Here is a 56,587-nt window from a genome sequence, read left to right as displayed (position 1 = left end):
GATAGACGCCCCAGGCGATCCCGCCCAGCACCAGCACGCCCAGCAGCATGGCGATGACGATCGAGGCGTGGGCCAGACGGCGGTTGAGTTCGACCTCGGCGGTCAGGCGGCGGCTTTCGTCGCGCTTGGACTTCAGCTCGGTCTCCAGCGCCGAGGCCATCTGGGCCCCGTTGCGCGACAGGGCCGCCTGGGTCTTCTCGTGGTCCTGCCGGCGCCATTGGTCGAGCAGGCGGAAGGCGTCCTCGCCGCGATGTTCGGCCAGGGCGATATAGGCGCTGATCAGCCGCTCGGCCTGGGGATCGCGCTCCAGGGTCTCGATGGGGATGGCGCGGATCACGTCGAGGTCGGCCTTGGCCCTGGCCGCGTCGCCGCGCTCGGCTTCGGCCTGGGCGCGCAGCCGCAGACTCAGGCCGGTCAGGCGGTTGGTCGGGTGGTCGATCTCGAACGCGCCCGAGTCCAGGCAGTCCAGGATCCGCCCCGGCGCGCGCCGCTCGTTGGCGATGCGGGCGCAGAGATAACGATCCCAGGTCTTCAGGTCCGGGTCGCCGGCCGCCTGGGTCATATGGTGGTGCACGCCGGCGAAGTGCTCGGCGGCGTCCAGCTCGCCCACCTCGGCGGCGGTGTAGGCGATGTCGTAGATGCGCTCGACCTTGCGCATGTAGAAGGCGTTGCCCTCGTCCAGGCGCGCGGCCGTGCTCATATGGTCGAGCGAGCCCTCCTTATCGCCGATGTAGGACAGGGTGTAGGAGTGCACCTGATGGGCCTCGGCCAGCAGCGGCCGGGCGATCGAACCCTTGCGTTCCATCTGGCCCATCGCCTCGGCCGCCAGTCGCGAGGCGTCGGCCCACTGGCCCGAACGGCCCAGGGTGCGGATTCGCTCGATGGCCGCCATCATCCGGATGTTCGGACCCGAGCGCTCGAGATAGCGGACCCAGTCGGCCTCGTTGAAAGTGCGGAAGCCGCCCGACTCGTGGCGATAGGCCGTGGTCAGCAGGTCGACCAGGTTCAACAGCTCGGCGTCGTCCTCGGCCACGGCCAGGCGACGCACGCGGCGGCTCCAGTCGTCGAACTGGGGCTGCACCTGGTTGCTCTTGTAGGCGTAGAGCACCGACCACAGGCCATACAGGCGCTTGTCGCCATGCTGCTTCAGCGCCCGGCGTCCGACCCGCTCGATGTCGTCGTTCTCGCGCGTGGGCGGCTTGATCTCGTCGCGGCTGATTTCGCGATACAGGGCGTCCAGCTTGGCCGACTGCGGCGACCGGGCTAGGGCCGCGCCGCCGGGTCCGGCCAACAGGGTTGCGATCGCCGCGAGGAACAGAACGTAACGCCGCAAGCCGTGGTTTTCCTGGTGAACCGCGGCAAGATACAAAAACGACCTGTATCCAAAGTTAAAGATCCACGGAATGCGATATTCTATCGAGAAATAGCGGAAAATGGGGCAAAAAATCCCCCCGTTCACGTCGCGCGCTCGGTTTTATGGCGACGCTCAGATGGTGGCGCCGCCGTCCACCACCAGAGCTTGTCCGGTCATGAAACTGCCCGCCTTCGACGCCAGGTAGATGGCCGCCCCGGCCAGTTCGTCGGGCTCGCCGATCCGGCGCAGCGGCACGCCCTTGGTCGAGCGCTCCAGGGTCTCGGGATTGTCCCACAGCGCCTTGGCGAAGTCGGTCTTGATCAGGCCCGGCGCGATGCAGTTGACCCGCACGTTGTCGGGGCCGAACTCGTGGGCCAGGTTGCGGGCCAGCTGGAAGTCGGCGGCCTTGGAAATGTTGTAGGCGCCGATGACCGCGTTGCCGCGCAGGCCGCCGATCGAACTGACGATGATGATCGACCCGTCCTTCCGCTCGCGCATCTCCGGGGCGACCATCGAGATCAGCCAGTGATTGCTGATGATGTTGTTGTCGAGGATCTTGCGGAACTGGTCGTCGGCGATGCCGGACAGCGGGCCGTAATAGGGGTTGGACGCGGCGTTGCACACGCAGATGTCGACCTTGCCGAACACCGCCCGGGTTTCGTCGACCAGGTGCTGGAGATCTTCCTTGGAGGCGATGTTGGCCGGGACCGCGAGCGCCGTTCCGGCCCCGCATTTGAAGTTGATCGCCGCGGCGACCTCGTCGCAGGGCCCGGCCTTGCGCGAGGAGATCACCACCTTGGCCCCGTGCTCGGCCATGCGCTCGGCGATGGCCCTGCCGATGCCGCGCGAGCTGCCGGTGATGATCGCCACCTTGCCGGTGAGGTCGAAGAGGGACGTCATGGCGGCGAGAGGGATCATGGCGGCGGTTCCCGGAAGTTTTCAAAACGATCGTTTGAATTTCGGGCAGATTGGGACGCGGGCCCGTCCAGGTCAAGCGTCGGCTCAGAACCGATAGGTGAACCCGAACAGCGGCCCCTTGAGGTCGAGGTCGACGTCGACCCGGCGCTTGTCGTTCTCCAGGTGCAGGTAGCGGTAGCCGCCCATCAGCCGCCAGCGGTTGGAGAGGTCGTATTCGACCAGGGCCTGGCCCTGCCAGCTGGAGGTGTCGCTTCCCCAACCGCTGTCGATCTGGCCGGTCAGACCCCACCGGCCGTACTGGCCTCGGGCCCTCGCGCCGATCACCCCGTCGATCCAGTTGGTGTCGCCGCCGGCGTCGATCAGCGTGGTGTTGGGCGCGCTGAGCGTGAAGTCGGTCTCGAGCCAGAACCCCCTGATCCCGCCTGTCAGGTCCACATCCCAATTTTCGCCGTCCACCACCCGATAGTAGGCGCTCACCGTGCCGACCATCGCCTTGGTGCTGAGGTCCGGCTCCAGGGGGATCTGCGGCGGCAGTTCGACGTCATGGCCAAAGCCGATGTCGACATAGGCGAAATCCACCAGCGCACCGAACCGGTTGCCGCTGAGCTCGGCGACCCCGAAACCGAAAAACTGCAGGTTATCCAGTATGTTGCCGTCGCCGACGACAGGCGTCGGCCGGTCGGACTCCAGCCCCAGAGGCCCCTCGACGCTGGGCAGCCAGACATAGGTGCCCATGCGGAACGTCAAATCGTCGGCCCTCGCCTGTACGGCTGTCGCCGCCAGCGCCACCGCGCAACCCAGAACCACCGCAACCTTCATCAGACAGCTCCCTGGCGACCCAGCCGGAGCCTGAACTGTCCAGGCGAGGGGTAAATCAGGTGAACACCCTAGGCGGCCCTCGGCTTGCCGCTATCGGCGCCGGGCATTGACGGACAGGCATCGACAAAAGTTCGCCGGCGATGTCGGATCGCCGCCCGCGTGGTCGTCCTTCGGGCACAACAACGCCCCCCTTAGGAGAAACGCCGTGACCGCCCCCGCCCCCTCCCCCATCGCCGACCGCGAACTGGTGCTGACCCGCATCATCGACGTGCCCGCCGACAAGCTGTTCAAGTGCTGGACGACGCCCGAGCGGATGCACGAGTGGTTCTGCCCCAAGCCCTGGACCGTCTCGCACGCCGAGATGGACATCCGCCCCGGCGGCTCCAGCCTGGTCGTCATGCAAGGCCCCAACGGCGAGGAGGTGCCCAATCCCGGCGTCTATCTCGAGGTCGTTCCGAACAAGCGCCTGGTCTTCACCGACGCCTTCAGCTCGGCCTGGGTCCCGTCGGGCAAGCCGTTCATGGTCGCGATCGTCGAGTTCGAGGACCTGGGCGACGGCACGACCCGCTACACCGCCACCGCCCGCCACTGGACGGTCGAGGACCGCGAGGCCCACGAGCGGATGGGCTTCCACGAAGGCTGGGGCATCGTCGCCGATCAATTGGCCGAAGTGGCCAAGACGTTCTGAACTAAATTTTTATTCCGCTCATCCCGGCGAATGCCGGGATGAGCGGCTCTATTTGAGGTTCTCGCGCAATCCTGCCTCACGCGCACTTGCTCCACCCGTGCATGTCCAGGTGGAAGTGGTCGTGGTGCTCGGCGTTGAAGTCGGGGCTGAGCGTGGTGATGAACACCCGGCAGGCCCCGTCGCGCACCCGGCGCAGGAACTGGCCCTTGGGGCCCGGATCGCTCCAGTCGCGGGCGACATAGACCGTCTGGCCGTCGGCCAGCTTGAAGCCGGCCAGGTCGATGGCGTCGGCGCTGGCGTGCTCGCTGACCGGTCCGGCCGTCTTGCCGTACATCCGCCGGCAGGAATAGGTGCCGTAGTGCTCCAGCCCGACCACCCCCTGGCCCAGCACCTCGTAGGCGGCCGGCTGCACCACCTGGCGCTCCCAGATCGACAGGGCCAGAGCCTCCTTGCAGACCATCGGCGCGTCGATCGGCGACAGGCCGGCCATGCCGCCGTCGATCTTCAGGGCGTCGCGCACCGTGCAGAACCCGCCGTCGGTCTTCTCCGGAACCTCTTCGTAAGACAGCCCCGCCTTGCGCAGGATCGCCCGACAGGTGGCCGGATCATCGCCGGCCCGCGCCGCCTTGATCCGCGTGGCCATGCCGACCGGATCGACGATGCTGAGCGGCTTCCAGGGCAGGTGCTGGCGGGCTATGCCGCGCTCGGCCACCAACGCCATGACCAGCACCAGCGCCCACAGCAGGAACAGCGCCGTCAGCCCCGCCAGGCGGTTTTGGCGGCGCGTGCGATGCTCGACGCTCTGATGTCGCGGGACGCGATAGGCCATGGGCAGGGGGATTTGGGGAAGGCGCTTGAAAAGGGTTGATGCTCAAGCCTTGCCTTAGCGGAGCGGCGGGTCAACCTCTAACCCGGATCAACGGCACAGCCTGTAGCCGCCGCCCTCCAGATGCAGGTGATCGCGGTGGGCGGCGTTGTAGTCCGGGCTCAGGACGGTCCCGAACACCCGGCAGGCGCCGTTGCGCGCCGCCTGAACGAAATGGCCCTCGTCGCTGCCTGACCGGAAGTCGGCCGCCACCGTGGCCCGGCGTCCGTCGGCGAAGCGGAAGCCGGCCACGTCCAGGGCGGCGGCGTGGGCATGGGCGCTGGGCCGCTCGCCGGGCCGGCCGTAGATCGTGCGGCAGGCGTAGGTTCCGTAGTGCTCCACCCGGACCAGCCGGCTGCCCATGATCTCGCGCGACGCCGGGACCAGGACCTGGTGCTCCCACAGCGCGTAACCCAGCGCCAGCGGGCAGGTCATGACCGGCGCGGCGGGCGCCAGGCGGCCGGCGGCCCGCACCGTGTCGCGCGTCGAGCAGTAGCCGGTCTCCCGCGTCTCGCCTTCCGCGAACCGCACCCCGCCTTCGCGCAGGGCGGCGCGGCAGGCGGCCGGATCCGCGCCGATCCGCGCCAGCTTGCCGGCCGTGGCCAGGCCGATCGGCTGGTTCAGCGAGAACGGCTTCCAAGGCAGGTCCTGCGGCGGCGCCAGGCGATCGACCAGGGCGAACACCAGGAGCCCCGCCAGCAGCAGGTCCAGCAGGAAGCCGGCCGCGCTCGCCAGCGACCGGGCTTCGGGAGAGGTTTCGCGCAGGACCAGCTTCACGCTTCATCCAACGGCGCGGCCGTCGTGAAGTTCAGCCCCAAGGCTTGGCTTGGCCGGTCCGAAGGAGCATTTACCGCGTCCCTGGAGACGCTCATGACCCCCTCGAACAGCTGGCGCGGCCTGGTCAACGCCGAACTGGCCCCACGCTTCGCCCTGCTGTGCCTGGGCATCTGGCTGAACGCCGCCGACACCCTGGTGACGGTGACGATCATGCCCAGCATCGCCAAGGAGATCGGCGGTTGGCAATATTTCGGCTGGTCGATCGCCGCCTTCCTTCTGGGCTCGATCCTGGCGGGGGCCTGCGCGGGCAAGTTGTCGATCCGGTTCGGTCTGCGCCGCGCCACCGCCCTGGCGGGCGTGGTCTACGCCGTCGGCTGCGCCATGGGCGCGTGCGCGCCGGAGTTCCTGACCTTCGTGGCCGGCCGTCTGGTCCAGGGCCTGGGCGCGGGGGCGATCGTCTCGCTGTGCTACGTCGCCATCAACGCCATGTTCCCCGAAAGCCTGTGGCCGCGGGTCTATGGCGCGATCGCCGGGGTGTGGGGTGCGGCGACCCTGCTGGGTCCGCTGTGCGGCGGACTGTTCGCCCAGGCCGGCTTCTGGCGCGGGGCGTTCTGGTTCTTCGTGGTCCAGGCGGTGATCTTCGTGGGCGCGGTGCTGGTCATGGTGCCGTCCGCCCCCAAGGCTCCCCAAGGCGGACGCATCCCCGGGCGGCAGCTGGCCCTGCTGACCCTGGGCGTGACCCTGATCGCCGCCGCCGGCGTCGTGCCGGGCGGACTGACGGCGGCGTTGTGCGCGGTGTTCGGAACCCTGGCCATGGCGGCCATGATGGTGGTCAACGACCGCTCGCCCGACCGCCTGTTGCCGCGCTCGGCGTCCGACCTGGCCACCGCGACCGGCCTTGGTCTGGCGGTGATCTTCTTCTGCGAGGCGGCGACCGTCGGCTTCTCGGTCTACGGTCCGACCTTCATCCAGGTGCTGCACGGCGCCGAGCCGCTGCTGAGCGGCTATGTGATCGGCGGCATCGCCGCTGGCTGGACGGCCTTGTCGTTCGTCGTCGCGGGGCTGAAGCCCAGGCACGAGGGCCGGGCGATCCGCCTGGGGGCCGTGGTCATCGCGGCCGGAGTCGCCTGGGGCGCGGTCGAGATCGTGCACGGCGGCCTGGTCGGGATCACCCTGTCGATGATCACCCTGGGCGGCGGCTTCGGCATCTGCTGGGCGTTCCTGGCCAAGCGGGTGATCGGCGGCGCGCCGCTGGAGGAGCAGCCCCTGGCCTCGGCCGCCGTGCCCACCACCCAGCTGATCGGCGGCGCCACCGGCGCGGCCGCCGCCGGCGCCCTGGCCAACGCCCTGGGTTTCGCCCAGGGTGTCACCCCGGCGAGCGGCCTGACGCACGGCCCGTGGCTGTTCGCGGCGTTCGTGCCGCTGGCGCTGGTGGGACTGGCGGCGGCCTGGCGGTTGGGACGGGACTAGGCTTCCAAGGCGACGATGTGCTCAACCGCCGTCGCCAGCGGATCGAGTTCCACCACCGGCGACCGCGTCGCACGCCATGGGGTCAGCCAGAAAAGCCGCTTGATCCATGCCCCGCGTGTAGAGCCGAATGCGTCCTATCGCGTCGAGCATTCGCGACAGGTAGAGGCGGTCGACGGGATCACGCAAAGACCGCCTCGCCCAGTACTTTCTCCTGGATCAGGTCGTGCAGTCCGTCCGGCGTGACGAGATCAACCGGCTTTCCAAACAGCGCCGCCAGATCCCGCTCCAGCCGGAAGAAGCCAAATCCCGGAAGCGTGGCGGGCAGGAACTCCACCAGCACGTCCACGTCGCTGTCCGGTCCCGCCTCGCCTCGCGCCGTCGAGCCGAACACGCCGACGCGCTGGACGCCGTACCGGTCCAGCAGCGGCTTGGCCGCGCGCAGCTTGGCGAGGGCTTCGTCAAGGGTCATGAAGGCAGTGTAACACGAAAGCGAGGCCGGGATGGACAGGCGGACGGTGATCGGCGGACTGGCGGCGGGCGCGGGGCTGCTGGCGTCCGGCGCGGCGTCGGCGCGCGCCTCGGACGACATCGGCGCGCGGGCGGCCAACGCCTATCTCGGGCGGCCCGACTTCATGATGTACAACAAGGCCGGCGAGGTCACGGGCGTGCACTACGCCGAGGTGGCCGCCGCCTATGGCGTGGCCCGGCTGGCCGCCGCCACCGGCGACACGGCGCTGTTCGCCCGCCTGGCCGAGCGCCACCAGCGCCTGCTGGCCGCCCACATCGTCAACACCGCCAACCATGTCGACGTCAATGTCTACGGCGTCTGGCCGCTGGAGCTCTATCGGCGGACCCGTGACCAGGCGGACCTCGAGCGCGGCCTGGCCCTGGCCGACGGCCAGTGGCGCGATCCGCGCCCCGACGGCCTCAGCGCCCAGTCGCGGTTCTGGATCGACGACATCTGGATGATCGGCGCCCTGCAGCTGCAGGCCTGGCGCGCCACCGGCGAGACCCGCTACCTGGACCGCGCGGCCCATACGGCCCAGGCCTATGTGGAGCGCCTGCAGCAGCCCAACGGCCTGATCCACCACGGCCCGGACGCGCCGTTCTTCTGGGGACGCGGCAACGGCTGGGTGGCCGCGGGACTGGCCGAGGTGCTGTCCGAACTGCCGCCGACCCACGCGCGGTTCGCGGCCGTGCACGCCGGCTATCGGAAGATGATGGCCGCGCTTCTGCGCTATCAGGCCGACGACGGCATGTGGCGGCAGTTGATCGACTATCCCGACGCCTGGAAGGAGACCTCGTCCACGGCGATGTTCGGCTTCGCCATGACCGTCGGCGTCGGCCGAGGCCTGCTGCGCGAGAAGGCCTATCGCACCGCCGGCGACCGGGCCTGGAAAGCCCTGGCCGCCTATGTCGGCGCGGACGGTCAGGTGTCGGACGTCTGCATCGGCACCGGCCAGTCGCAAGACGCCGCCTACTATCTAAACCGTCCCCGGACGACCGGAGACCTGCACGGCCAGGCGCCGGTCATGTGGTTCGCGGCGGCGCGGGCGGGGGCGTGGGGAGGGAAGCGGACTTGAGCGCCCTCTCTCCGGGGGCGCGGAAAGCCCGCAGCGGCGAGGCCGCGCCTTAAATCCTTGATGGCGAGCCGCGCGCCCTGCTCGATCAGCCCGCCTAGTCCCCCTACCCCGGTACGGTGACAGTGCATCTGATTCCCCGAACTCAAGCTTCCGCCAGCGCCGCCTCCTCCACCAGCCGCACCACGTCGCCCATGATCTCGGTGATCTTGAAGTCCTTCGGCGTGTAGATCCGCGCCACGCCCATCTGTTTGAGGATCAGGGCGTCGCCCTCGGGGATGATGCCGCCGGCCACGACCGGGATGTGGCCCAGGCCTTCGGCGCGCATCACGCGGATGACCTCCTGCACCAGGTCCAGGTGCGAGCCCGACAGGATGGACAGGCCCACCACGTGGGCGCGGCCTTCCTTGGCGCGGCGGACGATCTCTTCCGGGGTCGAGCGGATGCCGTCATAGATCACCTCCATGCCGCAAGCCCGGGCCCGGGTGGCGATCTGCTCGGCGCCGTTGGAGTGGCCGTCCAGGCCCGGCTTGCCGACCAGGTAGGTCAGGGTGCGGCCCAGCACCCGCGAGACCCGCTCGACCTCGCGCTTGACCGCCTCGACGTCCTCGGCCTCGCCGGTCGAGACCACGACGGCCACGCCGGTCGGGCCGCGATATTCGCCGAACACCTCGCGCAGGGCCCCGGCCCACTCGCCGGTGGTGATCCCGGCCTTGGCGGCGACGATCGAGGGCTCCATGATGTTGCGGCCGTCGGCGGCCGCGGCCTTCAGGTCGGCCATGGCGGCTTCGGCGGCCACTGGGTCGCGGGCCGCGCGCCAGGCCTTCAACCGCTCGACGACGCCGGCCTCCAGGCGCGGATCGACGGTCTCGATGCTGCTCTCGCCGGCCGACAGGGGCGAGTCCTCGCTGTCGGTCCAGCGGTTGACCCCGACCACGGTCATGTCGCCCGTCTCGACCGAGCGCACGCGCCGGGCGTTCGAACCGACCAGCTCGGTCTTCATGTAGTCGATGGCGTTGGGCGCCCCGCCCATGGCGTCGATCAGGGCCAGCTGCTCCAGCGCCCCCTTCGACAGCTCGGCGACCTTGGCCTCGACCACGTGGCTGCCGTCGAACAGGTCCTCGTATTCCAGCAGGTCGGTCTCGTAGGCCAGCACCTGCTGCAGCCGCAGCGACCACTGCTGGTCGAACGGACGCGGCAGGCCCAGCGCCTCGTTCCAGGCCGGCAGCTGCAGGGCCCGGCAGCGGGCGTCCTTGCTGAGCGTCACCGCCAGGGCCTCGATCAGGATGCGGTAGACGTTGTTCTCGGGCTGCTGCTCGGTCAGGCCCAGGCTGTTGACCTGCACCCCGTAGCGGAAGCGCCGGGCCTTCTGGTCCCGCACGCCGTAGCGCTCCAGCAGGATCTGGTCCCACAGGCGCGTGAACGACCGCATCTTGCAAAGCTCGGTGACGAACCGCACCCCGGCGTTGACGAAGAAGCTGATCCGCGAGGCGACGATCTCGAAGTCTTCCTCGGGCACCTGGCCGCCGGCCTTGACGGTGTCGAGCACGCTGATCGCCGTGGCCAGGGCGAAGGCCAGCTCCTGCTCCGGCGTCGCGCCCGCCTCCTGCAGGTGGTAGCTGCAGACGTTCATCGGGTTCCACTTGGGAACCTCCCGGTAGCACCAGGCGATCATGTCGCCGATCAGCCGCAGGCTCGGGCCCGGCGGGAAGATGTAGGTGCCCCGGCTCAGATACTCCTTGATCAGGTCATTCTGGGTGGTGCCCTGCAGGAGCGCGCGATCGGCCCCCTGCTCGTCGGCCAACGCCACGTACATCGCCAGCAGCCAAGCGGCCGGGGCGTTGATGGTCATGGAGGTGTTGGACTGTTCCAGCGGGATCTGGTCGAACAGCTGGCGCATGTCGCCGATATGGCTGATCGGCACCCCCACCTTGCCGACCTCGCCGCGCGCCAGGATGTGGTCGGCGTCGTAGCCGGTCTGGGTGGGCAGGTCGAAGGCGACGGAGAGGCCGGTCTGGCCCTTGGCCAGGTTGGCCCGGTACAGCGCGTTGGATTTCTCGGCCGTGGAATGCCCCGCATAGGTCCGGAAAATCCACGGCGCATCCGGCGCGTGCTGATACGGCTTGCCTGACATCCTGCGCTCCCGATCGTCTTATCGTTCTTGCCCATCTTTCATTATGGGTATGGCAACGATCATGAACCGGGTTTTGCTGCGATGCAATATCGCAAAAGCGAAGAGACCTAGAAGGGTCGCTTGCCCGTCACCACCTCGAACCACAGCCGAAAATCGCCCGCCAGGCTGTAGAACGGGTGCTTGAACGTGGCCGGCCGGTTCTTCTCGAACACGAAGTGCCCGACCCAGGCGAAGCCGTAGCCGACCAGGGGCGCGGCCACGAAGAACCGCCAGTCGACCAGGAAACCGCAGGCCAGGACGGCGATGACCAGGGTCGTGCCGATCACGTGCAGCCGCCGGCTGACGCGGTTGACGTGTTCGGTCAGATAGAAGGGATAGAACGCCGCGAAGGTGCGGTAGCGCTCGGTTCCGGCTTGTCCGTCGTCATGGCTGGTCATGCCCCATGTTCCGTCTGTCGGCGGCCGGAAGCAAGCCCGCCAGGGCGCACAATCCAGGGTCAGCTATAGGCCGTTCGGCCTATCCCGGCGCGCGAAGAACCTGTGATCTATGAACGCCATCCGCCGCGGGGGATGGAACCATGATCCACATCGTCACGTCCGAGAACCGACACCTTTACGGGCCGCAGTTGTGGGCCATGCACGAACAGCGGCGCGAGCAGTGCGTCGAGAAGAACGGCTGGGTCGACCTGGTCGTGCTCGATGGCGGCGAGGTCGACGACTACGACGACTTCCGCGCCATCTACCTGCTGGGTTTCGATGACGACATGCTGCTCGAGGTCGGCTTGCGCCTGCATCCCACCGACGAGCGCTGCATGCTGGCCGACAAGTTCCCCCACCTGATCGCGCCCGGCGAGACGCCCAAGAAAGGCGTCGACGTCTGGGAGGCGACCCGCCTGTTCACCACCGAGATCTATCGCGCCAAGAAGGGTCCGGGCCGCGGCGCCCGGGTGTTCGAGGTCTGGGCCGCGGCGATGGAGCTGGCCCTGGTCAACAAGGTCTCGCGCTTCGTCGGCATGATCGACATGTCGCTCTATCCCGGGATCCTGAATTCGCCGATCGACACACGCCTGGTCGGCCTGCCCCGGCCCTATGCCTATGGCGTGGTCGCCGGCTCCGAGATCGCGCTGTCGCCCGACCTGCTGGAACGGGTGCGCGAGGCGATCGGCATGGACGGGCCGGTCGGCTATCATGTCGACGAGTTCGATCTGCGGGCCTTCGGCAATCTGGCCGCCGTGCAGCGCCAGGTGGTTCGCGCCCAGATCCCGCAGTTCGCCCCGGGGACCGCCCGCGACGAGACCCTGGCCGCCGAGACCCTGTATCGGCTTAACGACGTGTTCGGACAGGCTCGCCGAATCTGGGCGGACCGCGGATCACAACCCTTCCGTCAGGCGTTCAACACCTAGAGCTGTCGTACAGCGAAACAATTTTGCCCGGAAATCGCCTCGATCTGGGCGTGTACGTCCCTACGTTAGGGAAAGCTTGGGGCTTGTCAGCTAAACCACAGCGACCTAACGCCGCGCCCTGCCTCTGCCGCGTTCCATGAACGCCCCGGACGTGGCATGGTGAATTGACAACCTTTGGAGGCGAAACTTGAGCGAAGAAACCGAGGGCCGACGCCCGAATCCCGTCGATCTGCACGTCGGTGGCCGTGTCCGGATGCGTCGCAAGCTTTTGGGCGTCAGCCAGGAACAGCTGGCCGACTCGCTGGGCCTGACCTTCCAGCAGGTGCAGAAGTACGAGCGTGGCGCCAACCGCGTCAGCGCTTCGAAGCTGTATGAAATCGCCAAGACCCTCCAGGTCCCGGTGTCGTTCTTCTTCGACGGCCTGGCCGACCCGATGGACGGTTCCGACGGCGACGAAGTCGGTCAACAGGCCGAACGCATCGTGCAGGAATTCCTGACCACCCCCGAGGGTCTGGAACTGGCCGAAGTGTTCCCGAAGATCGGCCGCGGCCGCGTGCGCCGTCAGGTTCTCGACCTGGTTCGCGCCATGGCCGAAGAAGCCGCTCGGGCCGAAAACGCCGCCGCCTGATCCGGCCCCGGGTCTCGCGAAAATCACAGCTAGTCCGTTCGGGCCCCGGCGAGACATCGCCGGGGCCCGATCGTTTTTGCGGCCGCGAATCCCGGCCACGCGACGCCCTCAGCGGGACGGGCGCGACGGCGGAGCGGGCGGGGCCTTGCGGGCCGCCCGGGCCAGGCTGACCTTCGCCGCCACCTCGTCCCCATAGGCTTGCGCCTCGCCCACGGTCTTGATGGCGGCAAGGCGCGCCTGGATCGCCGCGGTCTCGGCCGGATCGCCGCGCGTCAGCGCCGCATCGGTCTTGGCCAGGATCTGCAGGAAGCCCTGGGCGTTGCCGCTCTCGGGAAAGGGGGTGTCGGGCGGGGGCGCCGCGACCGCCGCCCGCGCGACCGCCGCCGTCGCGGGATTGTTCAGGACGGTCGGGCAGTCGGTGCGCGGGGTCGACAGCGACAGCAGCGACAGGACGTTGTTGGCGCCGGTGTCGCGCTGGGTCATCGGGGTCAGGCCGAACAACCCCTGCAGCGTGGCCGAGACCGAGGCGTGATCGTAGAGCGTGTGGTCGACCACGCCCGCCGGGATCAGAGGCGAAACGATCACCGCCGGCACGCGCACGCCGTACACGTCGAACAGGAAGCCGCCGGAATTGATCGACAGGTCCTGCGGGCTGCCGTCGTTCGGCGGCGTGGCCGCGACGGGCGCGACGGAGTCGTAGAAGCCGCCGTGCTCGTCATAGGTGATGATCAGCAGGCTGCGGTCCCAGAGCGGCGAATTGCGGATCGCCTCGTAGGTCGTCTTGATCAGGGCCTCGCCGCCCGTCACCGAATCCATCGGGTGCTGCGACGAACCGCCGACATACGAGCCGCCCAACACATCGCCGTAGTTGGGCTCGATGAAGGTGTAGGCGTAAGGATACGGACCCTGGAGGTCCGAGGCTAGCGAAGAGACGTCGTTGGTGTCGAGCTTCCAGACGATGCCCTTCAGCGCCGACACCTGGGGCACGCCGCCCAGCACCGGGCCGCTCTCGTCGGCATAGAGGCGCCACTGCTGGCCGTTCGCCGTCAGCTTGCCGTAGATCGAACTGCCGCTGGGATACACGAAGCCGCCCCCCAGCGGCGCCTCCCACAGGCCGATCTGGGCGGAGCTGGGGGAATCCGCCCAGCCCGCCGACGAGGCGCCGTGGACGAAGAACCGGTTGGGCCAGGTCGGGCCGGGAATGGAGGAATGCCACTGGTCGCAGAGGGCGAAGGTGGTGGCCAGCTGGTAGATCACCGGCAACTGGGTCGGCGTATCGAAGCACAGCATAACGTCGCCATACTCGCCCGAGGTCGGCAGGCCGGGATTGTTCGACGTGATCTCGGTGGTCGTGGTGGCGTAGTTGGCGACGAAGCCGCTGTTGTTGATCGGCGTGTTGTAGGCCTGCCACGGCGTGTGGGTCGCGCCCTGGCCGCACAGTTGCTCGACGACGTCGGCGAACTCGTGCCCGGGATCGGTCGGCATGGACGGCGGGGCCGGAGAACCGACGAAATAGGGCGTTCCGTTATAGCTGTTGCTGTCCGAGGCGGTGGCCGCCGTGATCCCGGGAATGCCCGAGAGGGCGAAGATGTTGTCGAACGAATGGTTCTCCAGCATCAGGACGAAGACGTTGTCGACCAGGGCGTAGGGACCGGTCTTGCTCATCGCCGTCGTGGTCCCGCCCGAGGGCAGGTTGATCGAGAACGTGCCGGTGTCGACCGTCAGCCCCAGGTTCTGGCCGGCGTCGGCCGACTGCAGCTGGCACTCCTTCCAAAGGGAGTCGATCAACGAGCCCCCGCTCTGGTAGACGCCCGGCGTCGAACCGTCCTGCACGACCAGCTTCAGGGCCCAGTAGTCCAGCACCAGGGCCACATCCAGGCCCAGGCGGAAGGTGACGGTCAGCGGCCCCACCTGCTGGCCCGGCGTCGCCGTCCAGGTTCCGCACTGGGTCCCGTCGGTGCTGTTGTTGTGCCACAGCGTGATGATGGCGTTGCCGTCGGTGTTGTTGGTCACATAGGCCTCGGCCGTCACCTGATCGACCGGGTTCATGTCCGTCGAGGTGCCGCCGGAGTCCAGATTGATGACGAAGGTCTCGGAATTGACCGTGAAGGTCAGGTTCTGGCCGGCGTCCGGCCCCTGCAGCTGGCATTCCTTCCAGTCGCTGTATTCCAGGGTGCCGCTGCTCTCGTAGAGACCGGGCGTCGAGCCGCTGGTCACGTTGATCTCGCAGGCCCAGTAGTCCCAGACCGTCCACGATCCGATGCCGGTCTTGAAATGCACGGTGAGTGGGCCGACCGTCTGGTTGGGCCCTGCTGTCCATGAGCCGGACTCGGTGGGGTAGTCGGAATTGGTGTGCCACAGCGTGATCGCCGCGTTTCCGTCAGTGGTGTTGGTGATGTAGACCTGCGCGGTCTGCGGCGTAGACATGTCTCGTCCTCCCGGCCCCTCGGAATTCGGCGTCGCCCTCGCGCGCGGCGAGCGATCAACTGAAGACCACCTATGATCGCGGGAGAAGTTGCTCATCCCAAAGGATTGAGTCAACGCATGGGGGAAGAATTATAGATGCACTTATGAAGCGAAATCAGTCTTGACATGACGCGGCGTCGCGCGGGGTCGGCGGCCGACAGCGGTGGATCGACCTCGCGGCTTTGGATCGCCTAGCTGGCCGAAACCCGACGCTGGCCGGCCTGCCAGATGCGCTTGGCCGTCTGCAGCGAGGCCGGCGCCAGACCCCGCAGGTCGTGGCTGCGAAGGATCTTCAGGCCGAATTCGCGGTCCTTCTGCCAGACCACCTTGGCTTCGTGGGCATAGCCGGTGACCAGGTCGACCAGTTGGACGCTGTCCGGCGGCGTCGCGCTGGACAGCATCTGGATGCGCAGGCCCGTGTCCGACTGGTCGCGCACGACGCAGTCCCACGCGAAGGCGCCGCAAAGCACCTTCCCGGGATGCTGCATAGACGTGCGGGGACCGGCGCGCCGGTCGAGAGCCCCGTCAGAACCAAACTTCGACATACCCCTACCAACGCGCGGCGGCGTTAATCGGCGGTGCAGCGGAAAGGTTTATTTGCCGCTGACCACGCCGCGGGCCCCGGTTATCCCCGCAAAAAGCGCCTCTTGAGCGCCAATGGGGAACCGCGAGCGGCCGCGGTTATTTAGCGGATAACCCGGTTGCGGTTATGATGCGCCCAGGCCGGCGAAGACCGGCCCACGAGGAAATGAAAAGGACCGCCCGATGACCCACGGCGTGGCGCTGTTGGCCGACGTGAACGGCCGCGATCTGATCGTCGCCCTGGCCCGGCCCGGCGACACGCCCGGCGAGCACCGGGTGCTGCCCGGCTCCACGCCGCTGGAGCTGGAAGCTGGCCTCAAGTCGGTCCTGGCCGAGCTGGGTCCGGATGCGCTGGTGGGCGCGGCGATCGCCGTCGCCGGTCCCGAGATCGACGGGACGATCGTCGTGACCAACGGCGGCCTGAGCGTCTCCCTGACTTGGCTGCGCCACGTCCTGCGCACGCCCCGGGTCTATCTGGTCAACGACTTCACCGCCTGCGCCATGGGCGCGCCCAAGGTCGCCGAGGCCGAGCTGAGCGTGGTCCATCCCGGCAAGCCCGCCCGCAACGGCGCCATCGCCGTGCTGGGTCCCGACATCGGCCTGGGCGTGGCCGGCCTGGCCCCGCTGCGGGGCGAGGGCTGGCTGGCCGTGCCCAGCGAGGGCGGTCACATGGACTTCTGTCCGGTCGAGGCCCGCGAGGCGCCGATCTTCTCGGCCGTCCGCGCCCGCCACGGCGACGTGTCCGCCGAACGCCTGCTGTCCAAGGAAGGCCTCGGCGACATCCACTGCGCGCTGGTCGGCGACGGGGATCCTCTCGCCGTGCCGGAAAATGACAACGTTATCATAGAGCTGGCGCGAGCCGGAGACACCAAGGCCCGCGAGGCGATCTCGATCTTCAGCGCCCTGCTGGGCGGTTTCGCCGGGGACATGGCCCTGCTGTTCGCCGCCCGGGGCGGGGTGTTCCTCAACAGCCCGCTGCTGGAGGCGATCGACGGCCTGCTGGACCTGGAAGCCTTCGCGCGCCGCTACCGGACCAAGGGGCGGATGAGCTATTATCTGGCCGAGGTGCCGGTGTTCAGAATGCCCGGCCGCCCCACCCTGCTAGGCCTGTCCAGCCTGTTCACCCCCAGCGACATGCACTACGCCGCCTCGGACGTGAAGTTCCTCGACTGCTGAGCGGCTCGTGTCTGGGGACACGCGCAAGCGCATGTCCCCAGACGGGTCTACTTTTCGGCTTCCGCCTTCAGGCTGGCCAGACCGGTCTCGAAGTCCTTGCCGGCCATCCGGTCCATGTTGAAGATCACGTCCATCACCTTGAACAGGAAGGGCGACGGTCCCTCCATGGCCCAGGTGACGCGGGTGGCCTCGCCCTCGGGGACCAGGGTGAAGATCGCCTTGTTGTGGACCTCGAAAGGCTTGGTGAAGTCCAGGCTGGTGACCAGCTTCGACGGCGCGGCGGCCTCGATGATCTCCATGCGGCCGGCCCCGGCCTTGCCGTTGCCGCTCCAGGCATAGGTCGAGCCCAGCCCGCTGGCCGGGCCGCCGTAGGTGCGGGTCATGGCCGGATCCAGCTTCTCGTAGGGCGACCAGGCTCCCCACTTATGGAAGTCGTCGATCAGGGCGTAGATCTTTTCCGGCGGCGCCTTGATCACGGTCGAGCGGGCGACGCGGAAGTGGTTGGGCTTGGTCGCCGCGTAGCCCAGCAGGGCGACGATCGCGACGGCGACGACGATGGCGATGATCTTGAGCACGGCTGTCCCCTCCTCTTGCGACGAACGGAACCGGCCAAATCCGCGAGATGGCCGGCCCCGTCCTTGTTGGCTTCACTCGGGTCGGCTTCAGGCCTTGGGCGTCGTGGCGATCGACCACGAGAAGCCGTAGGGATCCTTCAACTGGCCGTAGCGGTCGCCCCAGAACATCAGCTGCACCGGCAAGGTCACCTCGCACCCGGCCGCCACCGCGCGCTCGAACCACTTGTCCACGTCGTCGACCTGCAGGTGCAGGGTGAAGGCGGCGGGCTTTTCCTCGGGGTAGCCATGCTCGGGATAGAAGTCGCTGAGCATCAGCGAATTGCCGTTGATCAGCAGGTGGATGTGCATGGTCCGGCCCTTCTCGTCCGGCGGCATGCGGTAGAGGTCCTGGGCCCCGAAGGCCTTGGCGTAGAAGTCGGCCGCCTGGCCGGCGTTGCTCGGCGACAGGTAGGGCACGATGCCCCCGGAAACGGGCGGCAACTCGGGCATTTTCGGTTGGGCGTCGGTCATGGACGTTTCTCTCCAGTCGAGGGGTTGGTCAGGGCTTCAGGTCGAGGGCGGCCTTGAAGCTGCCGTCCATCAGGAACGGCACGGACTCGTGGGCGTGGACGATCTTCCAGGCGCCGCCGCGCTTGCGCAGGCCCAGGGTGCAGCGGAACCACAGGTCGGCGATCTCGCCGTCGGTCTTGGTCCCGGTCATGTGGGCCAGGCCGTGGGCGAAGGCCACGTCGCCGGCGGCGGCGATCTCGAGATCGGGCAAGTCATAGCCGATGGGGCTGGACCAGGTGTCGAACCAGGCCTGCAAGCCGGCGGGATCGGGCCCCGTGGAGCCCAGCGGCGGGGCCAGCGAATAGAGCGCGAAGTCGGCGGTCAGGTCGGCGGTCGCGCCCTGGGCGTCCTTGTCGTGCAGCGCCTTGGTCCAGGCGTCGATCACGCGACGGATCGCGACCTCGTCGGCGGCGGCGTCAGGCATGGCGGTCTCCCGTTGGGTTCGACCAAAGGACGGACGCCGCCCCGCCGACCCGACACGCGCCGGAAACTTTTTTCGAGATCCCCTAGCCGCCCGTCCCTTCCTTCATCAGCCTGTCCAGGTGCAGGCGGATGTGGGCGGCCTCGGCGGCGGTGTTGGCCAGGGCGATGGCCTGGTCGAAGGCGACGCGCGCCTCGTCCCGCCGATCCAGTTGCAGCAGCAGTCCGCCCTTCACGCCGAAGAAGTGGAAATAGCCCGACAGCTTGGGCGCCAGCGGCTCGATCATCGTCAGCGCCGCCTCGGGCCCGGCCACCTTCGACACCGCCACGGCCCGGTTCAGCGTGACCACCGGCGACGGCGCCAGTTGCTCCAGGTCGCCGTACAGCAAGTCGATCCGAGTCCAGTTGGTCAGATCCGCCCGTTCGGCGCGGTCGTGCTCGGCGGCGATGGCGGCCTGCACCAGATAGGGTCCGGGCCGGCGATGGCGCACCGCCTTGTCGATCAGGGCCAGCCCCTCGGCGATCATCCGCGGGTTCCACAGCGAGCGGTCCTGGTCCTCCAGCAGCACCACCGCCCCGTCGGCGTCGAACCGCGCCGGCGCGCGGGCGTGCTGCAGCAGCAGCAGGGCGGTCAGGCCCATGATCTCCGGCTCGCTGGGGAATAGGCGCAGCAGCAGGCGCGCCAGCCGGATGGCCTCGTCGCACAGCGAGCCGCGGGTCAGCAGTTCCTTGCCGCCGGCCGAATAGCCCTCGTTGAAGATCAGATAGACCATGGCCGCCACGGCGGTCAGGCGCTTATCCCGTTCCTCGGGGTCGGGCGCGCCGAACGGCACGTCGGCCGCTCCGATCCGGGCCTTGGCGCGGGTGATCCGCTGCTCCATCGCCGACTCGCCGACCAGGAAGGCGCGAGCGATCTGTCTGACCGACAGGCCCGAGACGATGCGCAGGGCCACGGCGACCTGCTGGGTCGCCGGCAGGTCCGGATGGCAGCAGATGAACAGCAGCCGCAGCACGTCGTCGCGATAGTGCTCGCCGTCCAGCCGGTCGACCAGGGCGGCCTCGGCGTCCTCCAGGTCGGAGATCAGCTCTTCCGGCGGCAGCGGCGACGACTTGCTCTGCTTGCGCACACCGTCCAGGGCGGCGTTGCGGCCGACCAGGATCAGCCAGGCGGTCGGGTCGCGCGGCGGACCATTCTTGGGCCAGGCCTTCAAGGCTCGCAGGCAGGCGTCCTGGAAGGCCTCCTCGGCGGTGTCCAGGTCGCGGAAATAGCGCAGCAGCGCCGCCACCGCCTGGGGCCGGGCCGCGGTCAGGGCGGCGTCGATCCAGGCCGCGTCGATATTGGCGATGGTCATGCCCGAACCTTCCTCGCGCGTCCTTGGGTCAAGCCGCCGGGACGATAGACGGCCAGCGGACGGATTTCATAGGCGCCCCGGTCGGGATTGGCCGCGGCCAGGTCGCGCGCCACGTCGATCGCCCCGTCCAGGTTCCCGCAATCGACGACATAGAACCCCAGGAGCTGCTCCTTGGTCTCGGCGAACGGCCCGTCGATCACCACCGACTCGCGGCCCCCCTCCGGGCGCCCCTTGCGTAGGGTGACGGCGGCCGTCGTCGGCAGCAGGCGGGCCACCGCGCCCAGTCGATCGGCGCCGGCCAGCACGGCCTCGACCATCGCGAGCCGGGCCATGACCACGGCGTCCTCCGCCGGCGTCCAGGCGCCGACCGCGTCCTCGGAATTGTAGCAGAGAATGGCATAGAGCATCGGACCGCGCACCTTGTCGTAGCCAGGACGATCAGGCACGGCGCGATCCGACACGGCGACGCGAAATATTGGGTCGCGGGGTTTTGATTTTGGGAACCGCCGACATCCAGGGCCGCCAGGACCCGGGGGTGGTGGCTGGGGGCGGGATCGAACCGCCGACCTGTGGGTTATGAATCCACCGCTCTAACCATCTGAGCTACCCAGCCGCACGAAGCGGAGGCGGGCTTATAAGCGCAAAGCGGGGGCGGCTTCAAGCCCGTCCGAGCATCAGATCGAGCACCGCGTCGAGACGCCGCTTCAGGCTTTCCGGACCATAGTCGGCCAACACCTTGGCGCGGGCCGCCACGCCCAGGGCGCGGGCCTTTCGAGGGGTGGCGATCACGCCGGCCAGGGCCTTCGCCAGGGCGGCCGGGTCGCCCGGCGGGACCAGGACGCCGTCGACGCCGCCTTCGATCATCTCCACCGGCCCGGGAATCGCGGCCGACACGGCCGGCAGGCCGACGGCCATGGCCTCGAGCAGCACCAGCGGAAAGCCCTCCTGGTGGGACGGGAAGGCGAAGACGTCACCGGTCGCCAGGAAGGCCGAGACGTCGCCGCGCCAACCGACCAGGCGCACGCGATCGCCCAGGCCGTGCTGGGCGATCAGTCCCTCCAGCTTGCCGCGCTCGTCGCCCTCGCCGGCGATCTCGCACTCGAAGCCCTGGCCCTGATCGCGCAGCAGCGCCAGGGCGGCGATCAGCACGTCGAAGCCCTTCTTGGGATGCAGGCGGCCGGCGGCGACGACGCGCGGCGCGCAGATTCCGTCGCGAAACGGCGTCGCCAGCGTTGTCGGCGGCTTCACGGCGTTGGGCACGAAGTGCACGCGCTGGGCCGGCACGCCGCGCTCGATCGCCAGGTCGGCCAGGTGCCGGCCGACGCAGACATAGTGGGTGCGCGTGGTCTCGACGTCGAAGGCCGGCTTGTGCACGCAGATCGCCAGCACGGCCTTGGCCGGCGCGACCCTGGCCAGCAGGCGGGCGGGCCGCTGGCCGTGGCTGAGGATCAGGTTCGGGGCCGTGGCCTTGACGATCTTGCGGGCGGCGCCGACCGTCACCGGGTCCCAGTCGGTATAGGCCGGCATGGCCGTCAGCGGCGGCACGCGGCCGCTCTGTTGGGCGGCGACCTTGCCGCCGGCCCGGACCAGGCCCGTGGCCGCGCCGCCGTCCCGGGCCGCGTAGGCCTCCAGGATCGGCTGGTAGTCGAGGAACACCTGCTCCAGCCCGCCCAGGCCCTTGCCCAACATGGCGTGCAGGATGGCGGTCAAGGCGGGCTCCGTTTCTGGCTCGGCGAGGCCGGACCTTCGTCGGCGGCGTGGTTCAAGTCAACGCTCCCTCCTGCCTGTCATCCCGGACGAGCCCGGCGAAGCCGGGTGAAGATCCGGGACCGCCGGAAGCGCGGCGCTCAGGCGTCGGTCCCGGATCTTCGCGCTGCGCGCTCGTCCGGGATGACAGCTAGGAGCGGATGACAAGCGCGGATTGAAATGACAACGTCGTCAACAGCCCCGTCGCCCCCATCCCAACCGGACAGTTCCCATGCGTCTTCGCCATCTCGCCCTCGCCGCGCTGGTCCTGTCGGCGTGCGGCCCCGCCAACACGGCCCAGGCCGTGCCGAACCCACCGGTCGAGACCGGTCCGCCCAACGCGCCCGACCAGAAGCCGGCCTTCCCAGGGCAGACCCGCGCGCCCGAGGAGAAGCTGGGCGTCGCCTATCAGGTCGAGACCCTGGCCACGGGCTTGGACCATCCCTGGAGCCTGGCCTTCCTGCCCGACGGCTCCAAGCTGGTCACCGAGCGGGCCGGCCGCCTGCGGATCCTGGGCGCCGACGGCAAGCTGTCGCCCGCCGTCGCCGGCCTGCCGGCGGTCTATGCCGAGGGCCAGGGCGGCTTGCTGGACGTGGCGCTGGACCCCGACTACGCCAAGACCGGCCTGATCTACTGGACCTATGCCGAGCCGCGCGAAGGCGGCAACGGCACGACGGCGGCGCGCGGCAAGCTCGTGCCCGGCGCCGCGCCGAAGCTGGAGAACGTCCAGGTGATCTGGCGGCAGATGCCGACCATGGACTCGGCCCTGCACTTCGGCGGCCGCCTGGCCTTTGCCCGCGACGGGGCGCTGTTCGTGACCACCGGCGAGCGGTCGATCATCCCCGGCCGGATGCAGGCCCAGAAGCTGGACGCGGCCCTGGGCAAGGTCATCCGCATCCGGCCCGATGGTTCGATCCCGGCCGACAACCCCTATGTCGGCAATCCGCAGGCCAAGCCGGAGATCTGGTCCAGGGGCCACCGCAACCTGCAGGGCGCGACGATCAACCCGTGGACCGGCGAGCTGTGGACCGTCGAGCACGGCGCCAAGGGCGGCGACGAGCTCAACACCCCCAAGGCCGGCAAGGACTACGGCTGGCCGACCATCACCTATGGCGAGGACTATTCGGGCAAGCCGATCGGCGACGGCGTCACCCAGCACGAGGGCATGGAGCAGCCGCTCTACTACTGGGACCCGGTGATCGCCCCCTCGGGCCTGGCCTTCTACAACGCCGACCTGTTCCCGGCCTGGAAGGGCAGCCTGTTCGTCGGCGGGCTCAAGGGCTACCTGGTGCGGCTGACGCTGAAGGACCACCAGGTGGTCGGCGAGGAGCGCCTGCTGTCGGAGCTGAACTTCCGCATCCGCGACGTGAAGGTCGGCCCGGACGGGGCGCTGTACCTGGTGACGGATGAGGACGACGGGCGGGTGCTGCGGGTCGTTCCGAAGGGCTAAGCGGCGAACACTTGCTCCCTATGGGTCGCTTCGCGACCGTCTTCCCCCAGAGGGGGAAAAGGAGCCGTGCGCGCGTCCTCCGCCCCCTCTGGGGGCGGACAGACGGCGAAGCCGTCAGGTGGGGGCAAGTGCGTGAGCCACCGCCCTACTTCGGTTTCCCCTTCCGAGCCTCCCACAAACTCGCGGCCAGCGAGGGCTTGCCCTTCAGCAGGGTCGCGGCGGCCATGCCGGCCAGGAACGAGGCCGTCGGATGCTCCTGCATCATGGCCAGGACCCGCTTGTCCAGCGGCGGCTGCCGGGTGCGGGCCAGGTGCTGCTTGTGCAGCAGCGACCAGACGGCGACGACCACGGCCGCCACCACCGCGACGATGGTGTAGGCCCAGGCCGAGCCGACCCACTGGGACAGGAAGGCGAACACCGCCATCGCCCCCGCCACCGCCGCGATCGCCGCGGCCATGATCAGGCCGGCCCCGGCCATCAACCGCGAAATCAGTCTGTCGATGAAGTCGTCCAGCATCGCGCCCTCCTGAAAAGCCAAGATTGCAACGCGCGAAGCGGCGGTTGGTGGCAAAGCTACGCCGTCAGGCGAAGCGCGACCTCTTCGCCGATCGCCAGGGAACTGGTCAGGCCGGGGCTCTCGATGCCGAACAGCGCCATCAGGCCTTCCAACCCGTGCGTGTCGGCGCCGCTCAGCTGGAAGTCCGGCTGCGGCTCGTCCGGACCGTGGATCTTGGGCCGCACCCCGGCATAGTCGGGAACCAACAGCGCCTCGGGCACGTCCGGCCAGAACTTGCGGACATAGGCGGCGAAGGCGGCCGCCTTGGCCGGATCGACCGAATAGTCGGGGGCCGGGACGTATTCCAGGTCGGGCCCGAACACCGCCTGGCCGCCCAGGTCGTTGCGATAGTGGGTGCCCAGGGCTCCGTGGATCGGCGGCGGATAGATCAGCCGCTGGAACGGCGCCTTGGCCGCCAGCCGGAAATAGACGCCCTTGCCGTACCAGCCCTTGGGAATCTGGTCGGCCGGGAAGCCTTCGATCGTCCCGGCCACGGCCTGCGCCGAAAGGCCGGGGGCGGTGACCAGCAGGCGGCAGGTCAGGCTGGCCGGCTCGGCCCCGCCGATCCGCACGATGAAGCCGCCGTCGGCTCGGGGCGTGGCGCCCTCGAACGGGGTGCTCACCACCACCGCCCCGCCGGCCGCCTCGATCTCGCCCTGCAGGGCCAGCATGTAGTCGTGGCTGGCGAACACGCCGCTCTCGGGCGACAGCAGGGCGGTGTGGGCGTTGAGGCCCGGCTCCAGCGCCCGGGCCTGGACGCCGGTCAGGTGCTCCATGCCCTCGACGTCGTTGGCCAGGGCCTGCTGGAAGATCGCCTCCAGCTGCGGGATCTCGCTTTCGCTGGTGGCCACCACCAGCTTGCCGCACTTCTTGTAGTCGAGGTGATGCTTGTCGAGGAACGCGTAGAGCAGCCGCCGTCCCTGGACGCAGAACCGCGCCTTCAGCGAGCCGGTCGGATAGTAGAGCCCGCCGTGGATCACCTCGGAATTGCGCGACGACACGCCCTGGCCGATATGGCCTTCGCCCTCCAGCACCGCGACGACCAGCCCCCGCCGGGACAGGGCGTAGCCGCAGGCCAGACCGACGGCGCCGGCGCCCACCACGACGGCGTCGAAATCGAATGCTTGGGTCATTGGGAGATCACCAGCCGCCGCTTCACCCGCGCGATGCATCCAGGCGCTGCTTCAAGCCCGCGCGAAGCTCCGCGAAGAAGCCCTCGGCCTCGACATTCGCCGCGGGGTCATCCTCGGCCTCCAGCCTTTCCAGCAAGGCCTCCAGCTTGTCGCCGCCGCCCATGATCTCGACGGCGCGGCGATAGTTCAGGTCCGCCAGTTCGGCGGCCACCGCCTCGTCCAGCGACGAGAATTCGCCACGCGCCACGCGCTCTCCGAGATCGAACGCGTCCTCGGGCCGAAGGGTCACCACGACGGGCCTTGGCTGAACCGGCTTATCCATGCGGCCAGCCTAGCACGGCTCCGCGAACGCGCTAGACGCTGGTCATGGCCGAGACCGAGGTTCGCCGACCTTCGTTGCCCTTTTCGGAGAGCTGTGAAACCTTGCGCGACAAGGTTGAGGAAGCGCTGGTCGCGGGAACCAGCCCCCAGGGAAGGGCATCATGAACTTCGGCGCCGCGCTCGACGTCGCGATCGGACTGATCTTCGTCTACCTGCTGGTCAGCCTGTTCGTCACCGCGCTCAACGAATACATCTCCAGCTTCCTCAACAAGCGCAGCGAATATCTGCTGTCGCGGGTGCAGAGCCTGCTGGGCGGCGACGGCTCGGAGAAGACCTCCGGCGAATGGTCGCCCGAGATGTGCGCGGTGTGGAATCACCCGCTGATCAGCGCCCTGAAGTCCCACCAGACGGCCGAGGACCACTGCACCAAGCGGGGCGCGCTGCTCAAGAACGCGCCGTCCTATATTCCCGGCAAGACCTTCGCCGTGGCCCTGACCGAGACGCTGAAGCCGTCCGAAACCGCCCATCTCAGCTTCGCCGAACTGAAGACCGCGGTGGCCGGCATCCAGAATAACGACGCCCTGAAGAACGCCCTGCTGCCGATGCTCGACGACGCCGAGGGCAAGCTCGACGTGTTCCAGACCAAGGTCGCCACCTGGTTCGACAGCGCCATGGACCGCACCGGCGGGGCCTATAAGCGTTGGATCCACCGGCTGACCTTCTGGGCCGGCTTCGCGGTCGCCTTAGCCTTCAACGTCAATTCGCTGCAGTTGATCGACAACCTGTGGCGCGACCCGGTGGCCCGGGCCGGCCTGGTGGCCCAGGCCTCGACGACGGCCAGGGGCGCTGACGACGCGCGCGGCGCCCAGGCCCAGTTGGCCGGGCCGGGCCCGGCCGCGACGGATGGCGACCAGGCCGCCGCCGACGTCGACGGCGCCGCGTCCGAGGCCGCCTGCGACACCGGCGAGAGCGCCGCCAACCTGGCCCAGGACCTGCCCCTGCCGATCGGCTGGAATCAGGAGAACCTTTGCGCCCTGGTCCATCAGCCGCTCAAGTCCCTGCCCCCCAGCAAGCGGCCCGCCTCGGTCTGCAAGACGCCCTATCGCAGCGGCTGGAGCGCGACGGTGAAGATCTTCCTGACCCTGCTGGGCCTGGCGATCACCGGCCTGGCCGTCTCGTTGGGCTCGCCGTTCTGGTTCGGGACCCTGCAGTCGGTGACCAACATCCGCGCCAGCGGCGCCAAGCCCGACCGGGCGGACGGGACGACGCAGAAGTAGGCGGGTCGAATTTCGCCCCCTCTTTCGATCGTCATCCCGGACTGAACAACAAGGCCCGGGATGACGGTTGAAAGGGAGGTGCGGGGCTATCGCCCCTACCCCTCCCACTGGCTCCACAACGTCTTGGCCTCGGCCTTGGCCTTAACCACCGAGGCGTCCTTGACGTGGCCGTAGCCGCGGATGTCCTGCGGGACCGAGGCGATGCGGGCCGCCAGCGGCAGGCGCTCGGGGGTCAGGCCGCCGACGAGGCGGTCGAGCGTGACCTCGTAGTCGGCGATCAGGCCGCGCTCCATGCGGCGCTCCTCGGTCTTGCCGAACACGTCCAGCGGCCCGCCGCGCAGGCCCTTCATCTTCGCCATGATCGGGAAGGCGTAGTCGAGCATCCAGCCGCCGAAGGCCATCTTGCGCGGCTTGCCGTCCTTGTCCTTGGCGCCGATGATCGGCGGGGCCAGCCAGACCTTGGCCTTGCCGCCCTTGAAGGTCCCGGCCAGCTCGGCCGCGAAGCGACCGTCGGTATAGAGCCGGGCGACCTCGTACTCGTCCTTGTAGGCCATCAGCTTGTAGAGGTTGACGGCCGCCGCGCGGGTCAGGGCCTCACCGCCGCCGTTGGCCGCCTCGGCCGCCGCGACCTTCTCGATCCGAGCCAGGTAGCGCTTGGCGTAGGCCTCGTTCTGGTAGGCCGTCAGGTCGGCGGCCCGCTTGGCGATCAGCGCGTCCAGCGGCATGGTCTCCGGCGTCGGCACGTCGGCGTCGCGCGGCCCCATCGAGGCCGGATCGTGCGCCACGCGGCGGCCCAGTTCGAAGGCCGCCAGGTTGGACTCGTAGTCGACGCCGTTCAGCTTGATCGCCCGATAGACCGCGCGGCTGGACAGCGGGATCACCCCGCGCTGCCAGGCGAAGCCGACCATGATCATGTTGGCGAAGATGGCGTCGCCGAACTGGGTCTCGGCCAGGTGCTGGGCCGGGCAGGAATCGAAGCTCTTCACCGCGCCCTTGATGCGGCGGGCCATGGCCCCGCTGTCGAAGCGGATGTCGCGGCTGGTGACGAAGTCGGCGGTGGGGGCGAAGTCGCTGTTGCCGAAGGCGCTGGTGCGGTCCTTGGCGTACAGCGACAGGCCTTCCGGCGAAGCGGCCACCAGCATGTCGCAGGCGATCAGCACGTCGGCGCTGGCGGCGGGCACGCGGCCGCCGACCACCGTCTCCTCGGTCTCGCCGATCTTGACGTGGCTGAACACCGAGCCGCCCTTCTGGGCCAGGCCGGTCATGTCGACCACGCTGCCGGCGCGGCCGTCCACGTGGGCGGCCATGGCCAGGATCGAGGCCACGGTCGTCACACCGGTGCCGCCGACGCCGGTGAAGATGATCCGGCGCACGCCGTGGAAGTCGTCGAACACCGGCAGGGGCGTGGAGTCGGCGGTCAGGGCCGGGACCTTCTTGGCGTTCGTGCTCTCGGCCCCTTCCAGGGTGATGAACGACGGGCAGAAGCCGTCGACGCAGCTGTAGTCCTGGTTGCAGGTTGACTGGTTGATCTTGCGCTTGCGGCCGAACTCGGTGTTCAGCGGCTCGACCGACACGCAGTTGGACTTGATCGAGCAGTCGCCGCAGCCCTCGCAGACCAGCGGGTTGATGAACACCCGCTTGGTGGCCTTGGCCATGGTCCCGCGCTTGCGGCGGCGGCGCTTTTCGGTGGCGCAGGTCTGGTCGTAGAGCAGCACCGTTGTGCCAGGCGTGTCGCGCAGCATCTTCTGCACGCTCATCAGTTCGGCGCGCGGGAAGACCTCGACGCCGGGGGCCAGGTCGTTGACGCTTTGATAGCGCTCCAGCTCGTCGACCACGATCACCGTCTTGGCCACGCCTTCGGCGGCCAGCTGGCGGGTGATCTGGGCCGGGGTGAAGCCGCTTTCGGCGCGCTGGCCGCCGGTCATGGCGACGGCGTCGTTGAACAGCAGCTTGTAGGTGATGTTGGCCCCGGCCGCGATCGCGGCGCGGATCGCCAGCGAGCCGGAGTGGTTGTAGGTGCCGTCGCCCAGGTTCTGGAAGACGTGCTTTTCGGTGGTGAACGGCGCGGCGCCCACCCAGGTCAGGCCTTCGCCGCCCATGTGGGTGTTCAGGTCGGTCGACGGGTCGTTGAAGCTGGCCATGTAGTGGCAGCCGATGCCGGCCAGGGCCCTGCTGCCCTCGGGCAGCTTGGTCGAGGTGTTGTGCGGGCAGCCCGAGCAGAAGAACGGCTTGCGGGCCTGGTCGGCGGCCAGGCTGACGGCGGCGACGCCGGCGGCCGAGACGCGGTTCAGATAGGCCTGGGCCCGCTCCATGTGCGGGCCGTCCGGCAGGCGGTCATAGATCGCCAGGGCGATTTCGGCCACCGACAGCGAGCCCAGCTCCGACAGCAGCGGATGGCCGTGTTCGTCCAGCTTGCCGATGATCCGCGGGCGGGCGTGGGCTGGCAGGTCGTAGAGGGCGGCCCGGGCCTGGGGCTCGATCAGGCCGCGCTTGTGCTCGACGACCATCAGGGTCTCGAGGCCGGCGGCGAAGGCGCGGATGCCCAGCGGCTCCAGCGGCCAGGGCATGCCGACCTTGTAGATCGAGACGCCCAGGTCCGACGCCTCCTCCAGGCTCATGCCCATGGCGGTGAAGGCCTCCAGCACGTCCTTGTAGGCCTGGCCCTGGCAGACGATGCCCAGGCGCGCCTTGCCGACGCGAACGTGATGCGCGCCCAGCACGACCCGGTCGATCCCGTTGGCGCGGGCGAAGGCCAGGGCGGCGGGGATCTTGTGAAGACGGAGGCGGCGCTCCTTCTCCATCGGCTGGTCCTTCAGCCGGATGCCCAGGCCGCCCGGCGGCATCGGGAAGTTCTCGGGCACGACCAGCTTGTGGCGGTCCAGCGAGACGTCGATGGTCACGCCGCTGTCCATGGTGTCGGCCAGGGCGATCATGCCGGTCCACAGGCCGGAGAAGCGCGACATCGAAATGCCCAGCAGGCCGTAGTCGAGCACCTCCTGCACGTCGGCCGGCGACAGCACCGGCATCTCGAAGTCCTGGAACGCGAATTCAGACTGCGACGGCAGGGTCGAGCTCTTGCAGGCGTGGTCGTCGCCAGCCACGGCCAGCACGCCGCCGGTCGGGAAGGCGCCGGCGAAATTGGCGTGCTTGAAGACGTCGCCGGTGCGGTCCACGCCCGGCGCCTTGCCGTACCACATGCCGAACACGCCGTCGTGAGTCGCGCCCGGGAACAGGTTCGCCTGCTGGCTGCCCCAGACGGCGGTGGCGGCCAGATCCTCGTTCAGGCCTTCCTTGAAGACCACGTCGTGGGCGGTGAGCAGCTTCGAGAGGCGAGCGGCCTGCTGATCCAATCCCCCCAGGGGCGAGCCCCGATAGCCGGAAAGGAAGCCCGCCGTATTGAGCCCGGCCCGGGTATCCAGGCGCTTTCTGTCGAGGAGGACTCTGATCAGCGCCTGCACGCCGGTGATGAACGCGCGACCATCTTCGAGCAGATATTTGTCGTCGAGCGTGACTTCCGAGTGCCGCATAGCAAAAAAATTCCTCCCGGGTCTTCCTGCCCGCTCAGCAATATCTTATAGAAACGGGGAAATTGTTTGCCCAAGGTGTGCCCGACTCAAGGCCGCTTTGCGCAAGATCAGCGCGCCAATCACCCTCTGGGGGGAGGAAATCTTGTCCGAACAACTCGACGCCGTGGATGCCAAGATCCTGGATCTCATCCAACACGACGCCGGACTGTCCGTCGCGGAGATCGCGGAGCGAGTCGGGCTGTCGTCCAGCCCGTGCTGGCGACGGATCAAAAGGCTGGAGGACGCGGGCGTCATTCAGCGCCGCGTGACCATCCTCGATCGCGAAAAGCTGGGCCTCGGCTTCGAGGTCTATTGCACCGCCAAGCTGTCGCTGCCGACCAAGGAAAACCTCGAGGTCTTCGAGCAGGCCGTGGGCAAGTGGGCCGAGGTCGTGCAGTGCGCCACCGTGACCGGCGCGGCCGACTACGAGCTGCGCATCGTCACCCGCGACATGCGCGCCTTCGACGAGTTCCTGCGCGACAAGCTGCTGTCGCTGGGCCTGGTCAGCAATATCGAGAGCCGGATCGTCATCCGCGGGGTCAAGAACTCCACGGCCGTGCCGCTGGGTCTGGTCAGCCCCTATGTCAGCCCGCTGAGCTAGCACGCCTTCTTCGTCCTTCTCCCCTTGCGGGAGAAGGTGGCCTGCGAAGCAGGTCGGATGAGGGGTCGAAAGACATCGAACGCCGCGGTCAGCCGAAAGGCCGGTCGCGGCGTTTTCCGTTTGAGAAACCCCTCATCCGTCGGCTGCGCCGACACCTTCTCCCGCAAGGGGAGAAGGAAACTAAAATCCAAACCAATTAGCATTGACTAATGCATTAGTCGCTGCTAATTGGTCCGCCATGATCGAAGCCGCCCCCATCGACGCCGTCATGCGCGCCTTGGCCGACCCCACGCGACGGGCCGTCTACGAGCGGATCGTGCGATCCGAGGAAATCAGCGTGGGCGAGCTGACCCGCGGGGCCGGCGTCAGCCAGGGCGCGGTGTCCCAGCACCTGAAGTCGCTGAGGACCGCCGGTCTGGTGGTCGAGCGCCCCGAGGGCCGCAACGTCTATTACCGCGCCCAGCCCGACGGCCTGACGCCGCTGGTCGACTGGATGACCCACTACGGCGTGTTCTGGCGCGAACGGTTCGCCGACCTGCGCGCCCTTCTTCAGGAGATCGACCCATGACCAACCCGGCCCGCTCGCTCGCCGAGCCCGACACCTCCGAATCAGATGGGGGCCAGATCGTCGTCGACGAGGTCTTCCCGCATGCGCCCCAGACCGTGTGGAAGGCCCTGACCAACGGCGCCCTGATGGGCCGCTGGCTGATGGCGCCGACCGACTTCGCGCCGGTCGAGGGCCATCGCTTCACCTTCCAGACCACGCCGGGCGGCCAGTGGGACGGGGTGATCCGCTGCCAGGTGCTGGAAGTGGCCGAGAACGAGCGCTTCGCCTATGCCTGGAGCGGCGGCCACGAGGCCAATGTCGGCTACGGCGCGCCGCTGGAGACGGTGGTCACCTGGACCCTGACGGCCAGCGAGGCCGGCACCCGCGTGCGCATGGTCCATTCCGGCTTCGTCCTGCCGCGCAACGCGACCGCCTTCGAGGGCATGGGCAAGGGCTGGAAGACCGTCATGCAGCGGCTCGAGACCTGCACGGCCGAGCAGGACGAGACCCAGCACTAGTTCAAACCTTTAGAGCGTGACGGACGCCGAAACCGGCATCCGCTTTCGGCTGTCACGCTCTTGGACCTCCCTCTTCAAAACCAGGAGATTTCGATGAGCGACCCCTTCACGGGCGGCTGCGCTTGCGGCGCCGTGCGCTATTCCATCGTCGGCGAGCCGCTGGTGATGGCCGACTGCCAATGCCGCCACTGCCAGCACCTGAGCGGCACGGGCCACGGCTCGTACCTGACCTTCAAGGACGCGGCGGTGACGCTGAGCGGCGAGGCGCGGCGGTGGGAGGTCGTCGGCGACCTGGGCACGGTGAAGGCGCACGCCTTCTGCCCGACCTGCGGCGCGCCGGTCTATCTGGCCTTCCCCGCCATGCCCGACCTGTTCACCGTCCACGCCGCCAGCCTCGACGCGCCGGAACGCTACGCGCCCTCGATGACGCTGTTCACCGCGCGCGGCCACGCCTGGGACCCGGTCGCGCCGGGCCAGCGGACGTTCGCGGGGATGCCGACGGGCTGATCGCCGGCCACCCCCGCTTCATGGCCAAATTCTTCTAGAATCGCCTTGCCGCACCCGTCACAGTGAGGGCTCCAGCCTCCCGGAGCCCTCCCATGATCGACCTCGTCATCGACCAGCGACGCAAGGATCTCGGCGGCTTCGAGGTGGGGCGGGTGCTGCCGTTCCACAGCCGGCGGATGGTGGGTCCCTTCACCTTCTTCGACCATATGGGCCCGGCCAGCTTCGAGCCCGGCTTCCCGCGCAATGTCGACGTGCGGCCCCACCCGCACATCGGCTTGTCGACCCTGACCTACCTGTTCGAAGGCGAGATCACCCATCGCGACAGCCTGGGCTCCGAGCTGGTCATTCGTCCGGGCGAGGTCAACTGGATGACGGCCGGCAGCGGCATCACCCATTCCGAGCGCTTCGAGGGACTGCGCGAACACGGCGGGACGATGCACGGCATCCAGGCCTGGGTGGCCCTGCCCGACGGCCAGGAGGAGGTCGCCCCGGCCTTCTCGCACCACGCCCGCGACGAGATGCCGATCTACGAGGCCAATGGCCTGAAGGCGGCGCTGGTGGCCGGCAAGGCGTTCGGGGCCGAGGCCAAGGTGCCGGTGTTCTCGCCGCTGTTCTACGTGCACTGGGAGATGACGGCCGGGGCCAAGGCCGGTCTGCCGGCCGAATATCCCGAGCGCGCCGCCTATGTCGCCACCGGCAAGGTCGAGGCCGCCGGCCAGGTGCTGCACGCCGGCCAGATGGCGGTGTTCAAGCCGGGCGAGACGATCACCTTCGAGGCGATCGAGCCCTCGACCGTCATGCTGCTGGGCGGCGAGCCGGTGGGGCCGCGCTTCATCGAGTGGAACTTCGTCTCCTCGTCCAAGGAGCGGATCGAGCAGGCCAAGGCCGACTGGCGGGCCCAGCGCATGAAGCTGCCCGACCTGGACGACCAGGAGTTCACCCCCCTGCCCGAGCCGCCGCCGCCCCCGCCGCCGATGTCGTAGGGGACGGAGCCCTCGCCATTCCCTTCAACCGTCATCCCGCGCACAAGGCCCGGGATGGCGGCGATTTTGAGAATGGGATGACCCGAGGTTCGCTCGCTACAAGAACGGCCCGGGCAGCCTCGGCGGCCCCGGCCCGACCTCGTCGTCGGCCTCGCCCACGGCCTGGTAATGCGCCACGAGCCTGGCGCAGGCGCCCAGGAACAAGGCCTCGATGAAGGCCGCCTCGCGACCCGTGAGCCGGACGATTTCGGCCAGGGCGTGGCCCCGACCGGCGGCCATGTCCATCACCGCGACCTCCTGCACCGACAGCGCCGCGCGGGCGCCGGCCAGCCGCTCCACCGCGTCCAGCCGCTGGAAGCCGTCGTCGCTGGCCAGCGTCTTGCGGTAGTCGCGGCCGTAGAGGGCGGCGGCCTCCGCCTCGGCCAAGCCGATGTCGGGCCCCGCGTCCTCGACGGGCTGGGGAAGGGAAGAATTCGTGGTCACGAGCGCCTTTAGCCCGTGCCCGGGTCGGGGACACGCACAAGTGCATGTCCCCGTCCCGCGTCGTCACGATCCCGGTTGAACCGTCCCGCCCTCAGCGCCCATAATTCCCCCATGACCGATCTCGCCCTCGAAACCTTCGTCCGCGGCCTGCCCAAGGCCGAGCTGCACATGCACATCGAGGGCAGCCTCGAGCCCGAGCTGATGTTCGAGCTGGCCGAGCGCAACGGCGTGACCCTGCCGTTCAAGACGGTGGACGAGATCCGCGCCGCCTACGCCTTCTCGAACCTGCAGGACTTCCTGGACATCTATTACCAGGGCGCGGGCGTGCTCCTGACGCAAGCCGACTTCAAGGACCTGGCCCTGGCCTATTTCCGCCGGCTGAAGGCCGACGGCGGGACTCACGCCGAGATCTTCTTCGACCCTCAGACCCACACCGACCGCGGCGTGGCCTTCGGCACGGTGATCGAGGGGCTGACCGCCGGCATGGAAGAGGCCGAGCGAACCCTGGGCGTCACCTCCAAGCTGATCCTCTGCTTCCTGCGCCACCTGGACGAGGCCGCCGCCTTCGCCACCCTGGAGCAGGCCAAACCGTATCTTTCCAAGATCGCCGGGGTGGGCCTGGACTCCTCGGAGGTCGGCCACCCGCCCGCCAAGTTCGCCCGGGTGATGCAGGCGGCCCGCGACTTGGGCCTCAAGGTCGTGGCCCACGCCGGCGAGGAAGGCCCGCCGGCCTACGTCTGGGAAGCGGTGGACATCCTCGACGTCGACCGCATCGACCACGGCAACCGCGCCCTGGAGGACGACTGCCTGACCGCCCGCCTGGTGCAGGACGCCACGACCCTGACCGTCTGCCCGCTGTCGAACCTGAAGCTGTGCGGGGTGTCGGACCTGAAGGAACACCCGCTGAAGCGCATGCTGAAGCTGGGCCTGAAGGCCACGGTCAATTCCGACGACCCGGCCTATTTCGGCGGCTACCTGCTGGAGAACTACGTGCAGACGGCGGAAGCCGTCGGCCTGACGCGGGACGAGCTGGTGACCCTGGCCAAGAACAGCTTCACGGGGTCGTTTCTGGATGAGGCGGAGAAGGCGCGGCGAGTGGCGGGAATCGACGCCTACGTGGCGGCGCAGTAGGGCAGCGGCTCACTGACTTGCCCCCACCTGACCGCTTCGCGGTCTGTCCGCCCCCATAGGGGGCGGAGGACACGCGCAAGGCTCCTCTTCCCCCTATGGGGGAAGACGATCGCGAAGCGATCCGTAGGGGGCAGGTGTTCGCCGCTAGAGCGCCTTACGAACCGCCTCGGCCAACTCGTCCAGCTCCGCGATGCCCAGGTCCGCATGGAACGGCAGGCTCAGCACCGACTTGGCTAGGCGATCCGCCACCGGCGTCTGGTCGCGGACGACGATGCCGGGGCCGACCGGGTTGGTGGCGTAGCCCATCTCGGCCAGCTTCTCGGCCACGACCGGAGCCGCGCCTTCGGGGACGCTGACGACCCAGGCGTCGGACACCCAGCTCATGCCCCAACCCGGCTGGAAGCCGATCGAGGCGCCCATCAGCAGCATGCGCAGGCGTTGGGCGGCGGTGGCCAGGCGCAGGCGCTGGCTGGACCAGTTGTCGAGCCCGGCCTCGCCGACGAAGGCCGGCGCGTCAAGGCGGGCGATGAAGTCGGCGTCCTGGCTGGCCACGAACACGCCGCGCCCGCTGGGCAGGCCGACGACCACGGGGACCGGGGCGTCCATGATCACGTCGAAGCCGTCGGTGGCGTCGACCACGATCGGCAGGCCGGTCTCGCGCTGGAAGGCTGCCCAGGCGGTCATGTCGGGGGCGCGGCCGAAGGCGCAGGTGGGGACGATGGCCTCGATCGGCGGCGGGGCCTCACCGAGACGCTCGCGCAGGTGGGCCGGATCGAACATCCAGCTGTAGGGATCCACGTCGACCAGCCAGGCCCGCAGGCCGGCGGCGGCGACCGCCTCCAGCGTGGCGGCCGAGGCTAGGGCCGGAACGATGCAGACGCCGCCGCGACGTACGCCCGAGGCGACGAGGGCGGCGGTCAGGGCGGCCACGCGGGTGGCGACGGCGCGGACGGCGGTGGGACGGTCGAAGCGGTCGGCCAGCTTGGCGTCGAGGCCGGGGGTCAGACCCTGGCGGAGCACCTTCTCCACGGCCGCGAAATCCAGGGGAACGCCGGCCGCCGCGAGCGCCGCTTCGGCCTTGGCCTGCTTGCGGGCTTCCGGCGACAATGAGGCTTTGGGCTGGGCTTGCATCAGACGTCGCTTCCGAACAATCCGGCTCTGTCACACGACAGCGCCTTTATGGTTAAGCAAACGTATCGACTGACTCGGCGAGCCCAGATGCGGCGCGCCGTCGCGGCAAAAAGGTGGCCGGAATCTTCGACCTAGGCAAGAGACGTCCAGCTGTCGCGCAACTCGCGCTTCAGAACCTTGCCGATATGGCTGCGGGGCAAGGATTCCAAGAGCTTGAGGTCGACCAGCCGCTGGGTCTTGCCGAGGCGAGCATTGACCCAGGTCCTCAACCCGTCCGCGTCAATTCGCGCATTCGGCTTAACGGCCACGAAAGCCACCGGTGATTCGCCCCAGGCGTCGGACGGCACGCCGACCACCGCCGCCTCGACCACGTCGGGATGCTTGACGATCTCGGCCTCGATGTCGCTGGGATAGATGTTGAAGCCGCCACTGATGATCATGTCCTTCTTGCGGTCCATCAGCGTCAGGAAGCCGTCCTCGTCGAAGCGGCCGACGTCGCCGGTGCGGATGAAGCTCCAGCCCTCGGGCGAGACCCAGGTCGCCTCGGCGGTCTTGCCCGGCTGGCCGTGATAGCCGTTCATCATGCCGGCCGAGCGGCCGACGATCTCGCCGACCACGCCGGGGCCGACCTGGACGCCGTCCTCGTCGATCAGCCGGATGTCGTGGCCGGGGGCGGGACGTCCCACGGTGTGCAGCTTGTCCGGATGCTCGTGGGCCATCAGGATGCAGGTGCCGCCGCCCTCGGTCATGCCGAAATACTCGACCAGCCCGCCGGGCCAACGGGCCAGCACCTGGGCCTTCAGCTCGGCCGAGAACGGCGCGCTGGTGCAGAACTTCAGGTGGGTCGACGACAGGTCGAAGTCGTCGAAGTCGGGCCGGTCCATCAGGCGGCGATACTGCACCGGCACCAGCATGGTGTGGGTCATGCGATGGGCCTGCGCCAGCTGCAGATAGCGGCCGGCGTCGAACTTCCTCATCAGCACCACCGTGCCGCCGCCCGCCAGGGCGGGGAAGAAGCAGACCAGGGTGGTGTTGGAATAGAGCGGGGTCGACAGCAGGGCGACGGCCCCGGGGCCGTAGCCCACCGCGTCGCCGCGGAACACGTGCTTCCAGCGCATGCCGTGCGACTGGACGATGCCCTTGGGCGCGCCGGTCGTGCCGCTGGAATAGATGATGTTGAACGGGTCCTCCGGCGCGATCGCCACGGCGGTCGGGATCGCGCCCTCGGGCGCCAGCCAGGCGTCGAACGCCTCGCCGAAGTCCGAACCGTCCAGGGCGATGTAGCGTACGGCGATCGGGACGGCCTTCTGGGCCTCGGCCACCCCGGCGTCCATGAAGAACAGCCGCGCGCCGCAGTCGGCGACCATGCCGGCGATGGCCTCGGGCGTCGAGGACGGGGCCAGGGGCGCCACCGCCACGCCGGCCCGCAGGGCGCCGAGGAACAAGGCCGCATACGGAATGGACGACAGGGCGCAGACGGCGACGGCCTCGCCCTTCCGGATTCCGTCGCGCTGCAGGGCGGCGGCGACCCGGTCGGCCAGGGCGTCGAGCTGGCCGTAGGTGACCGTCTCGCCGGTCTCCATGATCACGGCGGGATGGTCGGGAGCCTCGGCCGCGCGGAGGCGGAGGATGTCGCCCATCACGCCGTAGTCGGCGGTCATCATGGATTGGATCGAGGTCATGGCGAGCACATCCGCATCACGCAAAAACAGTTGTCATCCCGGAAGCCTCGCAGAGGCTGTCCGGGACCCAGGGGCGGTGCGCACGGCCCCTGGGTCCCGGGTCTTCGCTGCGCTTCGCCCGGGATGACAACGGGAAAAGCTCTGGACGCGTTCAGGCGTCCTTGAACCCCTTGCCCTCGGCGACCAGCCGTTCCAGCAGGGCCGACGGCTTGAAGTCGTCGCCGAGGCTGGCCTGGAATTCCTTCATCTTGGCCAGGATCTTATCCAGCCCGGTCAGCTCGCCCCAGAACATCGGGCCGCCGGTGTAGACCGGCCAGCCGTAGCCGTTGATCCAGACCGTATCGATGTCGGACGCCCGGATGGCCTTGCCCTCTTCCAGGATCTTGGCCCCCTCGTTGACCATCGGATACAGGCAGCGCTCCAGGATCTCCTGGTCGCTGATCGCGCGGCGCTGGATCTGGCGCTTCTCGGCGAAGTCGAGGATCACCTGCTCGACGTCCTTCGAGGGCTTGGCGACGCGGTTCTCGTCGTAGTCGTAGAAGCCCTTGCCGTTCTTCTGGCCGCGACGATCCATCTCGCACAGCACTTCACGCACGGTGGACGACGAGGTCTTGGCCGGGTCCCAGCCGATGTCGAGGCCGGCCAGGTCGCTCATGGCGAACGGGCCCATCGGCAGGCCGAAGTCGTAGAGCACGCGATCGACGTCCCAGGGCATGGCGCCTTCCAGGATCAGCTTCTGGGCCTCGCGCTGGCGCTGGGCCAGCATGCGGTTGCCCACGAAGCCGTGGCAGTTGCCGACCAGCACCGCGACCTTGCCGATCTTCTTGCCGATCTGCATCGAGGTGGCGATCACCGACTTGTCGGTCTTGGCCCCGCGCACGATCTCCAGCAGCTTCATGACATTGGCCGGCGAGAAGAAGTGCAGGCCGATCACGCTCTCGGGCCGCGAGGTCGAAGCGGCGATCACGTCGATGTCGAGGTAGGAGGTGTTGGAGGCCAGGATCGCGCCGGGCTTGGCGATCTTGTCCAGCTTGCCGAACACTTCCTTCTTGATCTCCATCAGCTCGAATACGGCCTCGATGATCAGGTCGCAGTCGGCCAGGTCTTCCAGGTTCATCGAGGGCGTCAGCAGGCCCATGCGCTTTTCGACGTCGTCCTGGGTCAGGCGGCCCTTCTTGGCGGTGTTCTCGTAGTTCTTGCGGATCACCCCGACGCCGCGGTCGAGGTTCTCCTGCTTGGCCTCGATGATCGTCACCGGAATGCCGGCGTTGAGGAAGTTCATCGAGATGCCGCCGCCCATGGTGCCGGCCCCGATCACGCCCACCTTCTTGATCGGGATGATCGGGGTGTCGTCCGGCACGTCCGGGATCTTGGCGGCCTGGCGTTCGGCGAAGAACACATAGCGCTGGGCGGCCGACTGGCTGCCGGTCATCAGCTCCATGAACAGCCGGCGCTCTTCCTTCAGGCCTTCGTCGAAGGGCAGGTTCACCGCCGCCTCGATGCACTTGATGTTGTTCTCCGGCGCCAGGAAGCCGCGGAACTTGCGGGCGTTGGCCTTGCGGTACTCGCTGAAGATCTCGGGCTTGCCGCGCGCGGCCTCGACCTTGGCGTTCTGGTCGCGGATGCGGGTCAGCGGCTTGTCCTCGGCCAGGACCACGCGGGCGAAGGCGATGGCCCCGTCGCGCAGGGCGCCCTCCTCGACGATGGAGTCGAACAGGCCCATCGCCAGAGCGGCTTTGGCCGGCACGTGCTGGCCGGTGGTGACCATCTCCAGCGCCTTCTCGACGCCGACGACGCGCGGCAAGCGCTGGGTGCCGCCGGCCCCCGGCAGCAGGCCGATGTTCACTTCCGGCAGACCCGCCTTGGCCGAGGGCACCGCCACGCGGTAGTGCGCCACCAGCGCCACCTCCAGCCCGCCGCCCAGCACCGTGCCGTGGATCGCGGCGACCACCGGCTTGGGCGAGTTCTCGATGGTGTTCTGCACCTCCTGCAGCGACGGGCCGGTCATGGCCTTGCCGAACTCGGTGATGTCGGCGCCGGCGATGAAGGTCTTGCCCTCGCAGATCAGCACGATGGCCTTGACCGCCGGGTCGGCGATGGCGGCGTCGAAGGCCTTGGACAGCCCCTCGCGCACGGCGGCCGACAGCGCGTTGACCGGCGGCGAGTTGAGCGTCACCACCCCGATGTCGCCTTCGACGGTCAGATCCGTGACGTTGTTGATCGCGGCCATGGCTTTTCCACCCTCAAGTCTGTGGTTGCGTTCTTTTGAACGGTTGTTTGAAGCGAACCCTGCACGACCTGTCGCCGAAGTCCAGAGGTCCGTAGGGGCGCCGGGAAATTAGGCGCCTGCCATTGACGCCGCTCCATTCGTACTCGAAATTCGAAAATGAGAATTTCAGCCGGAGCCGATCCGTGCGGGGCGGGGGGAGCCGCCGAGCCAAGCGCCCGCGAACCTCGCGGATACGCCGATGCGGGCTTCGACTGTCGAGGGCGTACGCGTAAGGGGCCGGTGTCGGGGGCGCGACTTGCACACGTCCCACATCTTCGAAGCCGGCCGTCTCGCGCGCACGTGGCGCGCCGTTTCGGCGTGTCGACTTAGGTGAAGCGCACTCGGCGCGGGACCCCCGTCCCGCGCCGCTTTCTTGTGGCTGGAGCGACGTTTCGATTTTGCATATGCCGCGGTTAAGCTACCCCTCGATCGTTCGAGGGGGACCGATGACATGAAATTGGGATGGATCGCCGTTCTGGCGGCGCTGAGCCTGCCGTTAGGCGCGCTGGCCGAAGACAGGTGCGGCGGGGGCCGGATAACCTCTGGCGCGGCCGAGATGTTCGTGACCGTCAGGCAGTTTGGCGCCGCCCCTCCGCAAGTGACCTATGTCCATCTCGACGTCGCCAGCGCTGACAAGACCTTCGCCGCCGGGACCCATTACGAGCCCGTCGGCGACGTCCTCGGATCGCCCGTGGGCCTCTTCTTCACCGCCTACATGCCGCTGCCCGACCCCAAGGCGGCGGTTCGCGAAAACATCGCCTGGAGCTTCGATGGCGGCCCTTGGACCGTGTCGGAATATTCCGGCGAACCCCAGCGAGACTGGGGCGACCCGGCCAAGATCCGAGGGTCCGTGGACCACCGGATCGCTCGCGGCCCACGCTATCCTATCCATCCGGACCGGCTGACCGCCCTGCCCGCTGGCGTGAACATCGCGCTCAAACGGCTGGACCTCGACGGCCATGAACTGGGGTCGGGAACACTGCGCTACCCACCGCAGGCGATGGTCGATGCGCTGTTTGCGTCCACGCGCCGGGCTGCCCTGGCCGATCTCAAGCCCTGCGGGCCGCCTGTGATCATTTCCAACGTGCCGCCACCTAGGGGCTAGGCGTTACTCTCCGTCAGCGCCGCATAGACCAGCGTCCGCAATTCGCGGCGGATCGGATAGGCCGAGGACGGGATCAGCTGGGTCATGAACACCACCGCCAGATCCTCGACCGGATCGATCCAGAACGCCGTCGAGGCCATGCCGCCCCAGAAGTACTCGCCCAGCGAGCCCAGGTTCTTGGTCCGGGCCTGGTCGATGGTCATGGCGAAGCCGAGGCCGAAGCCCAGGCCTTCGAACACCGCCTCGCTGAACAGCGACTGCGACATCTGGGTCAGCTCCTTGCCGCCCGGCAGGTGGTTCATGGTCATCAGCTTGAGGGTCTTGGGGCTGACGATCCGCGCGCCGTCCAGCTCGCCGCCGTTCAGCAGCATGCGGCAGAACCGCATGTAGTCGTCGGCTGTCGAGACCAGGCCGCCGCCGCCCGACTTCACCGCCGGCTCGGACAGGTAGCGGCTGGTGGTCGGATCGTCCTGCAGCACCACCTCGCCCTTGGGGTTCAGGGTGTAGCAGGCGGTGAAGCGATCGCGCTGGTCGTCGGGCACGAAGAAGCCGGTGTCGACCATCTTCAGCGGATCGAAGATCCGTTCCTTCAGGAACGCGTCGAACGGCTGGCCGGAGATCGCCTCGACCAGGTAGCCCAGCACGTCGGTGGCCACCGAATAGTTCCAGGCCTCGCCCGGCGAGAACTCCAGCGGCACGCTCCCCAGGGTCTCGACGAACGCTTCGAGACCGCCCTCGCTGTCGACCCCGTCCAGCTTCAACTTGCGATAGGCGGCGTCGACGTTGGAGCGCTGCTGGAAGCCGTAGGTCAGGCCGGAGGTGTGGCGCAGCAGGTCGATGATCCGCATCGGCTGATCGACCGGCGTGGTCATGAAGGCGCCCGTCACCCCGGCCTGGAACACGCCGAGTTTCTTCCACGACGGGATGAACCGGTGCACCGGATCGTCCAGCGCGACCTTGCCCTCCTCGACCAGCATCATGAAGGCGATCGAGGTGATCGGCTTGGTCATCGAATAGATGCGGAACAGGCTGTCGGCCTTCAGCGGCCGCCCGCGCTCCTTGTCCGCCGAGCCCAGGATCGTCGTGTGGGCCAACTGGCCGCGACGCCAGACCTGCACCAAGGCGCAGGGCAGCTTTCCGGGCGCGATGTAGCGCTCCTGGATGAAGGCGTCGATGCGCTTCAGTCGATCCGATGACAAACCCACGGCTTCAGGCGTGCTCAAGACGATATCCCTCCTGCGGCCGGCCGCCTGAAGGATCACAGGGGCGGGCCTACTGTTCTTGGCGCGATCGAAGAGGCGGCGCGTCGAAACCCGCCCTCGCCCCGTCATGCGCATATCGATTGAAAACTAGGGAGCGGGGATGGGCAAGTCCTCGCGCGACGGGCCGTTCGCGCGTCCCCGGCCTTCGAACCACGCCGCCGCTTCAATCGCGCAACACGGCCGCAAGATTCCGGGCTCACGAAAGCGATGCGAAACGAGCCGCGCGCCTTGCTGTGAAGACAGGGCTTCCTAAATTGGACCAACGGGTCCAAGGGACGCGGGCTTCGGCCGCGAGCGAGGGGGCGACACATGGACGACGGCCGGATCGCGAGCCCCGCCACCGAGCGGTACGCGAAGAAGAAGGAAGCGATCCTCGCCGCCGCGACCGCCATCCTGAACCGCCAGGGCGTCAAGGGCATGACCCTGGCCGATGTCGCCGCCAAGGTCGGCCTGATCACCACCAGCGTCACCTACTATTATCGCAAGAAGGACGACCTGGCGGCCGCCTGCTTCATGCGCGGCCTGGAGCGTTTCGGCGCCCTGGTCGGCGAGGCGGCCAAGGCGCCGGACGCGCCCACGCGCCTGCTGGCCTTCCTGGACCTCTATCTCGACCTGAACCGCCGGGTGCGCCTGGGCGAGGCCGCGCCTCTGACCAGCTTCACCGAGATGCGGGCCCTGAAGGAGCCCCTGCGCGGCTCGGTGCAGGGCGCGTTCAACGACCTGTTCCGCCGGGTGCGCGGCTTCTTCGAAGGCCCCGAGTTCGATCACCTGGACAAGCGCGACCGCAACGCCCGCACCCACCTGCTGCTCGAGCAGGTGTTCTGGTCGGGCTCGTGGCTGCGGCGCTACGACGTCGACGACTACGGCCGGGTGCGCGACAAGATGTACGACATCCTGGTCAACGGCTTGGCGCCGAAAGGCGCGGGAGACAACGCCTGGAAGCCGCTGGTCCTGCCCGATCCGACGCCGGAGGCGCCCGAGGGCCAGGAATGGCGCGAGACCTTCCTGGTCGCCGCCACCCGGCTGATCAACCAGCGCGGCTATCGCGGTGCCTCGGTCGAGGACATCTCGGCCCAACTGAACGTCACCAAGGGCTCGTTCTATCACCACCACGAGGACAAGGACGCCCTGGTGGTCGAGTGCTTCGAGCGCACCTTCGCCGTCACCCGCAAGGCCCAGGTCGACGCCCGCGACCTGGCCGAGGACAGCTGGGAGCAGCTGTCGTCGGCGACGGCGGCCCTGGTCGCCTACCAGCTGTCGGAGCACGGTCCGCTTCTGCGCGCCTCGTCGATGGGCGCCCTGCCGATCGAGATCCGCACCGAAATGACCCAGGGCTACAACCGAGGCTCCGAACGCTTCGCGGCGATCATCTCCGACGGCGTGGCCGAGGGCTCGGTCCGGGCCGTGGACCCGATGATCGCGGCCCACATGATCAATTCGATGCTCAACGCCGCCGCCTCGCTGGGGATCTGGGTCCCCGGACTGGAGCGCGAGGAAGCCGCCCGGCTGTTCGCCCGGCCGCTGCTGACGGGGTTGTTTTCGAGGTAGGCCGGCTCCAAGAGTTGGGGACACACACTCATTCCAAGTTCTGCATCCAGCTGGACGCCGCCCGTGGCGTGAGTGTGTGTCCCCGTCCTCATCCTAGAACTTCTTCCGGACGCCCAGCTTGTAGGTGCGGCCCAGCGGATCGCCGGTGAACGGATCGTAGCCGAGGTCCAGACGGGCGTAGGACGGATCCTGGTCGAAGACGTTGGTGATCGCCGCCGTCAGGGTGGTGTCCCAGGGCAGGAACACCCGATAGGCTAGGTCGGTCAGGATCTGGGTGTCGATCGTCTTGCCGTTGGCCACCTGCACCGGCGCGCCGGAGGAGTCCTTGTAGGCCCCGGCCGCGAACGGCGCGGTGCGCTGGTCGGTGTAGCTGTCGATATAGTGGACCGTCAGGCGGACGTTGTGCGGTCCCCGGGTCCATTCGCCGAACACGTCGCCCTTCCACTGCGGGACCGGCACGGCGATGGTCTGGTAGTTCAGCAGGCCCACCGCGTCGAACGCCGGGGTGACCACCACGCCTTCGACGGTCTGGGCGTCGATCTTGTATTCGGAGATGTAGGTGGCGTTGGCGCCCAGCCGCAGGTCGCCGCCGCCCACGTCCTCGAAGATGTAGTCGGCCGAGAAGTCGATGCCCGAATTCTTGATCGACGGTCCGTTGACATAATAGGTCTTCAGGCGGGCCAGCGACGAGATCGTGCTGCAGCTGGTGGTGTAGGTGAACCGCGCCTGCAGGGCGGCGTAGGCCGGGTTTCCGCAGTTGTTGGCCCCGGTCGCGCCGTTCGGATAGAGGGCGTTGACCATCCCCGCCACCGGTTCGGCGACGATCGGCTTGTCGAAGTCGAACTGGAAGTAGTCGATGCTGGCCTTGAAGTTGCCGCTGCTGAACAGGACGCCGGCGTTATAGGTGTTGGCCTCTTCCGGCTGCAGGTTGGGATTGCCGTAGATATCGACGGCGCGGAACACGCCCAGGATGCTCTGCAGCGAGGTGATCGATGAGGTGACCAGCTGCGGGTCGGGCGGACCGCGGAAGGTCGAGCCCGCCGAGCCGCGCAGCGCCATCCACGAGGTGGCCTGCCAGCGGAGCGCGACCTTCGGGTTGAAGGTCGAGCCGGTGGCGCCGCCATAGTCCTCGTAGCGGGCGGCCAGCTGCATCTGCAGATCCTCGGTGATCGGCACCGACAGCTCGCCGAAGCCGGCCATGACGTCGCTCTGCTTGTCGGCCGGGGTGTTGACGCCCAGGAACATGAACGGGCCGTTGCGGACCGAGCCGGTGCAGGTGGTGACGCCGTAGTCGGGCGTGTTGACGCACGGATTGATCAAGGCGTTGGAGATGTCGTTGTAGTCGGACTTGAAGTAGGTGCGGCGGTACTGCACCCCGGCGGCCCAGGCGACGTCGCCGCCCGGCAGGGTGATGTTGGTCTTGCCGTTGAGGATCGCCTCGCCGACGAACAGGCGCGAGGCCTGCTTGGTGGTCAGCTTCTGGAAGAACCAGCGGGTGACTTCCTCGCTGTTGGCCAGGGCCGGGTTGTAGCCCGCATTGGCCACGCCGGTGGTGGCGTTGCCGGGGATGGCGTTGGCGAACGGATTGTAGAACAGGCAGCCGTTGACGCCGGGCACGCCCTGGATGCCCGGGGTGGCGGCGTCGGTGTCGCAACGCGGGCCGCCCAGCCCGCGCAGGGCCAGTTCGAACCGGTTGACCAGGGTGTCGTAGCCGGTGCGGATGCCGACCTCCTGCGAATAGGTCAGGGCCAGGTCCCAGCCGACGCCGTTGTCGAATTCACCGGAAAGGTCGCCCGACACCCGGTAGGCGTCATAGGCGCGCGCGCCGATCGAGGGGCCGTAACCGAAGGCGGGATTGCCGCCCAGGCCATAGGGCCGGTTGGCGGCGTTGATCGCCCCGCCCGCCAGGATCGCCGAGGGCACGGTGGTCTGGGCGCCGGTCACCAGGCTGGTGGTGACGATGGTCGGGTTGGCGGCCATGAAGGCGATCAGGCCCGGGTTGTTGGCCGGCACGTAGTAGCGGCCCGTAAGACTGGGCGCGGCGGCCACCTCGGCGGTCGGCACCGCCAGGGCCGCGTAGGACGGCGAGGTGTTCCAGTCGGGAACGTCGGTGTGGCTGTACAGGGCCTCCATGTGGAACTTGGTCTTTTCCGACAGCTCGGCGTTGACCTCGCCATAGGCCTGGATGGCGTCCTGCTTCTCGACCAGGTTGTCGAACGGCGTGTAGTGCCAGTAGCAGACCGGGGTCAGGCCGCTGAAGCCGGCGAAGCCGCCCAGCGACGAGCAGCTGGGGTCGCGGAAGCCGGTGGTCGAGGCCGCGGCCGGGATGAAGGTCGAGGGATTGCCCGCCGCCGACCAGCCCGCCTCGGGGTTGTCGAGATACGGCTTGTTGGCCCAGTCACGGTCGGCCACGCCGAGCTTCGAGCGATGCTGCCAGCCGATGGCGGCCAGGATGTTGGCCTTGTCCCAGACCTTGCCGTAGGTGACGTTCAGGCCGTAGTCGCCCTTCGAGCCGTCGATGAACCGGTAGTCGGCCCCGGCCTCCAGGCCGTTGAAGTTCTTCTTGGTGATGAAGTTGACGACGCCGGCGATGGCGTCCGAACCGTAGGTCGCCGCCGCGCCGTCCTTCAGCACCTCGATCCGGCCGATGGCGGCGGTGGGAATGATGTTGGTGTCGACGATGCCCGCGCCGGCCGCGGCCAGGGGGTTGATCGCCAGGCGCCGACCGTTCATCAGCACCAGGGTGCGCTGCGAGCCGAGGCCGCGCAGGTTGACCGAGCCCGAGCCCTCCGAGCCCTGGGCGCGGCTGTCGAACTGGTTGGTGTCGCCCAGCACGCCGTTCGAGACCGGCAAGGCCTTGAGCATTTCCACCGTCGAGGGCGAGCCCTGCTTCTGCAGGTCCTCGACGCCGATCACGTCGACGGGCAGCGAGGCGTCCTCGGGCGTGCCCCGGATGAACGATCCGGTGACGATGACTTCTTCCACCGTGGTCGGCCCCTGGTCGGCCGGTGGCCGCGTCTGGGCGTGGGCGGCGCCGACCGCCCCGCAAAAGGTGAGCGTCAGGACCGAGGCCCCGCGCAGGAACATCGCTTTGTTCATGGTCTTCCCTCCCGTGCTGCTTTTTTTGAACGCAGGTCTTTTGGGCTTCGGGAAACTCAGTCGGCGGCGCGCCTCGCTCGTGGATCGATCCGCGGGGCGGCCTTAGCCGCCGCGCCGCCCGATGCGCACGTTTCGAAAACTGAAGATGCGTGTTCGCGAGCCGACAACCGTGGGATCCCCCTAGGCCAGGTACTGGAAACGCTTGACTGAAGCCCGCCATTCCGCGCGAGCGAATGCCAGACCTTGGGAGTCGAACATCTGTTTCGATGATGCGGTATGTTTTGACGCCACGTCAACCGCGCATCGCGCCGGGGCCTCGAACGCCGCCCGACACCGCTTCGAATCCGCGCCGGCGAAATAATCGCCGCGCCGGTGTCGCAAAGCCGAAGCTTCGCTCGTCATTCCCTCGAGGCCCATGCGCGAGCGCCAGCAACGCAACGCGCGTCATCAATCGCCGGCAGGAGAAAAAGCGTTGCCGTCCCGCCCTTTCATCCCGCCGTCCTCATCCCCAATTGAACGAACGATGATCGGCGGCGTTAGTCGGGCGGCCGCCCTCTTGGGGTTCTGGCGATGAGTGTGCTGTCAGCCAGGCGCGCGGCGAGCGCTCCGAGGCGCTCAACCATATCGCTAAGTAATTTGACTATTAAGTTGCTTAGCGATATCGATCGCCGCCATGGAAACCAGCGATCCCAGTTCAGCGCAGGGGGGATGGCGCGCGTCGCACGCGCCCCGCGATCCGATCGGCCAGCGCCTGAAGACCATCTCGATGCTGACGCGCCAGATCGGCCGCAAGATCGGCGAGAGTCTGGGCGTGAACGTCACCGACATGGCCGCGCTGGAGCAGCTTCTGAACAACGGCCCGATGACGCCCGGCCAGCTGGCCGAGCATCTGAAGGTGACGACGGCCGCCGCCACCCAGATCGTCGACCGCCTGGAGCGGGCCGGCCATGTCGCGCGCCAGAGGCGGGCCCACGACCGGCGCAAGATCTGCGTCGTGCCCGTGGAGGCCTCGGTCGAGCGGGCCTTCGAGCGGCTGGCGCCGATGATCGACGGACTGGACGGCGTCATCGCCCGCCTGGACCCGGCCGAACGCCAAGTCATCGAGCGCTTTCTGGATCAGGTGGTCGACGTCTACGGCACGGTCGCCGGCCTTCCGCCGTCGTCGGGCTCCGAACCCCATTGTTGAAATAGCCACGACCGTCCTCCCCCTTCGGTCGCGCCTGCAGGTGATTATTGATGAGTGAAATCATGACCGGAGAGCGCGGGCGCCCTCGGCCGTTCCGATCCGGGGCCTCCCTTCTGGCCCTGGGTCTGGCGGGCCTGGCCCTGGCCGGCTGCGTGAACACCCCACGCCCGACGCCCGACACCCGCCTGCCGGCCGCCTACGAGGCGCCCGCCGGATCGGCCCAGGCGGACCTGGACCACTGGTGGACCAGCTTCAACGATCCGCGGCTGACCGACCTGATCGAAACGGCGCTGGATAAGGCGCCCGACGCCCGCACCGCCGCCGCGCGCCTGGAAGAAGCCCGGGCCGTCCGCAAGGGCCAGGTGCGCCAGATCTGGATCCCCGGCACGCCGCTGACCGGCAGCGCCAGCAAGACCCACACCGAAATCCTCGACAGCAGCGGCGCCGCCGGCTTCACCCAGGGCGGCGACAGCGAGAACTACGCGGCCAATTTCGATGTGTCGTGGGAGCTGGACCTGTTCGGCCGCAAGCGCGCCGGCATGAGCGTGGTCGACAACGACTTCGCCGCCGCCCGCTTCGCCTACGAAGGCGCCCGCGCCTCGCTGGCCGCCAATGTCGCCCAGTCGTATTTCGAGGCGCGCGGCCTGGCCGTCCAGCTGGACGACGCCCGCCAGACCGAGCGCATCAACGCCTCGCTGCGCGACTTCGCGACCAGGAAGGCCGACGCCGGCCTGATCGCCACCTCCGAAGCCGACCGCGCCGAGGCCGACCTGGCCGACACCCAGGCCCGGGTCGCCAACCTGGAAGCCCAGCTGGGCGCGGCGCGCCGCAGCCTGCTGATCCTGGTCGGGCGCGGCGTCGATCCCCTGGCCAGCCTGCCGGTCGAAGCCCAGCTCGACCTGGCGCCGGCCGCGCCCGCCACGATCCCCGGCGAGCTGCTGGGCCGTCGCCCGGACGTGCGCGAGGCGCAGGCGCGCCTAGCTTCCGCCTCCGGCAATCTGAAGCTCAACGAACTGGCGCTGTTGCCGACCTTCAACATCACGCCCGGCGCCGGCCTGACCAAGAGCGTCCAGCCGTCGTTCCCGTTCGCGGGCGGCGGCGGCGGTCAGACCTCGACCACCAGCTCGGCCTGGACCATCGGCGCCAATGTCTCGATCCCGGTGCTGAACATTCCCGCCCTGCTGGCCGACATCGACGCCCAGGACGCCCGCACCCAGCAGGCGGCCATCGCCTACGAGAAGGCCGTGCAGACCGCCTATGGCGAGGCCGAGAACGCCATGCTGCAACTGGCCGCCGACCAGCGCCGCGTCGCCCTGCTGACCGCCGGCGTCGCCCGGGCCGAACGCGCCTACCAGGCCAACCGCAAGGGCTACGGCCTGGGCCTGATCGACCTGACCACCACCCTGCAGGCCGAGCAGTCCTGGCGGCTGTCGCGCGCCGTCCTGACCAGCGCCCGCACCGACGCCCTGCTGCACGCCGTCCAGACCTACAAGGCGCTCGGCGGCGGCTGGTCGCCAGACGCCGTCGTCGCCCTCCAAAACGCCGCGCAAGGCGCGGCCCCGACCCAAGTTTCCTCGAAATGAGACCCTCTCCCATGACGACCCGCACCGCGCTCGCCGCCATGATCCTGATCGCCGCGACGGGCCTGACAGCCTGCGGCGAGAAGAAGGACAAACCCGCCGCCAAGGCCCCGGCCGCCGCCCTGGCCCGCACCGTCAGCGTCGGCTCCGTCGAGACCCGGCCGCTGGGCGGCGGGGTCGAGGCCTCGGGCCTGCTGGTCTCGCGCGAGGAGGCCGCGGTCGGCTCGGAGCTCAGCGGCTACCGTGTCGCCCGCCTCTACGCCGACGAGGGCGACTGGGTGAGGGCCGGCCAGCCCCTGGCCCAGCTGGACGACACCCTGCTGCGGGCCCAGGTCGAACAGCAGGCGGCCGTCACCGCCCAGGCCGACGCCGAGGCCCGCCGCGTCGCCGGCCTGGACGGCCAGGGCGTGATCAGCCAGGAGCAGATCGAGACCCGCCGCTATCAGGCCAAGGCCCAGGAAGCGGCCTTGAAGGAGCTGCGCACCCGGGTCTCGCGGATGACCATCACCGCGCCGGTCAGCGGCCTGGTCCTGCAGCGCGGCGTTCAGCCGGGCCAGATCGCCGGCGGCGGGACCACGCCGTGGTTCACCATCGCCCGCGACGGCCTGGTCGAGCTGGACGCCGAGGTCAACGAGGCCGACCTGGCGGGCGTTCGCGCCGGCCAGCCGGCCCAGGTCAGCCTGCCAGGCGGCCAGTCGGTGTCGGGCGTCGTGCGCCTGGTCAGTCCCCGGGTCGACAGCGCCACCCGGCTGGGGAAGGTGCGCGTGCGCCTGCCCGTCCGTCCCGACCTGCGCCCCGGCGGCTTCGGCCGCGCCACCTTCGGCGCCTCGGGCGCGGCGGTGACCGCCATTCCGGAGGCGGCGATCCGCTATGAGGCCGACGGCCTGTTCGTCATGACCATCGACAGCAATAACCGCGCCCACCAGGTGGCCGTGAAGGTCGGCCAGAAGGGCGGGGGCTGGGCTCAGCTGGTCCAGGGTCCGCCGGCCGGGACCCGCGTGGTGCTGGGCGGCGCGTCGTTCGTCGCCGACGGCGACGTGATCCGTCCGGCGACCACGACCCAACAGGCGGTGCGCTGATGGCCGGCGAGCAAAAGACGGGCGAGCTGCGCATCTCCGCCTGGGCGATCAAGAATCCGATCCCCGTCGCGGTCCTGTTCATCGCCCTGATCATCGCCGGGATCGGCTGCTACATGGGCCTGCCCATCAAGCAGTTCCCCAACGTCGAATTCCCCGCCGTGACCGTCACGGTCACCCAGAGCGGCGCCGCGCCCGGCGAGATGGAGACCCAGGTCACCCGCCCCATCGAGGACGCGGTGGCCAGCATCTCCAACGTCAAGACCATCCGCTCGTCGGTGGTCCAGGGCGCCTCGACAACCACGATCGAGTTCAACCTCGGCGAGGACCTGCAGAAGGTCACCGACGAGGTGCGCTCCAAGGTCGACCAGACCCGCTCGCTGCTGCCCCGCGAGGTCGACGAGCCGATCGTCCAGCGCCTGGAGATCACCAGCGCTCCGATCATCACCTACGCCGTCTCGGCCCCGAACATGAGCGCGACCGAGCTGTCGTGGTTCATCGACGACACCGTCACCCGCGCCCTGCAGGGCGAAAAGGGCGTGGCCCAGGTCGCCCGGGTCGGCGGCGTGGATCGCGAGATCAACGTGATCATCGATCCCGACCGCATGGCCAGCTTCGGCGTCACCGCGCCCCAGCTGAACCAGGCCCTGGCCAGCTTCAGCGTCGACGCCCCCGGCGGCCGCGCTAGGATCGGCGGTCGCGAGCAGACCCTGCGCGTGCTGGGCGCGGCCACCACGGTCGAGCAGCTTCGCAACATCACCATCCCGATCGCCGGCGGCCGCTATGTGCGGCTGACCGACGTGGCCCAGGTCGGCCAGGGCTCGGAAGAGGAGCGCGGCTTCGCCCGCCTCGACGGCAAGCCCGTGGTCGCGTTCCAGGTGATGAAGACCCGCGACTCCAGCGACGTCGCCGTCGAGGACCGCGTCAAGGCGGCCGTCGACAAGCTGGAGGCCAAGCAGCCGGGCGTCACCTTCGTGAAGATCTTTTCGACCGTCGACGAGACCCGCGCCAGCTTCACGGCGACCGAACACACCCTGCTGGAAGGCATGCTGCTGGCCTCGCTGGTGGTGTTCCTGTTCCTGCGCGAATGGCGGGCCACCCTGATCACCGCCATCGCCATGCCGGTGTCGCTGATCCCCACCTTCGCCTTCATGTCGGTCATGGGCTTCTCGCTCAACGTCGTGACCCTGCTGGCCCTGACCCTGGTCATCGGCATCCTGGTCGACGACGCCGTGGTCGAGATCGAGAACATCGAAAAGCGCGTCTCGCGCGGGCAGAGGCCGTTCCAGGCGGCGATGGAGGGCGCGGACTCCATCGGCCTGGCCGTCGTGGCCACCACCTTCACCATCGTGGCGGTGTTCGTGCCGGTGTCCTACATGCCCGGCACGCCCGGCCAGTTCTTCAAGGAGTTCGGCCTGACCGTCGCCATGGCGGTGCTGTTCTCGCTGGTCGTGGCCCGCCTGCTGACCCCGCTGCTGGCCGCCTACTTCCTGAAGCCGGCCAAGAACCCGCATCCGCGCCGCGACTTCACGGGCTTCTATCGCGGCGTGCTGGACTGGTCGCTGGACCACCGGATCCTCAGCCTGATCATCGGCACGGTGATCCTGATCGGCTCGTTCGCCCTGGTGAAGTTCATTCCCACCGCCTTTCAGCCGGCCGGCAACGCCAATTACTACTATCTCAAGGTCCAGGGCCCGCCCGGGGCGACCACGGCCGACATGGAGCGCACCGTCCAGGCCGTGACCGCCATGTTCCGCAAGCGCCCCGAGACGGCGCACGTCTTCGCCCAGGTCGGTTCGAACATCGGCAGCGGTTGGGGCGGCCAGAGCGCCGCCGACATCCGCGACGCCACGGTCACCATCGTGCTGAACGGCAAGCGCGACCTGCGCGTGACGGAGATCAAGCAGGTGGTCCGCGACGGCCTGCACGACATCCCCGACGCCCGGGTCAACCTGCTGGGCGACTGGGGCACGTCCGAGGTTCAGACCATCCTGATCTCCGACGACGGCCCGCTGCTGGAACGCACCGCCGCCCAGATCGAGCGCGAGATGCAAAAGCTGAGCACGGTGGCCGATCCGCGTCCGTCGTCGCCGCCCAGCGGCCCCGAAATCGTCATCCGGCCCAAGCCCGACGAGGCCGCCCGCCTCGGCGTCAACGCCGCCGACATCGCCGCCATCGCCCGCGTGGCCACGGTCGGCGACATCGACGCCAACGTCGCCAAGATGACCCAGGGCGAGCGGCGGATTCCGATCCGGGTGCGCCTGCCGGCCGAGACCCGCGCCGACCTCGAGGCCCTGGGCGCCCTGCGCATTCCAACGGCCAACGGCGGCACGACCCGGCTCGACACCGTCGCCGACCTGTCGTTTCAGGCCGGCCCGGCCAAGATCGACCGCTTCGCCCGCAAGCGGCAGGTGACCATCGAGGCCGACCTCAACAACGGCGCCCAGCTGGGTCAGGCGATGAGCGACGTCGGCAATCTGCCGACCATGAAGAACCTGCCGCCCAGCGTCGGACCGGCCACGGCCGGCGACCAGGAAGCGTTCGTGGAGCTGTTCACCGGCTTCGCCGTCGCCCTGCTCTCGGCGGTCGGCCTGGTGTTCGGCGTGCTGGTGCTGCTGTTCCGCAGCTTCTTCAAGCCGATCACCATCCTGTCGGCCCTGCCCCTGGCGATCGGCGGGGCGTTCCTGGCCCTGCTGGTCACCGGCCAGTCGCTGTCGATGCCGTCCCTGATCGGCTTCCTGATGCTGATGGGCCTGGCGGCCAAGAACTCGATCCTGCTGGTCGAGTACGCGATCGAGCAGGAGCGGTCCGGCATGAGCCAGCGCGAGGCGATCCTCGACGCCTGCCACGAGCGGGCCCGACCGATCATCATGACCACCCTGGCGATGATGGCCGGCATGGCGCCCACGGCCCTGGGCATCGGCACCGGTTCGGAATTCCGCCAGCCGATGGCCGTGGCGGTGATCGGCGGGCTGATCACCTCGACCGTGCTGTCCCTGGTGCTGGTGCCGGTGGTCTACGAGATCGTCGACGACATCGAGCGCTGGCTGACCCCCAAGCTCTCGCGGATGACCACGCCGCGCGAGGCCGATGGGGCGGCCCTGTCGCCGGTCGACCGGCTGTGAGCGTCCACCTGTGAACGGGGGCGTCGTCCGTCCGTTCGCGGCGGGCGACGCCGCCGCCGTGCTGGCGCTGATCCTGTCGATCCAGCGCGGCGAGTTCGGCCTGGCTGTCACCGCCGACGACCAGCCGGACCTGGCCGACGTGCCCGGCTTCTATCAGACCGGCGCGGGTCGGTTCTGGGTGGCCGAACGCGAGGGCGCGGTCGTCGGCACGATCGGGCTCAGGGACATCGGCGCCCAAGCGAACGGGCGGCGAGCCGTGGCCTTGCGCAAGATGTTCGTCGGCCCGGAGGCGCGCGGCGCCCTGGGCGTCGCGGGGCCGCTGCTGGCGACGGCGATCGGCCATGCCCGGGCCCGCGACGTGGCCGAGATCTATCTGGGGACGACCGACCGGTTCCTGGCCGCGCACCGGTTCTACGAGAAGCACGGCTTTGCCCGCATCGCGCCCGAAGCCCTGCCCCCGACCTTTCCGCGCATGGCCGTGGACAGCGTCTTCTATCGTCTGACGCTCTAGAGTCTTTCCCGACCTGATTGCATCAGGCCGGGGCTCTAGATCTTTTGTTTTGACGCATTTTCTTCACGCGAACCGGAATCCACTTCGCTTGAAAATGCTCTAGTCGAGCAGCGAGCTGACCGCCGGGGCGCCGACGGCCTTGCCGCTGATCGGCTCGCACCAGGCGAAGCGTCCGTTCAGCCCGTCGGCGCGCCGCGCCGCCAGGCCGTTCTCGTACATCTCCTGGCCCAGGTCGACGCCGTCCAGTTTCACGATCGCCAACCGGCGATGGAATTCGTCGAAGCCCGCGGCAGGCTCGACGGCGATCTCGCGGGCGTCTCTCATCTTCGCCCGCACCCAGGCCAGCGTGGTCTGGGCCGCCGTGGCCTCGGCCCAGCACCGGGCGTCGGGCACGCCCTGCGGCCCATAGGCGTTGGCCAGGCGCAGGTGCTGGCCGTCGACCACCATGGCGTCGGCGCTCAGCACCCGCACGCGGTCGCCCAGGCCGGGCGGCGGCAGGGGGATGGACGACGGCGGGTCGGGCGTCTTCTGGCAGGCGGCCAGGACGAGCGCGAGCGCCAGGACAGGAAGGTAGGTGCGGACCAAGAGATCACCCCGATTTCACCGTCAGGGTAACGCGTCCTCTCGGAAACGGGAACCGGCGCCCGTTCGCCGGCCCGCGGCGCAGGTCGGGCGGCCCACCGGATGCGGAGCCACGCGTGCAGGCGGGCGAGATCAGGTCGTCATGCCGTGGGCCCCTGACAATCCAGATCAGGTGCGCCTTTCCGGGCCGATCAGAGCCTAGGCGTCGGGATCCTGATCCTCGGCCTCGGTGGGCGCCTCAGAGGCCGCGATCATGGCCATGAATTCAGCCTCGGCCCTGGCCAGGGCTTCCTGAGCGGCGGGCGTGGCGTTCAGAGGACCTCCGATGAGATTGTGCAGGGGCAGGCCCCTGAACTGGTCGTTCGGCGATCTGTTGCGCGTCATCTTACATCCTCCGCCCGGCTCGGTCGGGACGAACCCCATGACAAGCACTATCGGATCTTCCGGTCCGATGATCGAGCCCCCCAAAAGCAAAAGGCCCCGGAGTTTCCTCCGGGGCCTTCGCATTGTCAGCCGAAGCTAAGGATCTTCGAGGTTACTCGACGATCTTGGCCACGACGCCGGCGCCGACCGTGCGGCCGCCTTCGCGGATGGCGAAGCGCAGGCCTTGGTCCATGGCGATCGGGGTGATCAGCTCGACGTCCAGCTCGGCGTTGTCGCCCGGCATGATCNGTGCGGCCGCCTTCGCGGATGGCGAAGCGCAGGCCTTGGTCCATGGCGATCGGGGTGATCAGCTCGACGTCCAGCTCGGCGTTGTCGCCCGGCATGATCATTTCCACGCCTTCGCGCAGCTTGATGATCCCGGTCACGTCCGTGGTGCGGAAGTAGAACTGCGGACGGTAGTTGGTGAAGAACGGGGTGTGACGGCCGCCTTCTTCCTTGGTCAGGATGTAGGCCTCGGCCACGAACTTGGTGTGCGGGGTGATCGARCCGGGCTTGCACAGCACTTGGCCGCGCTCGACGTCTTCACGCTTGGTGCCGCGCAGCAGCACGCCGACGTTGTCGCCGGCCTGGCCCTGGTCCAGCAGCTTGCGGAACATTTCCACGCCCGTGCAGGTGGTCTTCTGGACCGGACGGATGCCGACGATCTCGACTTCCTCGCCGACCTTGACGATGCCCTTTTCGACGCGGCCGGTGACCACGGTGCCGCGGCCCGAGATCGAGAACACGTCYTCGACCGGCATCAGGAACGGCAGGTCCAGCGGACGGGCCGGTTGCGGGATGTACTCGTCGACCGTCTTCATCAGCGCCAGGATCGACTCTTCGCCGATCTTCGGGTCGCCGCCGTCGATGGCCACCTTGGCCGAGCCCTTGGTGATCGGAATGTCGTCGCCCGGGAAGTCGTACGAGCTGAGCAGCTCGCGCACTTCCATCTCGACCAGTTCCAGCAGCTCTTCGTCGTCGACCAGGTCGACCTTGTTCATGTAGACGACCAGGGCCGGCACGCCGACCTGACGGGCCAGCAGGATGTGCTCGCGGGTCTGGGGCATCGGGCCGTCGGCGGCCGAAACCACCAGGATCGCGCCGTCCATCTGCGCMGCGCCSGTGATCATGTTCTTCACATAGTCGGCGTGGCCGGGGCAGTCGACGTGGGCGTAGTGACGGGCCGCCGTCTCATATTCCACGTGCGCGGTGTTGATCGTGATGCCGCGGGCCTTTTCTTCCGGCGCGGCGTCGATGTCGGCGTAGTTCTTCGCCGTCGCGCCGCCGGTCTTGGCCAGAATGATGGTGATCGCCGCCGTCAACGTCGTCTTGCCATGGTCAACGTGACCAATCGTGCCGATGTTGCAGTGCGGCTTGTTACGTTCGAACTTTTCCTTGGCCATTTTCTTAGGTTCCGGGCGTCTTGACGGCCAG

At 68.6% G+C, this 56,587-nt stretch carries 51 protein-coding genes, 1 tRNA gene and 1 pseudogene (1 of these 53 cut by a window edge); 21 read left to right on the top strand and 32 right to left on the bottom strand.

Features of this window, described 5'->3' with window-relative positions:
• The 3 genes from ASD21_RS07615 to ASD21_RS07605 all read right to left on the bottom strand — a co-directional run.
• Nucleotides 1-1,333 carry the 5' portion of a response regulator gene (locus ASD21_RS07615; protein ID WP_082554672.1) on the bottom strand. Its footprint begins 1,232 nt before the window's first position, so 1,333 of the gene's 2,565 nt are visible here — the first part of the coding sequence; it begins with the start codon at nt 1,331-1,333; its stop codon lies off the left edge, out of view.
• Nucleotides 1,334-1,486: 153 nt separating this feature from the next.
• Nucleotides 1,487-2,254, bottom strand: coding sequence for an SDR family oxidoreductase (locus tag ASD21_RS07610; protein ID WP_056439715.1), 768 nt, complete (start codon nt 2,252-2,254; stop codon nt 1,487-1,489).
• A gap of 102 nt (nt 2,255-2,356) precedes the next feature.
• Complete coding sequence (locus ASD21_RS07605) at nt 2,357-3,091, bottom strand: outer membrane protein (protein ID WP_156398313.1); 735 nt, start codon at nt 3,089-3,091, stop codon at nt 2,357-2,359.
• 205 nt (nt 3,092-3,296) lie between these two features.
• Between ASD21_RS07605 and ASD21_RS07600 the strand changes: the two genes are divergently transcribed.
• Complete coding sequence (locus ASD21_RS07600; protein ID WP_156398312.1) at nt 3,297-3,779, top strand: SRPBCC family protein; 483 nt, start codon at nt 3,297-3,299, stop codon at nt 3,777-3,779.
• 76 nt (nt 3,780-3,855) lie between these two features.
• Here the strand turns inward: ASD21_RS07600 and ASD21_RS07595 are convergent, their stop codons facing one another.
• A complete protein-coding gene (locus ASD21_RS07595; RefSeq protein ID WP_056439037.1) occupies nt 3,856-4,608 on the bottom strand; it encodes an extensin-like domain-containing protein in 753 nt (250 codons plus the stop codon).
• A gap of 87 nt (nt 4,609-4,695) precedes the next feature.
• Nucleotides 4,696-5,421 (bottom strand): extensin-like domain-containing protein, encoded by a 726-nt coding sequence (locus tag ASD21_RS07590; protein WP_235524855.1) that lies wholly within the window; start codon nt 5,419-5,421, stop codon nt 4,696-4,698.
• A gap of 93 nt (nt 5,422-5,514) precedes the next feature.
• Here ASD21_RS07590 and ASD21_RS07585 point away from each other — a divergent pair, with 93 nt between their 5' ends.
• Nucleotides 5,515-6,891: an MFS transporter gene (locus ASD21_RS07585; protein ID WP_056439036.1), complete on the top strand. Its 1,377-nt coding sequence runs from the start codon at nt 5,515-5,517 to the stop codon at nt 6,889-6,891.
• Nucleotides 6,892-7,069: 178 nt separating this feature from the next.
• Here the strand turns inward: ASD21_RS07585 and ASD21_RS07580 are convergent, their stop codons facing one another.
• The gene (locus ASD21_RS07580) at nt 7,070-7,360 is read right to left on the bottom strand and encodes a nucleotidyltransferase family protein (RefSeq protein WP_056439032.1); all 291 of its coding nucleotides are present in this window, start codon (nt 7,358-7,360) and stop codon (nt 7,070-7,072) included.
• Between the two features lie 31 nt (nt 7,361-7,391).
• On the opposite strand from ASD21_RS07580, the gene ASD21_RS07575 reads away from it, so the two are divergent.
• Nucleotides 7,392-8,474, top strand: coding sequence for a glycoside hydrolase family 88/105 protein (locus tag ASD21_RS07575; protein WP_056439029.1), 1,083 nt, complete (start codon nt 7,392-7,394; stop codon nt 8,472-8,474).
• Nucleotides 8,475-8,616: 142 nt separating this feature from the next.
• Here the strand turns inward: ASD21_RS07575 and ASD21_RS07570 are convergent, their stop codons facing one another.
• A complete protein-coding gene (locus tag ASD21_RS07570) occupies nt 8,617-10,605 on the bottom strand; it encodes a protein meaA (RefSeq protein ID WP_056439027.1) in 1,989 nt (662 codons plus the stop codon).
• A gap of 107 nt (nt 10,606-10,712) precedes the next feature.
• A complete protein-coding gene (locus ASD21_RS07565) occupies nt 10,713-11,042 on the bottom strand; it encodes an Mpo1-like protein (RefSeq protein WP_056439024.1) in 330 nt (109 codons plus the stop codon).
• Nucleotides 11,043-11,182: 140 nt separating this feature from the next.
• Between ASD21_RS07565 and ASD21_RS07560 the strand changes: the two genes are divergently transcribed.
• Nucleotides 11,183-12,007 carry an acyl-homoserine-lactone synthase gene (locus ASD21_RS07560; RefSeq protein WP_056439022.1) on the top strand — a complete coding sequence of 275 codons (825 nt, stop codon included), beginning with the start codon at nt 11,183-11,185 and terminating at the stop codon, nt 12,005-12,007.
• A gap of 187 nt (nt 12,008-12,194) precedes the next feature.
• Complete coding sequence (locus ASD21_RS07555; RefSeq protein ID WP_056439019.1) at nt 12,195-12,635, top strand: helix-turn-helix domain-containing protein; 441 nt, start codon at nt 12,195-12,197, stop codon at nt 12,633-12,635.
• A 108-nt stretch (nt 12,636-12,743) separates the two neighbouring features.
• Here ASD21_RS07555 and ASD21_RS07550 read toward each other — a convergent pair whose 3' ends face one another.
• Together ASD21_RS07550 and ASD21_RS07545 are read right to left on the bottom strand one after the other, a co-directional pair.
• Nucleotides 12,744-15,062, bottom strand: coding sequence for an alkaline phosphatase family protein (locus ASD21_RS07550; RefSeq protein WP_200941406.1), 2,319 nt, complete (start codon nt 15,060-15,062; stop codon nt 12,744-12,746).
• A 230-nt stretch (nt 15,063-15,292) separates the two neighbouring features.
• The gene (locus tag ASD21_RS07545) at nt 15,293-15,646 is read right to left on the bottom strand and encodes a PilZ domain-containing protein (protein ID WP_082554671.1); all 354 of its coding nucleotides are present in this window, start codon (nt 15,644-15,646) and stop codon (nt 15,293-15,295) included.
• Between the two features lie 220 nt (nt 15,647-15,866).
• Between ASD21_RS07545 and ASD21_RS07540 the strand changes: the two genes are divergently transcribed.
• The gene (locus tag ASD21_RS07540; RefSeq protein WP_056439013.1) at nt 15,867-16,859 is read left to right on the top strand and encodes a glucokinase; all 993 of its coding nucleotides are present in this window, start codon (nt 15,867-15,869) and stop codon (nt 16,857-16,859) included.
• Between the two features lie 47 nt (nt 16,860-16,906).
• On the opposite strand, the gene ASD21_RS07535 is transcribed toward ASD21_RS07540, so the two are convergent.
• The 7 genes from ASD21_RS07535 to ASD21_RS07505 form a co-directional block, all read right to left on the bottom strand.
• Nucleotides 16,907-17,434: an SRPBCC family protein gene (locus tag ASD21_RS07535; RefSeq protein ID WP_056439010.1), complete on the bottom strand. Its 528-nt coding sequence runs from the start codon at nt 17,432-17,434 to the stop codon at nt 16,907-16,909.
• An 87-nt stretch (nt 17,435-17,521) separates the two neighbouring features.
• A complete protein-coding gene (locus tag ASD21_RS07530) occupies nt 17,522-17,944 on the bottom strand; it encodes a VOC family protein (RefSeq protein WP_056439007.1) in 423 nt (140 codons plus the stop codon).
• Between the two features lie 28 nt (nt 17,945-17,972).
• Entirely contained in the window at nt 17,973-18,407 is a 435-nt protein-coding gene (locus ASD21_RS07525) for a YybH family protein (RefSeq protein ID WP_056439004.1), read from the bottom strand.
• Nucleotides 18,408-18,489: 82 nt separating this feature from the next.
• A complete protein-coding gene (locus ASD21_RS07520) occupies nt 18,490-19,755 on the bottom strand; it encodes an RNA polymerase sigma factor (RefSeq protein WP_056439001.1) in 1,266 nt (421 codons plus the stop codon).
• Complete coding sequence (locus tag ASD21_RS07515; RefSeq protein ID WP_056439705.1) at nt 19,752-20,162, bottom strand: YciI family protein; 411 nt, start codon at nt 20,160-20,162, stop codon at nt 19,752-19,754. Before ASD21_RS07515 ends, ASD21_RS07520 begins: the two co-directional genes overlap by 4 nt.
• 129 nt (nt 20,163-20,291) lie before the next feature.
• A tRNA-Met gene (locus ASD21_RS07510) sits at nt 20,292-20,368 on the bottom strand.
• Between the two features lie 44 nt (nt 20,369-20,412).
• Entirely contained in the window at nt 20,413-21,465 is a 1,053-nt protein-coding gene (locus tag ASD21_RS07505) for a glycosyltransferase (protein ID WP_056438996.1), read from the bottom strand.
• 268 nt (nt 21,466-21,733) lie between these two features.
• Between ASD21_RS07505 and ASD21_RS07500 the strand changes: the two genes are divergently transcribed.
• Nucleotides 21,734-22,951, top strand: coding sequence for a PQQ-dependent sugar dehydrogenase (locus ASD21_RS07500; protein WP_056438993.1), 1,218 nt, complete (start codon nt 21,734-21,736; stop codon nt 22,949-22,951).
• Between the two features lie 145 nt (nt 22,952-23,096).
• Here the strand turns inward: ASD21_RS07500 and ASD21_RS07495 are convergent, their stop codons facing one another.
• Genes ASD21_RS07495 through ASD21_RS07485 form a run of 3 tightly spaced genes read right to left on the bottom strand, consistent with a single transcriptional unit; the run spans nt 23,097 to nt 24,962 of the window.
• Nucleotides 23,097-23,468, bottom strand: coding sequence for a hypothetical protein (locus tag ASD21_RS07495; RefSeq protein WP_056438991.1), 372 nt, complete (start codon nt 23,466-23,468; stop codon nt 23,097-23,099).
• A gap of 56 nt (nt 23,469-23,524) precedes the next feature.
• Entirely contained in the window at nt 23,525-24,640 is a 1,116-nt protein-coding gene (locus tag ASD21_RS07490) for an NAD(P)/FAD-dependent oxidoreductase (protein WP_056438986.1), read from the bottom strand.
• A 22-nt stretch (nt 24,641-24,662) separates the two neighbouring features.
• Entirely contained in the window at nt 24,663-24,962 is a 300-nt protein-coding gene (locus tag ASD21_RS07485) for a hypothetical protein (protein WP_056438983.1), read from the bottom strand.
• Nucleotides 24,963-25,122: 160 nt separating this feature from the next.
• On the opposite strand from ASD21_RS07485, the gene ASD21_RS07480 reads away from it, so the two are divergent.
• Nucleotides 25,123-26,238 carry a hypothetical protein gene (locus tag ASD21_RS07480; protein WP_056438980.1) on the top strand — a complete coding sequence of 372 codons (1,116 nt, stop codon included), beginning with the start codon at nt 25,123-25,125 and terminating at the stop codon, nt 26,236-26,238.
• A 95-nt stretch (nt 26,239-26,333) separates the two neighbouring features.
• Here ASD21_RS07480 and ASD21_RS07475 read toward each other — a convergent pair whose 3' ends face one another.
• Entirely contained in the window at nt 26,334-29,765 is a 3,432-nt protein-coding gene (locus tag ASD21_RS07475) for an indolepyruvate ferredoxin oxidoreductase family protein (protein WP_056438978.1), read from the bottom strand.
• A gap of 142 nt (nt 29,766-29,907) precedes the next feature.
• Between ASD21_RS07475 and ASD21_RS07470 the strand changes: the two genes are divergently transcribed.
• Nucleotides 29,908-30,405, top strand: coding sequence for an Lrp/AsnC family transcriptional regulator (locus ASD21_RS07470; RefSeq protein WP_029914476.1), 498 nt, complete (start codon nt 29,908-29,910; stop codon nt 30,403-30,405).
• Here the strand turns inward: ASD21_RS07470 and ASD21_RS25220 are convergent.
• Nucleotides 30,398-30,497: pseudogene (locus tag ASD21_RS25220) on the bottom strand (hypothetical protein); the annotation flags it as partial. The gene ASD21_RS07470 and the pseudogene ASD21_RS25220 sit on opposite strands and share 8 nt — an antisense overlap.
• Before the next feature lie 146 nt (nt 30,498-30,643).
• Here ASD21_RS25220 and ASD21_RS07465 point away from each other — a divergent pair.
• The 4 genes from ASD21_RS07465 to ASD21_RS07450 all read left to right on the top strand — a co-directional run bounded on the left by ASD21_RS07465 (nt 30,644) and on the right by ASD21_RS07450 (nt 32,960).
• Nucleotides 30,644-30,973 (top strand): ArsR/SmtB family transcription factor, encoded by a 330-nt coding sequence (locus ASD21_RS07465; protein ID WP_056438974.1) that lies wholly within the window; start codon nt 30,644-30,646, stop codon nt 30,971-30,973.
• The gene (locus ASD21_RS07460; protein WP_056438972.1) at nt 30,970-31,470 is read left to right on the top strand and encodes an SRPBCC family protein; all 501 of its coding nucleotides are present in this window, start codon (nt 30,970-30,972) and stop codon (nt 31,468-31,470) included. The genes ASD21_RS07465 and ASD21_RS07460 overlap by 4 nt, the downstream gene beginning before the upstream one ends.
• A gap of 93 nt (nt 31,471-31,563) precedes the next feature.
• A complete protein-coding gene (locus ASD21_RS07455) occupies nt 31,564-31,977 on the top strand; it encodes a GFA family protein (RefSeq protein WP_056438969.1) in 414 nt (137 codons plus the stop codon).
• Between the two features lie 92 nt (nt 31,978-32,069).
• Nucleotides 32,070-32,960 carry a pirin family protein gene (locus ASD21_RS07450; RefSeq protein ID WP_056438966.1) on the top strand — a complete coding sequence of 297 codons (891 nt, stop codon included), beginning with the start codon at nt 32,070-32,072 and terminating at the stop codon, nt 32,958-32,960.
• Nucleotides 32,961-33,056: 96 nt separating this feature from the next.
• Here ASD21_RS07450 and ASD21_RS07445 read toward each other — a convergent pair whose 3' ends face one another.
• Nucleotides 33,057-33,443 (bottom strand): hypothetical protein, encoded by a 387-nt coding sequence (locus ASD21_RS07445; RefSeq protein WP_056438963.1) that lies wholly within the window; start codon nt 33,441-33,443, stop codon nt 33,057-33,059.
• A 111-nt stretch (nt 33,444-33,554) separates the two neighbouring features.
• Between ASD21_RS07445 and ASD21_RS07440 the strand changes: the two genes are divergently transcribed.
• Nucleotides 33,555-34,574, top strand: coding sequence for an adenosine deaminase (locus ASD21_RS07440; protein WP_056438960.1), 1,020 nt, complete (start codon nt 33,555-33,557; stop codon nt 34,572-34,574).
• Between the two features lie 144 nt (nt 34,575-34,718).
• Here ASD21_RS07440 and ASD21_RS07435 read toward each other — a convergent pair whose 3' ends face one another.
• The 3 genes from ASD21_RS07435 to ASD21_RS07425 form a co-directional block, all read right to left on the bottom strand.
• Nucleotides 34,719-35,705, bottom strand: coding sequence for a DegT/DnrJ/EryC1/StrS family aminotransferase (locus ASD21_RS07435; protein WP_056438957.1), 987 nt, complete (start codon nt 35,703-35,705; stop codon nt 34,719-34,721).
• Nucleotides 35,706-35,836: 131 nt separating this feature from the next.
• Nucleotides 35,837-37,387 carry a class I adenylate-forming enzyme family protein gene (locus tag ASD21_RS07430; protein WP_056438954.1) on the bottom strand — a complete coding sequence of 517 codons (1,551 nt, stop codon included), beginning with the start codon at nt 37,385-37,387 and terminating at the stop codon, nt 35,837-35,839.
• A 151-nt stretch (nt 37,388-37,538) separates the two neighbouring features.
• On the bottom strand, nt 37,539-39,617 hold the full coding sequence (locus ASD21_RS07425; protein WP_056438951.1) for a 3-hydroxyacyl-CoA dehydrogenase NAD-binding domain-containing protein: 2,079 nt from the start codon (nt 39,615-39,617) through the stop codon (nt 37,539-37,541).
• 490 nt (nt 39,618-40,107) lie between these two features.
• Between ASD21_RS07425 and ASD21_RS07420 the strand changes: the two genes are divergently transcribed.
• Nucleotides 40,108-40,761 (top strand): hypothetical protein, encoded by a 654-nt coding sequence (locus tag ASD21_RS07420; RefSeq protein ID WP_056438948.1) that lies wholly within the window; start codon nt 40,108-40,110, stop codon nt 40,759-40,761.
• Here the strand turns inward: ASD21_RS07420 and ASD21_RS07415 are convergent.
• Nucleotides 40,758-41,984 (bottom strand): serine hydrolase domain-containing protein, encoded by a 1,227-nt coding sequence (locus tag ASD21_RS07415; RefSeq protein WP_056438945.1) that lies wholly within the window; start codon nt 41,982-41,984, stop codon nt 40,758-40,760. The two genes, ASD21_RS07420 and ASD21_RS07415, sit on opposite strands and share 4 nt — an antisense overlap.
• Nucleotides 41,985-42,332: 348 nt before the next feature.
• Here ASD21_RS07415 and ASD21_RS07410 point away from each other — a divergent pair, with 348 nt between their 5' ends.
• Entirely contained in the window at nt 42,333-43,571 is a 1,239-nt protein-coding gene (locus tag ASD21_RS07410) for a TetR/AcrR family transcriptional regulator (protein ID WP_056438943.1), read from the top strand.
• A 93-nt stretch (nt 43,572-43,664) separates the two neighbouring features.
• Here the strand turns inward: ASD21_RS07410 and ASD21_RS07405 are convergent, their stop codons facing one another.
• Entirely contained in the window at nt 43,665-46,670 is a 3,006-nt protein-coding gene (locus ASD21_RS07405) for a TonB-dependent receptor (RefSeq protein ID WP_056438939.1), read from the bottom strand.
• A gap of 673 nt (nt 46,671-47,343) precedes the next feature.
• On the opposite strand from ASD21_RS07405, the gene ASD21_RS07400 reads away from it, so the two are divergent.
• The 5 genes from ASD21_RS07400 (at nt 47,344) to ASD21_RS07380 (ending at nt 54,148) form a co-directional block, all read left to right on the top strand.
• Nucleotides 47,344-47,856 carry a MarR family winged helix-turn-helix transcriptional regulator gene (locus ASD21_RS07400; RefSeq protein WP_056438936.1) on the top strand — a complete coding sequence of 171 codons (513 nt, stop codon included), beginning with the start codon at nt 47,344-47,346 and terminating at the stop codon, nt 47,854-47,856.
• A 62-nt stretch (nt 47,857-47,918) separates the two neighbouring features.
• A complete protein-coding gene (locus ASD21_RS07395) occupies nt 47,919-49,439 on the top strand; it encodes an efflux transporter outer membrane subunit (protein WP_056438933.1) in 1,521 nt (506 codons plus the stop codon).
• On the top strand, nt 49,436-50,515 hold the full coding sequence (locus ASD21_RS07390) for an efflux RND transporter periplasmic adaptor subunit (RefSeq protein ID WP_082554670.1): 1,080 nt from the start codon (nt 49,436-49,438) through the stop codon (nt 50,513-50,515). The genes ASD21_RS07395 and ASD21_RS07390 overlap by 4 nt, the downstream gene beginning before the upstream one ends.
• Nucleotides 50,515-53,637 (top strand): efflux RND transporter permease subunit, encoded by a 3,123-nt coding sequence (locus ASD21_RS07385; protein ID WP_056438927.1) that lies wholly within the window; start codon nt 50,515-50,517, stop codon nt 53,635-53,637. The genes ASD21_RS07390 and ASD21_RS07385 overlap by 1 nt, the downstream gene beginning before the upstream one ends.
• Nucleotides 53,638-53,647: 10 nt before the next feature.
• Nucleotides 53,648-54,148 carry a GNAT family N-acetyltransferase gene (locus ASD21_RS07380; protein ID WP_235524854.1) on the top strand — a complete coding sequence of 167 codons (501 nt, stop codon included), beginning with the start codon at nt 53,648-53,650 and terminating at the stop codon, nt 54,146-54,148.
• A 99-nt stretch (nt 54,149-54,247) separates the two neighbouring features.
• Here the strand turns inward: ASD21_RS07380 and ASD21_RS07375 are convergent, their stop codons facing one another.
• From ASD21_RS07375 to tuf, 4 genes are all read right to left on the bottom strand, one after another.
• Nucleotides 54,248-54,733, bottom strand: a complete 486-nt coding sequence (locus ASD21_RS07375; protein ID WP_056438921.1) for a hypothetical protein — start codon at nt 54,731-54,733, stop codon at nt 54,248-54,250.
• A gap of 195 nt (nt 54,734-54,928) precedes the next feature.
• Entirely contained in the window at nt 54,929-55,114 is a 186-nt protein-coding gene (locus ASD21_RS07370) for a hypothetical protein (protein WP_056438918.1), read from the bottom strand.
• 151 nt (nt 55,115-55,265) lie between these two features.
• The gene (locus tag ASD21_RS25215) at nt 55,266-55,361 is read right to left on the bottom strand and encodes a hypothetical protein (protein ID WP_442856955.1); all 96 of its coding nucleotides are present in this window, start codon (nt 55,359-55,361) and stop codon (nt 55,266-55,268) included.
• A 41-nt stretch (nt 55,362-55,402) separates the two neighbouring features.
• A partial coding sequence (gene tuf, locus ASD21_RS07365) for an elongation factor Tu (RefSeq protein WP_056459622.1) occupies nt 55,403-56,556 on the bottom strand: 1,154 nt, incomplete at its 3' end.
• Between the last annotated feature and the right edge of the window lie 31 nt (nt 56,557-56,587).

Origin of the sequence: Caulobacter sp. Root1455 (assembly GCF_001426905.1) — a bacterium.
In the GTDB taxonomy this organism is placed as follows: domain Bacteria; phylum Pseudomonadota; class Alphaproteobacteria; order Caulobacterales; family Caulobacteraceae; genus Caulobacter.
This window is presented reverse-complemented; position numbering and strand designations above follow the sequence as displayed.

Coding starts and splice junctions, on each gene's coding strand:
- ASD21_RS07525 (WP_056439004.1), bottom strand. CDS start 18,407: ATGCCTGACGCCGCCGCCGACGAGGTCGCGATCCGTCGCGTGATCGAC.
- ASD21_RS07585 (WP_056439036.1), top strand. CDS start 5,515: ATGACCCCCTCGAACAGCTGGCGCGGCCTGGTCAACGCCGAACTGGCC.
- ASD21_RS07385 (WP_056438927.1), top strand. CDS start 50,515: ATGGCCGGCGAGCAAAAGACGGGCGAGCTGCGCATCTCCGCCTGGGCG.
- ASD21_RS07480 (WP_056438980.1), top strand. CDS start 25,123: ATGAACTTCGGCGCCGCGCTCGACGTCGCGATCGGACTGATCTTCGTC.
- ASD21_RS07435 (WP_056438957.1), bottom strand. CDS start 35,705: ATGCAAGCCCAGCCCAAAGCCTCATTGTCGCCGGAAGCCCGCAAGCAG.
- ASD21_RS07405 (WP_056438939.1), bottom strand. CDS start 46,670: ATGAACAAAGCGATGTTCCTGCGCGGGGCCTCGGTCCTGACGCTCACC.
- ASD21_RS07550 (WP_200941406.1), bottom strand. CDS start 15,062: ATGTCTACGCCGCAGACCGCGCAGGTCTACATCACCAACACCACTGAC.
- ASD21_RS07595 (WP_056439037.1), bottom strand. CDS start 4,608: ATGGCCTATCGCGTCCCGCGACATCAGAGCGTCGAGCATCGCACGCGC.
- ASD21_RS07565 (WP_056439024.1), bottom strand. CDS start 11,042: ATGACCAGCCATGACGACGGACAAGCCGGAACCGAGCGCTACCGCACC.
- ASD21_RS07570 (WP_056439027.1), bottom strand. CDS start 10,605: ATGTCAGGCAAGCCGTATCAGCACGCGCCGGATGCGCCGTGGATTTTC.
- ASD21_RS07495 (WP_056438991.1), bottom strand. CDS start 23,468: ATGCTGGACGACTTCATCGACAGACTGATTTCGCGGTTGATGGCCGGG.
- ASD21_RS07540 (WP_056439013.1), top strand. CDS start 15,867: ATGACCCACGGCGTGGCGCTGTTGGCCGACGTGAACGGCCGCGATCTG.
- ASD21_RS07425 (WP_056438951.1), bottom strand. CDS start 39,617: ATGGCCGCGATCAACAACGTCACGGATCTGACCGTCGAAGGCGACATC.
- ASD21_RS07440 (WP_056438960.1), top strand. CDS start 33,555: ATGACCGATCTCGCCCTCGAAACCTTCGTCCGCGGCCTGCCCAAGGCC.
- ASD21_RS07370 (WP_056438918.1), bottom strand. CDS start 55,114: ATGACGCGCAACAGATCGCCGAACGACCAGTTCAGGGGCCTGCCCCTG.
- ASD21_RS07455 (WP_056438969.1), top strand. CDS start 31,564: ATGAGCGACCCCTTCACGGGCGGCTGCGCTTGCGGCGCCGTGCGCTAT.
- ASD21_RS07410 (WP_056438943.1), top strand. CDS start 42,333: ATGGACGACGGCCGGATCGCGAGCCCCGCCACCGAGCGGTACGCGAAG.
- ASD21_RS07545 (WP_082554671.1), bottom strand. CDS start 15,646: ATGTCGAAGTTTGGTTCTGACGGGGCTCTCGACCGGCGCGCCGGTCCC.
- ASD21_RS07390 (WP_082554670.1), top strand. CDS start 49,436: ATGAGACCCTCTCCCATGACGACCCGCACCGCGCTCGCCGCCATGATC.
- ASD21_RS07515 (WP_056439705.1), bottom strand. CDS start 20,162: ATGCTCTATGCCATTCTCTGCTACAATTCCGAGGACGCGGTCGGCGCC.
- ASD21_RS07395 (WP_056438933.1), top strand. CDS start 47,919: ATGACCGGAGAGCGCGGGCGCCCTCGGCCGTTCCGATCCGGGGCCTCC.
- ASD21_RS07520 (WP_056439001.1), bottom strand. CDS start 19,755: ATGACCATCGCCAATATCGACGCGGCCTGGATCGACGCCGCCCTGACC.
- ASD21_RS07490 (WP_056438986.1), bottom strand. CDS start 24,640: ATGACCCAAGCATTCGATTTCGACGCCGTCGTGGTGGGCGCCGGCGCC.
- ASD21_RS07450 (WP_056438966.1), top strand. CDS start 32,070: ATGATCGACCTCGTCATCGACCAGCGACGCAAGGATCTCGGCGGCTTC.
- ASD21_RS07460 (WP_056438972.1), top strand. CDS start 30,970: ATGACCAACCCGGCCCGCTCGCTCGCCGAGCCCGACACCTCCGAATCA.
- ASD21_RS07500 (WP_056438993.1), top strand. CDS start 21,734: ATGCGTCTTCGCCATCTCGCCCTCGCCGCGCTGGTCCTGTCGGCGTGC.
- ASD21_RS07610 (WP_056439715.1), bottom strand. CDS start 2,254: ATGACGTCCCTCTTCGACCTCACCGGCAAGGTGGCGATCATCACCGGC.
- ASD21_RS07420 (WP_056438948.1), top strand. CDS start 40,108: ATGAAATTGGGATGGATCGCCGTTCTGGCGGCGCTGAGCCTGCCGTTA.
- ASD21_RS07560 (WP_056439022.1), top strand. CDS start 11,183: ATGATCCACATCGTCACGTCCGAGAACCGACACCTTTACGGGCCGCAG.
- ASD21_RS07580 (WP_056439032.1), bottom strand. CDS start 7,360: ATGACCCTTGACGAAGCCCTCGCCAAGCTGCGCGCGGCCAAGCCGCTG.
- ASD21_RS07575 (WP_056439029.1), top strand. CDS start 7,392: ATGGACAGGCGGACGGTGATCGGCGGACTGGCGGCGGGCGCGGGGCTG.
- ASD21_RS07530 (WP_056439007.1), bottom strand. CDS start 17,944: ATGACCGACGCCCAACCGAAAATGCCCGAGTTGCCGCCCGTTTCCGGG.
- ASD21_RS07605 (WP_156398313.1), bottom strand. CDS start 3,091: ATGAAGGTTGCGGTGGTTCTGGGTTGCGCGGTGGCGCTGGCGGCGACA.
- ASD21_RS07475 (WP_056438978.1), bottom strand. CDS start 29,765: ATGCGGCACTCGGAAGTCACGCTCGACGACAAATATCTGCTCGAAGAT.
- ASD21_RS07430 (WP_056438954.1), bottom strand. CDS start 37,387: ATGACCTCGATCCAATCCATGATGACCGCCGACTACGGCGTGATGGGC.
- ASD21_RS07400 (WP_056438936.1), top strand. CDS start 47,344: ATGGAAACCAGCGATCCCAGTTCAGCGCAGGGGGGATGGCGCGCGTCG.
- ASD21_RS07465 (WP_056438974.1), top strand. CDS start 30,644: ATGATCGAAGCCGCCCCCATCGACGCCGTCATGCGCGCCTTGGCCGAC.
- ASD21_RS07485 (WP_056438983.1), bottom strand. CDS start 24,962: ATGGATAAGCCGGTTCAGCCAAGGCCCGTCGTGGTGACCCTTCGGCCC.